At 47.6% G+C, this 57,671-nt stretch carries 59 protein-coding genes and 2 pseudogenes (1 of these 61 running past the window's edge); 18 read left to right on the forward strand and 43 right to left on the reverse strand.

The genetic code is table 11. The annotated features are described in order from the left end of the window. Positions 1 to 212: hypothetical protein (locus NXS09_RS09595; RefSeq protein ID WP_259292304.1), on the forward strand; the 212-nt coding region annotated here is incomplete at its 5' end. Positions 213 to 257: 45 nt separating this feature from the next. On the opposite strand, the gene dksA is transcribed toward NXS09_RS09595, so the two are convergent. The 4 genes from dksA to NXS09_RS09615 form a co-directional block, all read right to left on the reverse strand. Then, positions 258 to 674 carry an RNA polymerase-binding protein DksA gene (dksA, locus tag NXS09_RS09600; RefSeq protein WP_259292305.1) on the reverse strand — a complete coding sequence of 139 codons (417 nt, stop codon included), beginning with the start codon at positions 672 to 674 and terminating at the stop codon, positions 258 to 260. 210 nt (positions 675 to 884) lie between these two features. Then, entirely contained in the window at positions 885 to 1,442 is a 558-nt protein-coding gene (locus NXS09_RS09605; RefSeq protein WP_259292306.1) for a YggT family protein, read from the reverse strand. Continuing rightward, entirely contained in the window at positions 1,439 to 2,239 is an 801-nt protein-coding gene (proC, locus tag NXS09_RS09610; RefSeq protein ID WP_259292307.1) for a pyrroline-5-carboxylate reductase, read from the reverse strand. Before proC ends, NXS09_RS09605 begins: the two co-directional genes overlap by 4 nt. Before the next feature lie 261 nt (positions 2,240 to 2,500). After that, positions 2,501 to 3,676: a phosphoglycerate kinase gene (locus NXS09_RS09615; RefSeq protein WP_259292308.1), complete on the reverse strand. Its 1,176-nt coding sequence runs from the start codon at positions 3,674 to 3,676 to the stop codon at positions 2,501 to 2,503. Positions 3,677 to 4,032: 356 nt separating this feature from the next. On the opposite strand from NXS09_RS09615, the gene NXS09_RS09620 reads away from it, so the two are divergent. Further along, positions 4,033 to 5,067 carry an amidohydrolase family protein gene (locus NXS09_RS09620; protein WP_259292309.1) on the forward strand — a complete coding sequence of 345 codons (1,035 nt, stop codon included), beginning with the start codon at positions 4,033 to 4,035 and terminating at the stop codon, positions 5,065 to 5,067. A 97-nt stretch (positions 5,068 to 5,164) separates the two neighbouring features. Here NXS09_RS09620 and NXS09_RS09625 read toward each other — a convergent pair whose 3' ends face one another. Both NXS09_RS09625 and NXS09_RS09630 read right to left on the reverse strand, forming a co-directional pair. After that, positions 5,165 to 6,496 carry a pentapeptide repeat-containing protein gene (locus NXS09_RS09625; RefSeq protein WP_259292310.1) on the reverse strand — a complete coding sequence of 444 codons (1,332 nt, stop codon included), beginning with the start codon at positions 6,494 to 6,496 and terminating at the stop codon, positions 5,165 to 5,167. Between the two features lie 84 nt (positions 6,497 to 6,580). After that, on the reverse strand, positions 6,581 to 8,779 hold the full coding sequence (locus NXS09_RS09630) for a UvrD-helicase domain-containing protein (protein ID WP_259292311.1): 2,199 nt from the start codon (positions 8,777 to 8,779) through the stop codon (positions 6,581 to 6,583). Between the two features lie 382 nt (positions 8,780 to 9,161). Here NXS09_RS09630 and NXS09_RS09635 point away from each other — a divergent pair, with 382 nt between their 5' ends. Together NXS09_RS09635 and NXS09_RS09640 are read left to right on the forward strand one after the other, a co-directional pair. Next, complete coding sequence (locus tag NXS09_RS09635; RefSeq protein WP_259292312.1) at positions 9,162 to 9,710, forward strand: porin family protein; 549 nt, start codon at positions 9,162 to 9,164, stop codon at positions 9,708 to 9,710. Positions 9,711 to 10,261: 551 nt separating this feature from the next. After that, on the forward strand, positions 10,262 to 10,993 hold the full coding sequence (locus NXS09_RS09640) for a LytR/AlgR family response regulator transcription factor (RefSeq protein ID WP_259292313.1): 732 nt from the start codon (positions 10,262 to 10,264) through the stop codon (positions 10,991 to 10,993). A 76-nt stretch (positions 10,994 to 11,069) separates the two neighbouring features. Here the strand turns inward: NXS09_RS09640 and NXS09_RS09645 are convergent, their stop codons facing one another. The 16 genes from NXS09_RS09645 to prfB form a co-directional block, all read right to left on the reverse strand. Beyond that, positions 11,070 to 11,558 carry a TlpA disulfide reductase family protein gene (locus tag NXS09_RS09645; RefSeq protein WP_259292314.1) on the reverse strand — a complete coding sequence of 163 codons (489 nt, stop codon included), beginning with the start codon at positions 11,556 to 11,558 and terminating at the stop codon, positions 11,070 to 11,072. Then, a complete protein-coding gene (locus NXS09_RS09650; RefSeq protein ID WP_259292315.1) occupies positions 11,555 to 11,947 on the reverse strand; it encodes an acyl-CoA thioesterase in 393 nt (130 codons plus the stop codon). The genes NXS09_RS09645 and NXS09_RS09650 overlap by 4 nt, the downstream gene beginning before the upstream one ends. Before the next feature lie 3 nt (positions 11,948 to 11,950). Further along, positions 11,951 to 12,310: a VacJ gene (locus NXS09_RS09655; RefSeq protein WP_259292316.1), complete on the reverse strand. Its 360-nt coding sequence runs from the start codon at positions 12,308 to 12,310 to the stop codon at positions 11,951 to 11,953. A gap of 127 nt (positions 12,311 to 12,437) precedes the next feature. Continuing rightward, positions 12,438 to 12,908 carry a 23S rRNA (pseudouridine(1915)-N(3))-methyltransferase RlmH gene (gene rlmH / locus NXS09_RS09660; RefSeq protein ID WP_259292317.1) on the reverse strand — a complete coding sequence of 157 codons (471 nt, stop codon included), beginning with the start codon at positions 12,906 to 12,908 and terminating at the stop codon, positions 12,438 to 12,440. Between the two features lie 106 nt (positions 12,909 to 13,014). Then, entirely contained in the window at positions 13,015 to 13,233 is a 219-nt protein-coding gene (locus NXS09_RS09665) for a SlyX family protein (protein WP_151049326.1), read from the reverse strand. A gap of 1 nt (position 13,234) precedes the next feature. Then, positions 13,235 to 14,581, reverse strand: coding sequence for a Na+/H+ antiporter family protein (locus NXS09_RS09670; protein ID WP_259292318.1), 1,347 nt, complete (start codon positions 14,579 to 14,581; stop codon positions 13,235 to 13,237). Positions 14,582 to 14,887: 306 nt separating this feature from the next. Beyond that, on the reverse strand, positions 14,888 to 16,231 hold the full coding sequence (locus tag NXS09_RS09675; RefSeq protein ID WP_434803021.1) for a M16 family metallopeptidase: 1,344 nt from the start codon (positions 16,229 to 16,231) through the stop codon (positions 14,888 to 14,890). Between the two features lie 428 nt (positions 16,232 to 16,659). After that, on the reverse strand, positions 16,660 to 17,025 hold the full coding sequence (gene rplS / locus NXS09_RS09680; protein WP_259292319.1) for a 50S ribosomal protein L19: 366 nt from the start codon (positions 17,023 to 17,025) through the stop codon (positions 16,660 to 16,662). A gap of 13 nt (positions 17,026 to 17,038) precedes the next feature. Beyond that, positions 17,039 to 17,788: a tRNA (guanosine(37)-N1)-methyltransferase TrmD gene (gene trmD / locus NXS09_RS09685; RefSeq protein ID WP_259292320.1), complete on the reverse strand. Its 750-nt coding sequence runs from the start codon at positions 17,786 to 17,788 to the stop codon at positions 17,039 to 17,041. Beyond that, positions 17,788 to 18,297 (reverse strand): ribosome maturation factor RimM, encoded by a 510-nt coding sequence (gene rimM, locus NXS09_RS09690; protein WP_259292321.1) that lies wholly within the window; start codon positions 18,295 to 18,297, stop codon positions 17,788 to 17,790. The genes trmD and rimM overlap by 1 nt, the downstream gene beginning before the upstream one ends. Positions 18,298 to 18,323: 26 nt before the next feature. Further along, complete coding sequence (rpsP, locus tag NXS09_RS09695; RefSeq protein ID WP_151049336.1) at positions 18,324 to 18,572, reverse strand: 30S ribosomal protein S16; 249 nt, start codon at positions 18,570 to 18,572, stop codon at positions 18,324 to 18,326. Between the two features lie 56 nt (positions 18,573 to 18,628). Continuing rightward, a complete protein-coding gene (locus NXS09_RS09700) occupies positions 18,629 to 20,917 on the reverse strand; it encodes a GNAT family N-acetyltransferase (RefSeq protein ID WP_259292322.1) in 2,289 nt (762 codons plus the stop codon). A gap of 295 nt (positions 20,918 to 21,212) precedes the next feature. After that, positions 21,213 to 22,016, reverse strand: coding sequence for a uracil-DNA glycosylase family protein (locus tag NXS09_RS09705; RefSeq protein WP_259292323.1), 804 nt, complete (start codon positions 22,014 to 22,016; stop codon positions 21,213 to 21,215). Further along, positions 22,010 to 22,453: a ribosomal protein S18-alanine N-acetyltransferase gene (rimI, locus tag NXS09_RS09710; RefSeq protein ID WP_259292324.1), complete on the reverse strand. Its 444-nt coding sequence runs from the start codon at positions 22,451 to 22,453 to the stop codon at positions 22,010 to 22,012. The genes NXS09_RS09705 and rimI overlap by 7 nt, the downstream gene beginning before the upstream one ends. Beyond that, the gene (gene tsaB, locus NXS09_RS09715; protein ID WP_289623091.1) at positions 22,450 to 23,130 is read right to left on the reverse strand and encodes a tRNA (adenosine(37)-N6)-threonylcarbamoyltransferase complex dimerization subunit type 1 TsaB; all 681 of its coding nucleotides are present in this window, start codon (positions 23,128 to 23,130) and stop codon (positions 22,450 to 22,452) included. Before tsaB ends, rimI begins: the two co-directional genes overlap by 4 nt. A gap of 122 nt (positions 23,131 to 23,252) precedes the next feature. After that, positions 23,253 to 24,356: a peptide chain release factor 2 gene (prfB, locus tag NXS09_RS09720; protein ID WP_259292359.1), complete on the reverse strand. Its 1,104-nt coding sequence runs from the start codon at positions 24,354 to 24,356 to the stop codon at positions 23,253 to 23,255. Positions 24,357 to 24,554: 198 nt separating this feature from the next. On the opposite strand from prfB, the gene NXS09_RS09725 reads away from it, so the two are divergent. Next, on the forward strand, positions 24,555 to 25,406 hold the full coding sequence (locus tag NXS09_RS09725) for a mechanosensitive ion channel family protein (protein WP_259292325.1): 852 nt from the start codon (positions 24,555 to 24,557) through the stop codon (positions 25,404 to 25,406). 66 nt (positions 25,407 to 25,472) lie between these two features. Here NXS09_RS09725 and NXS09_RS09730 read toward each other — a convergent pair whose 3' ends face one another. Continuing rightward, entirely contained in the window at positions 25,473 to 25,721 is a 249-nt protein-coding gene (locus tag NXS09_RS09730) for a BolA family protein (RefSeq protein ID WP_259292326.1), read from the reverse strand. Positions 25,722 to 25,921: 200 nt separating this feature from the next. Between NXS09_RS09730 and ftsE the strand changes: the two genes are divergently transcribed. Next, positions 25,922 to 26,575, forward strand: coding sequence for a cell division ATP-binding protein FtsE (gene ftsE / locus NXS09_RS09735; protein WP_151049348.1), 654 nt, complete (start codon positions 25,922 to 25,924; stop codon positions 26,573 to 26,575). Continuing rightward, positions 26,572 to 27,486 carry a permease-like cell division protein FtsX gene (ftsX, locus tag NXS09_RS09740; RefSeq protein ID WP_259292327.1) on the forward strand — a complete coding sequence of 305 codons (915 nt, stop codon included), beginning with the start codon at positions 26,572 to 26,574 and terminating at the stop codon, positions 27,484 to 27,486. Before ftsE ends, ftsX begins: the two co-directional genes overlap by 4 nt. A gap of 205 nt (positions 27,487 to 27,691) precedes the next feature. On the opposite strand, the gene NXS09_RS09745 is transcribed toward ftsX, so the two are convergent. From NXS09_RS09745 to NXS09_RS09790, 10 genes are all read right to left on the reverse strand, one after another. After that, the gene (locus tag NXS09_RS09745; protein WP_259292328.1) at positions 27,692 to 28,117 is read right to left on the reverse strand and encodes a F0F1 ATP synthase subunit epsilon; all 426 of its coding nucleotides are present in this window, start codon (positions 28,115 to 28,117) and stop codon (positions 27,692 to 27,694) included. A gap of 10 nt (positions 28,118 to 28,127) precedes the next feature. Then, positions 28,128 to 29,525, reverse strand: a complete 1,398-nt coding sequence (atpD, locus tag NXS09_RS09750; RefSeq protein WP_259292329.1) for a F0F1 ATP synthase subunit beta — start codon at positions 29,523 to 29,525, stop codon at positions 28,128 to 28,130. Positions 29,526 to 29,561: 36 nt separating this feature from the next. After that, positions 29,562 to 30,437 carry a F0F1 ATP synthase subunit gamma gene (atpG, locus tag NXS09_RS09755; protein ID WP_259292330.1) on the reverse strand — a complete coding sequence of 292 codons (876 nt, stop codon included), beginning with the start codon at positions 30,435 to 30,437 and terminating at the stop codon, positions 29,562 to 29,564. Positions 30,438 to 30,463: 26 nt separating this feature from the next. Next, positions 30,464 to 32,008, reverse strand: coding sequence for a F0F1 ATP synthase subunit alpha (gene atpA / locus NXS09_RS09760; RefSeq protein WP_259292331.1), 1,545 nt, complete (start codon positions 32,006 to 32,008; stop codon positions 30,464 to 30,466). Positions 32,009 to 32,018: 10 nt separating this feature from the next. Further along, positions 32,019 to 32,552 carry a F0F1 ATP synthase subunit delta gene (locus NXS09_RS09765; protein ID WP_259292332.1) on the reverse strand — a complete coding sequence of 178 codons (534 nt, stop codon included), beginning with the start codon at positions 32,550 to 32,552 and terminating at the stop codon, positions 32,019 to 32,021. Positions 32,553 to 32,555: 3 nt separating this feature from the next. Further along, entirely contained in the window at positions 32,556 to 33,026 is a 471-nt protein-coding gene (locus tag NXS09_RS09770) for a F0F1 ATP synthase subunit B (protein ID WP_259292333.1), read from the reverse strand. Between the two features lie 77 nt (positions 33,027 to 33,103). Then, positions 33,104 to 33,337 carry a F0F1 ATP synthase subunit C gene (atpE, locus tag NXS09_RS09775; RefSeq protein ID WP_004284425.1) on the reverse strand — a complete coding sequence of 78 codons (234 nt, stop codon included), beginning with the start codon at positions 33,335 to 33,337 and terminating at the stop codon, positions 33,104 to 33,106. Positions 33,338 to 33,422: 85 nt separating this feature from the next. After that, positions 33,423 to 34,289 (reverse strand): F0F1 ATP synthase subunit A, encoded by an 867-nt coding sequence (gene atpB, locus NXS09_RS09780; RefSeq protein WP_259292334.1) that lies wholly within the window; start codon positions 34,287 to 34,289, stop codon positions 33,423 to 33,425. Further along, positions 34,279 to 34,632 (reverse strand): ATP synthase subunit I, encoded by a 354-nt coding sequence (locus tag NXS09_RS09785; protein ID WP_259292335.1) that lies wholly within the window; start codon positions 34,630 to 34,632, stop codon positions 34,279 to 34,281. The genes atpB and NXS09_RS09785 overlap by 11 nt, the downstream gene beginning before the upstream one ends. A gap of 411 nt (positions 34,633 to 35,043) precedes the next feature. Then, positions 35,044 to 35,910 (reverse strand): ParB/RepB/Spo0J family partition protein, encoded by an 867-nt coding sequence (locus NXS09_RS09790; RefSeq protein WP_259292336.1) that lies wholly within the window; start codon positions 35,908 to 35,910, stop codon positions 35,044 to 35,046. 329 nt (positions 35,911 to 36,239) lie between these two features. Here NXS09_RS09790 and NXS09_RS09795 point away from each other — a divergent pair, with 329 nt between their 5' ends. From NXS09_RS09795 to NXS09_RS09805, 3 genes are all read left to right on the forward strand, one after another. Beyond that, positions 36,240 to 36,470, forward strand: a complete 231-nt coding sequence (locus tag NXS09_RS09795) for an exodeoxyribonuclease VII small subunit (protein WP_259292337.1) — start codon at positions 36,240 to 36,242, stop codon at positions 36,468 to 36,470. Further along, positions 36,454 to 37,350: a polyprenyl synthetase family protein gene (locus NXS09_RS09800; protein WP_353617945.1), complete on the forward strand. Its 897-nt coding sequence runs from the start codon at positions 36,454 to 36,456 to the stop codon at positions 37,348 to 37,350. The genes NXS09_RS09795 and NXS09_RS09800 overlap by 17 nt, the downstream gene beginning before the upstream one ends. A gap of 313 nt (positions 37,351 to 37,663) precedes the next feature. Continuing rightward, positions 37,664 to 38,836: a benzoate/H(+) symporter BenE family transporter gene (locus NXS09_RS09805; RefSeq protein WP_259292338.1), complete on the forward strand. Its 1,173-nt coding sequence runs from the start codon at positions 37,664 to 37,666 to the stop codon at positions 38,834 to 38,836. Positions 38,837 to 38,966: 130 nt separating this feature from the next. On the opposite strand, the gene NXS09_RS09810 is transcribed toward NXS09_RS09805, so the two are convergent. Next, entirely contained in the window at positions 38,967 to 39,569 is a 603-nt protein-coding gene (locus NXS09_RS09810) for a class I SAM-dependent methyltransferase (RefSeq protein WP_259292339.1), read from the reverse strand. A gap of 114 nt (positions 39,570 to 39,683) precedes the next feature. After that, positions 39,684 to 40,385 (reverse strand): YggS family pyridoxal phosphate-dependent enzyme, encoded by a 702-nt coding sequence (locus NXS09_RS09815; protein ID WP_259292340.1) that lies wholly within the window; start codon positions 40,383 to 40,385, stop codon positions 39,684 to 39,686. Positions 40,386 to 40,567: 182 nt separating this feature from the next. On the opposite strand from NXS09_RS09815, the gene NXS09_RS09820 reads away from it, so the two are divergent. The 3 genes from NXS09_RS09820 (at position 40,568) to murA (ending at position 44,442) form a co-directional block, all read left to right on the forward strand. After that, positions 40,568 to 41,608 carry a type IV pilus twitching motility protein PilT gene (locus NXS09_RS09820; protein ID WP_259292341.1) on the forward strand — a complete coding sequence of 347 codons (1,041 nt, stop codon included), beginning with the start codon at positions 40,568 to 40,570 and terminating at the stop codon, positions 41,606 to 41,608. Positions 41,609 to 41,643: 35 nt separating this feature from the next. Then, positions 41,644 to 42,873 (forward strand): PilT/PilU family type 4a pilus ATPase, encoded by a 1,230-nt coding sequence (locus tag NXS09_RS09825; protein ID WP_259292342.1) that lies wholly within the window; start codon positions 41,644 to 41,646, stop codon positions 42,871 to 42,873. A gap of 318 nt (positions 42,874 to 43,191) precedes the next feature. Beyond that, positions 43,192 to 44,442, forward strand: coding sequence for a UDP-N-acetylglucosamine 1-carboxyvinyltransferase (gene murA, locus NXS09_RS09830; protein WP_259292343.1), 1,251 nt, complete (start codon positions 43,192 to 43,194; stop codon positions 44,440 to 44,442). A gap of 106 nt (positions 44,443 to 44,548) precedes the next feature. On the opposite strand, the gene mutS is transcribed toward murA, so the two are convergent. The 6 genes from mutS to NXS09_RS09860 form a co-directional block, all read right to left on the reverse strand. Beyond that, entirely contained in the window at positions 44,549 to 47,137 is a 2,589-nt protein-coding gene (gene mutS / locus NXS09_RS09835) for a DNA mismatch repair protein MutS (protein WP_259292344.1), read from the reverse strand. 112 nt (positions 47,138 to 47,249) lie between these two features. After that, entirely contained in the window at positions 47,250 to 47,915 is a 666-nt protein-coding gene (locus NXS09_RS09840) for an NYN domain-containing protein (RefSeq protein ID WP_259292345.1), read from the reverse strand. 165 nt (positions 47,916 to 48,080) lie between these two features. Next, positions 48,081 to 49,088, reverse strand: a complete 1,008-nt coding sequence (gene bioB, locus NXS09_RS09845) for a biotin synthase BioB (protein WP_259292346.1) — start codon at positions 49,086 to 49,088, stop codon at positions 48,081 to 48,083. Between the two features lie 195 nt (positions 49,089 to 49,283). After that, complete coding sequence (locus NXS09_RS09850; RefSeq protein ID WP_259292361.1) at positions 49,284 to 50,429, reverse strand: THUMP domain-containing class I SAM-dependent RNA methyltransferase; 1,146 nt, start codon at positions 50,427 to 50,429, stop codon at positions 49,284 to 49,286. 315 nt (positions 50,430 to 50,744) lie between these two features. Beyond that, complete coding sequence (locus tag NXS09_RS09855) at positions 50,745 to 51,038, reverse strand: calcium-binding protein (RefSeq protein WP_259292347.1); 294 nt, start codon at positions 51,036 to 51,038, stop codon at positions 50,745 to 50,747. A gap of 82 nt (positions 51,039 to 51,120) precedes the next feature. After that, positions 51,121 to 51,753 (reverse strand): hypothetical protein, encoded by a 633-nt coding sequence (locus NXS09_RS09860; protein ID WP_259292348.1) that lies wholly within the window; start codon positions 51,751 to 51,753, stop codon positions 51,121 to 51,123. A 314-nt stretch (positions 51,754 to 52,067) separates the two neighbouring features. Here NXS09_RS09860 and NXS09_RS09865 point away from each other — a divergent pair. The 5 genes and pseudogenes from NXS09_RS09865 to leuS form a co-directional block, all read left to right on the forward strand. After that, a pseudogene (locus NXS09_RS09865) lies at positions 52,068 to 52,166 on the forward strand (IS5/IS1182 family transposase); the annotation flags it as partial. A gap of 59 nt (positions 52,167 to 52,225) precedes the next feature. Then, positions 52,226 to 52,372, forward strand: a pseudogene (locus tag NXS09_RS09870) (IS30 family transposase); the annotation flags it as partial. 82 nt (positions 52,373 to 52,454) lie between these two features. Next, positions 52,455 to 53,060 carry a trimeric intracellular cation channel family protein gene (locus tag NXS09_RS09875; protein ID WP_259292349.1) on the forward strand — a complete coding sequence of 202 codons (606 nt, stop codon included), beginning with the start codon at positions 52,455 to 52,457 and terminating at the stop codon, positions 53,058 to 53,060. A gap of 181 nt (positions 53,061 to 53,241) precedes the next feature. After that, the gene (gene trpC, locus NXS09_RS09880) at positions 53,242 to 54,024 is read left to right on the forward strand and encodes an indole-3-glycerol phosphate synthase TrpC (protein ID WP_259292350.1); all 783 of its coding nucleotides are present in this window, start codon (positions 53,242 to 53,244) and stop codon (positions 54,022 to 54,024) included. 222 nt (positions 54,025 to 54,246) lie between these two features. Then, a complete protein-coding gene (gene leuS, locus NXS09_RS09885; protein WP_259292351.1) occupies positions 54,247 to 56,877 on the forward strand; it encodes a leucine--tRNA ligase in 2,631 nt (876 codons plus the stop codon). 65 nt (positions 56,878 to 56,942) lie between these two features. On the opposite strand, the gene NXS09_RS09890 is transcribed toward leuS, so the two are convergent. Next, complete coding sequence (locus NXS09_RS09890; RefSeq protein ID WP_259292352.1) at positions 56,943 to 57,083, reverse strand: hypothetical protein; 141 nt, start codon at positions 57,081 to 57,083, stop codon at positions 56,943 to 56,945. Between the two features lie 27 nt (positions 57,084 to 57,110). Then, positions 57,111 to 57,671 carry the 3' end of an MFS transporter gene (locus NXS09_RS09895; protein WP_259292353.1) on the reverse strand. 765 nt of this gene lie beyond the right edge of the window, so the window shows 561 of its 1,326 coding nt (coding positions 766–1,326); its start codon lies beyond the right edge, outside the window; the stop codon is at positions 57,111 to 57,113.

Here is a 57,671-nt window from a genome sequence, read left to right on the forward strand (position 1 = left end):
TTCCCGCTACCGTCCCGGCAGCGAAGAAACCGAACTATACCGACTCAAAAACATCCAGTCAATACCCGATAACTCAAAAATATCCAACATATCATCACTACTTTGTTTATCTTGAGAATTTTTTGAAGGAAGTTTTACAACCGGCTGTGAATCAAAATAAACATCCGACAAAAATGCCTTTTTATCACATTGTCTGCACAACCAAACGGTGATAAAAAGGCATTTTTATTTTAAAGCAAAAATTAAATACGCTTTAATTAATCTGCAAATTGTTTTTTAAGCTGTTCGCGACGCTCTTGTGCTTCTACCGACAGTGTAGCGGTTGGACGGGCCAATAATCGTTTCAGACCAATCGGCTCTCCGGTATCTTGGCAGAAACCATATTCGCCTTCGTCAATTCTGCGGATAGATGCTTGAATTTTGCTCAAAAGTTTACGTTCGCGATCACGGGTACGCAACTCTAAGGCGTATTCTTCTTCCTGAGTAGCACGATCGGCAGGGTCAGGAGCAGACTCATGCTCTTTCAGATGGCCGGTTGTCGTTGTGGCATTATCGATTAATTCATCTTGCAGCTTAATCAACAGCTCACGAAAAAATTCTAATTGGTCTGGGTTCATGTAGTCCTCTTCAGGACCATTCCAATTGAGGATATCTTGTTCTGTCAGCTTTGCCATGATGATTCCTTCTTTTCCCTATTGCCATGAGTAACTTTTTAAGCCAATCATCGCTACTGTTAGTTTGTTATTGATTCTTCGATAAATTAACTCGCCGTTAGGCGGATGGCATCATAACATAATTTTATTTATGCACCTTATATTTCCTACCCCGCAAATTATGGTTTTATTTGCGGACAGGTAACATGGCAGAGTTAACTTCTTGATAAATCAATTCAACAACCATAAATTTAGTTTGCTTGTTAACTGTGGCAGGATTGCACTCAACCAAAACCACAACACAACCACCAAAACGCTTCCTGAAAAATCGTAGCGTCCGAATTTTAAAAAGACAAATGGTTTTGATAATGGTTCAAATATTCTATGCAAAGATACTTGTAAAGAAGCGTATGGTTTTTGAAAACTCATCACCATTCTTAATACCAATCCCAGTAATAAAACATAAGCAACTGCTTTTAAAACACTTAAAACAGTGAAAAACATATTGGCGGCAATAATTTTGATGCTGAAACCGCCCGGTAAGGCAATCAGCGATATCAAGGTGAACGCCAGATAGTAGATTAAAATCGAAGCCAATACGCAAGCAGTATCCCAACGACCGATCGGCGGTGTCACTTTGCGCAACGGCTGAACCAACCAATCGGTGGTATGGGCGCAAAATTGTGCGAGCGGGTGCTTATATTCCAATTGCGCCCATTGCAGCAAACAACGCGCCAAACAAACAATAGAGAGGCCGTCTGAAAACAGAATCAATAATTTTGCGATCATTTACCTGCCTCGAATTGTTGTGCAATTTCTTTTGAACGGGCGACACATGCATCTACACCGGCACCAATCGCTTGGGCGACTTCCCGTTCTTTAAAAGTTTCAAGAGCGGCAAAGGTGGTGCCGCCTTTGGATGTTACATTTTGTTGCAATACGCCAAACGCTTCCCCGCTTTGCCCAGCCAAACCGACGGCTCCTTTAAAGGTGGCTAAACTGAGCTGCCGCGCGGTTTCATTATCAAAGCCTTGTGCCACTGCCGCTTCTTGCAACGCATTCATGAGATAAAACACATAAGCGGGGCCGCTGCCGGTAATTCCGGTAATCGCGTGTATTTGCGCTTCATCGGCCAGCCAAACCACCTGCCCTATTGCCGACATCACCGTCTCTGCCGCTTGTTTATCGGCATCGCTTACGCCATCTGCGGCAAATAAGCCCGACACGCCTAACCCAACCCGTCCGGGCGTGTTCGGCATGGTTCTAATAATACGGCGCGTACCATTCAAATAACTGCTCAGGGTATTCACACTTAAGCCCGCTGCTACCGACAACACCAGCGCACCATTGGTTTCCACACCTTCACACGCCGACTGCATATCTTGCGGTTTCACCGCCAGCACCAAAATATCATCGGCATTTAATGCGGGTAATCTTTCCGACACGGCCACGCCTAAGGTTTTCGCCAAACGTTCACGTTTTTCCGCGCCACGGTTGGCAATATGAATCTGATAACCGCCTTGTCGCACTAAGCCGCTGGCAATGGCTTCGGCCATGTTGCCGCCGCCCAAAAAATAAATAGTCATATTTAACTTCTAAGCCTTTTCAATAATTGAATTGCTACCACACAAACCGCCTATTCGCCTGCTTCTGCCTGCTTTAAAAAAGTAGCCACAATGCAGCCAGTGTAAAGATAATCACACTATATCTTACCCGATTATGTCAAACACTGTTTTAACAACATGATTGAGTTTTTTTAATATTCAATCAACCTCAATAATCAAACAGGCCGTCTGAAACGGTTTCAGACGGCCTTAGCTATTTATATTTATTAAGATACTCGATACTTACGCACGTTGTTCCAATACAGCCACGGCGGGCAGTGTTTTGCCCTCTAAAAACTCTAAGAATGCGCCGCCGCCGGTAGAAATATAGCTGATTTTTTCGGTAACGCCGAATTTGGCAATCGCTGCCAAAGTATCGCCGCCACCCGCAATCGAAAATGCTTTGCTTTCGGCAATTGCTTTAGCCAATACTTCGGTGCCGCCGGCAAACGCATCAAACTCAAACACCCCGACCGGGCCGTTCCAAACAATGGTGCCGGCAGCATTCAGCGCTTCTGCCAATACGGCAGCAGACTTCGGCCCGATATCCAGAATCATATCGTCTTCGGCCACTTCATCAATTGATTTAACGGTTGCTTCGGCATCGGCGGCAAACGTTTTCGCCACCACCACATCGCTCGGCAACGGCACGACGCCGCCTTTGGCCGCCATTTTTTCCATAATCTTTTTAGACTCACCCACCAAATCATGCTCGGCCAATGATTTACCGATAGACTTTCCTTGTGCCAATAAGAAAGTATTGGCAATGCCGCCGCCGACAATCAGTTGATCAACTTTATCGGTCAAGCTTTCGAGAATGGTTAATTTGGTAGAAACCTTGCTGCCGGCCACAATCGCTACTAACGGGCGGGCAGGGTTTTTCAGGGCTTTGCCCAAAGCATCCAATTCATCCGCCAACAATACGCCGGCACAAGCTACCGGAGCGAAACGTGCCACCGCTTCGGTAGAAGCCTGTGCACGGTGCGCCGTACCGAAGGCATCGTTCACAAACACATCGCACAAAGCCGCATAAGCCTGACCCAGCTCGGTATCGTTTTTCTTTTCACCTTTATTAATGCGCACGTTTTGCAGCATCGCCACTTCGCCGGCCGCTAAAACAGGTTTGTTTTCACGCCAGTCGTTCAATACTTTTACTTCCTTGCCCAATAAGCTGCCCAAATGCGCTGCGACAGGGGCGACATCGTCTTCAGAGTGAAACTCGCCCTCGGTCGGCCGACCCAAATGCGACATCACAATCACAGACGCACCGTTATCCAAGCAATACCGAATCGAAGCCAAAGATGCGCGGATACGGGTATCGTTGCTGATTTTTCCGTCTTTAAAAGGCACATTCATATCGGAGCGGATTAATACGGTTTTGCCTTGTACGTTTTGTTCGGTTAATTTCAAAAATGCCATAGCGGTGTTCCTTCTTGGAAGTCAATTTTAAAAGTTAATGAAACGAATCAGCCGCATTATGAGGGATACGGCTAACGCGGTAAAGGCACAATAGACAAAGGTATGTTTAAAATTATTAAAGGCCGTCTGAAAACCATTCAGACGGCCTTTGTTGTTTAATAATATCCATAACCTTAATCCGTACCCCATCACAAAAACAATATGAAACCGTATTCAATCTATACAGTTTCCATACGCATTTTAAATTTCGTTAATTTATTACACATTGGCATTTCTTGAGAGTATGATAGTTCCACTAGATAATTATTTTTGCTTTGTCATCTAGTCTTTTCAACTCATATGATAAGGAGTTAATCATGGAAGGTAAAATTGCCCTTGAAGAGCACTTCTCAACCGAATTAAATAATAAATATTGGGATGCCAAAGGCGAAGAAGATCGCAACGGCGTAGAGTATTCAAAAGATGTTAAACGCAAATTGAGCGACCCCGATCTTTGTGTGGCCGAAATGGATCGTGCCGGTATCGAGGTTTGTATTATGTCTTTAACTTCTCCCGGTGTTCAATCCATTGAAGACCCCGAAGAAGCCGTTGAATTGGCACGTTCTGCCAACGATTATGCCCATTCGTTTATTCAAAAACATCCTACCCGCCTGACTTCTTTTGCTTCCGTGGCTTTACAAAACCCCGAGGCTGCCGCCGACGAGTTGGAACGCGCCGTGACCAAACTGGGCTTAAAAGGCGTATTGATTAACGGCTACACCAACGTAGGCCCTAACGAACAAGTTCAATACTTAGACGAAGCACCTTTAGATGTATTCTGGGAACGCATGGTGAAATTGAATGTGCCTATGTATCTGCACCCGCGCGAACCGCTGCCGAGCCAACGCCGTTCTATTCAAGGCTATCCCGAATTAGTGGGCTCCGCTTGGGGCTTTGGTTATGAAACAGCCAGCCATGCCGTGAGATTGATGTTGAGCGGTTTATTCGACCGTTATCCTACCCTGCAAGTGATCTTAGGCCACTTAGGTGAAGGCCTGCCCTACATGCTGCCCCGCCTGCAACACCGATTGGATATGCAACGCTTTGGTGCCAAAGGTTCTAAAGCCAAACACCGCACCGGCTACTATTTGGCCAACAACTTCCACTTAACCACCAGTGGCCACTTCCACTCCAAACCTTTATTGGAAGCCATTGAACAAGTGGGCATTGAACGCGTGATGTTCTCTACCGACTATCCTTACGAACACATGGACGCCGGTTCACGTTGGTTTGACGATCTCTTAATGGACAACCAATCTAAATTGCGCATTGGCCGTGAAAACGCTAACAAACTGTTCTCTTTAAATTTGCCACCATTATCTGAAAGCTCTGCCGCTACTTTTGCTTCTTAAGAAAAGTATTCGCGATAATGCATAGTTAAATGATTAGGCCGTCTGAAACGTTTTCAGACGGCCTCTTTATAATATAAAGATAATATAAAGCCTTTAATTAGCTGCTCTTATAACCGTTCTTACTAGCCCAATCAATAATTTTTTCTACTAATCGTAAAACGCCGCTTGAACCCAAATCATCCTGACTGCGTTTGTCTTCGCTTTGAGCATCGGCTTGATACTGAAAAGGCTGCATAGACAGCAAGCGGTCGCGGATTTGGGTAAAGGTTTCCTGCACATATTCGGCAGATTTTTCCGGATTACCCAATCCTGCGGCGGCGTGTTGTGATGCTTTCAATAAACCGCTGTATAACTCGATTTGGTGTTTCATGGCTGAAAAATAGCGCACTTCATTAAGCAGGGCTTTTTGATGGCGCAATAGTGTGGTAGCAATCAGAATTAAAGTAATGACGGGGAAAGTGTAGAAAATAATATGCCAGTTGTTTTTAGGAAATAAATCATATCCCCACAGAAACAAAGGGATAATTATTAATAACATTAACGATATGATTAAAATTAGTGCGCCCAACAAACCAGCCAACTCCGCATATTCTTGATTATGTTTAATCTGAATATCTGTATTTTTTAAAGAATTTTCTAAAGATTTTTTGGCTTTTTTAATATCCTTACTCAGTTCTTGAGATTTCAAATCATCAATTTGCTTTTTTAAACTTTCCAATTCCTTTTCTTGCTTTTGTTTTTTATCTTGTACTTGCTCAATTTGAGTTTGTAATTCTTTCACTTGTTCCGCATTATTACCAGCTTGTTCCAATCGTTTCTTTAATTGATCAATTTCTTGTTCTTTCTTTCGGATACCGGTTTCTAAAGATATTGTATTGCGGCTAGGAATATTAACTCCTATTGCGCCTTCGAGATTTGCTCCTTCAAGCTTTGCTCCTTCAAGCTTTGCTCCCTTAAGCTTTGCTCCCCAAAGGGTTGTTCCCCAAAAGCTTGCACCCTCAAGGTTTGCTCCCTCAAGATTTGCTCCTCTAAGGATTGCCCCCTCAAGATTTGCTTCCTTAAGGTTTGCTTCCTTAAGGTTTGCTTCCCAAAGGGTGGCTCCCTCAAGGTTTGCTCTCTCAAGGTTTGCTCCCTCAAGATTTGCTCCTCTAAGGTTTACCCCTCTAAGGATTGCTACCTCAAGATTTGCTTCCTTAAGGTTTGCTCTGAAAAGGTTTGCTTCCTCAAGATTTGCTTCCTTAAGGTTTGCTTTGAAAAGGTTTGCTTTGAAAAGGTATGCTCTTCTAAGGATTGCATCTTCAAGGTTTACTTCCTCAAGGTTTGCTTTCTCAAGGTTTGCCCTTTTGCCTTTCTCTCCATCATTTTCCAACCATAATGTATGCTTTTCAAGAATCTGCTTTAATTCTTCCCTTGTTATTTTTCGTTCCATTTCATTCCCTTAAATCTATTCTCTAGCCACTCAAAATATTGCCGCTTATTGTATAAAAATCGTTGGCATCTCATCAAAATCTTTTCAGACGGCCTTTAATTTCGCAAACTTGGTATCCAACTCTTTCACCCCCTGTTTGCCGAAGTTCACCGTGAGCCGTGCCGATTCGCCTTTATTGACGGCATCAATAATGACACCGGTGCCGAATTTGGCATGGCGTACGTTTTGGCCGATACGGAAACCGGCATATTCCTGCGGCAAGCTGTAGTTTTCGACCACGCGGTTTTTCACTTTGGGCGCGTCGGTAAAGCTGTTAAAACGTTGGGCGGCGGATGATAAGCGGTGAACAACGGCTTCGGGGATTTCTTCGACAAAGCGCGAAACAATGCCGAAATGGGTTTGGCCGTGCAGCAGGCGTTGTTGTGCCATGCTGATATACAGGCGTTTGCGGGCGCGGGTGATGGCGACATACATCAGGCGGCGCTCTTCTTCTAGGCCGCCGCGTTCGGCAAGGCTGTATTCGCTGGGGAAAAGCCCTTCTTCCATGCCGCTGAGAAAAACAATATCAAATTCCAGCCCTTTGGCGGCGTGTACGGTCATTAGCTGTATGGCCTGCTCACCCTGCCCGGCCTGATTTTCACCCGATTCCAATGCGGCATTGCTGAGAAAGGCGAGAATGGGGAACAGCGGATTATCGGCGGCGTTCTCGGGCAGAATTTCAAAATTGCTTTCAGACGGCTTAAAGGCTACAGCGGCATTGACCAATTCGTCGAGGTTGTCGAGCCTATCTTGATGGTCGCCTTTTTGGTTTTGGTAATAGTCTATCAGGCCGCTGTCGCGGGTGATGCCGACCATCATCTCTTGCAGAGAAACATTCGGCGCTTGTTCACGCAGGCTGTCAATCAGGCGGACAAAGGCGGCGACTTTGGCGGCTTTCGCGCCCATACCGCAGGCAGCCTGCCATAGGGAAATGCCTTGTTCGGCGGCAGCGGCTTGAATATTTTCAATGGTGCGGGCGCCGATACCGCGCGGGGGCATATTAATCACGCGCAAAAGGGCGTTGTCGTCATCGGGGTTGACCGACAGCCGCAAATAAGCCAGCGCATGTTTGATTTCCTGCCGCTCATAAAAGCGCAAGCCGCCGTAGATTTTATAGGGTACGCCGGCATGAAACAGGGCTTGCTCGAGAATGCGCGATTGGGCATTGCTGCGGTAGAGCACGGCCATTTGGTCGAGCGGCCAACCTTCGCGGCGTAGGTTTTGCGCTTCTTCGATAATAAAACGGGCTTCGTCGGTATCGACCGAAGCGGCATAAAAGCGGATTTTTTCACCCTCGGCGGCATCGGTGCGCAGGTTTTTGCCCAAGCGTTCGGCATTGTTTTCAATCACGGCATTGGCGGCGGTGAGAATATTGCCGTCCGAACGGTAGTTTTGTTCGAGTTTAATGGGTGCTTCGATATGAAATTCACGCATTAAAGCAGTCATATTGCCGACATGCGCGCCGCGAAAGCGGTAGATGGATTGGTCGTCGTCGCCCACGGCAAATACGGCGGTATGCTCGCCTGCCATCAGCTTGAGCCATGCGTATTGCAGTTTGTTGGTATCTTGAAATTCATCAACCAAAATATGGTTAAAGCGGTTTTGATAGTGTTGGCGCAGGGTTTCGTCGGCCTGCATGATTTCATAGCTGCGCAACATCAGTTCGGCAAAATCTACGACTCCTTCGCGCAAACAGACTTTATCGTATTCGGCATAGCATTCAATCATGCGCTGGGTGTGCGGATCGGGCGCCTGCAAAATGGAAGCGCGCAAACCGCTTTCTTTTTGGGCGTTAATAAAGCCTTGTAGCGAACGCGGGGCGATGATTTCTTCGGCAATATTGAGCTGTTTGAGCAGGCGTTTAATCAGGGCGAGCTGGTCGCTGCTGTCGAGAATCTGAAAGGTGGCGGGCAGGCCGGCGTTTTTATGGTGTAGGCGTAAAAAACGGTGGCATAAGCCGTGAAAAGTGCCCAACCACATGGCGCGCACATTAACCGGCAGCATGGCGCTCAGGCGGGTTTGCATTTCTTTGGCGGCTTTATTGGTAAAGGTTACCGCCATAATGCTATGCACACTGGCCTGCCCGCTTTGCAACAACCAAGCGATGCGGGTGGTGAGCACACGGGTTTTGCCGCTGCCCGCTCCGGCAAGCACCAATGCGGATTGGGGCGGCCAAGTAACGGCGGAAAGCTGTTCGGCATTCAAGCCTTGTAAAAGAGTGGTGGCGGTTGGGTCGGAAAACATAGTGATAAGGCCGTCTGAAAAAAAGATACGGTATTGTAATGGATAAGGCCGTCTGAAAGGCTATTGACTGCCCGATAAACGGGAAAAACCTGCTTGCGGCAATGTAAAAACCATTTGCTCTTATATGATTCGGACGGCCCTTTAAAAACAATCATCTTAATGACTTTTTCTTTTAGCAGCCCGATGGTTATCCAACTCTAATCAATGCATCAGCCGATAAACCACTTGATATTACAAATGTTAAGCATGCGCGAAATCATGTAATCACTGCAACGCGGCAGGCATAACGGGGTCTTATTATTACCACTGGATTACCGTTGGTGTTCAATCATATTAAAACCACACCACACTATAATAAACCTATTCTGATAGGAGCTTCGCTATGAAAAAAATATTATTGGCTGTTTTGATTGCCGGTTCGGCAGCAGCAGTTTCTGCACAATCTATGTCAAGTTTTACCGGCACCGGCGTTGAAGTCGGTGTAGGCGTGAGCAAAACCGATTTTAAACACAGCAATCTGGATGAAAAAAACCGAGCGGATTTTGCTATCCGCGGCAGTCAGAATGTGGAATTGGGCAACAACTGGATAGGCGGCGGTGAGATTGCCTTAAAACCGGTACACCGCACCGTAGGTACTGCCGGCCCAATCAAAATCAAACAAAAATATGACGTAGGGCTTTCTTATGTGCACGGCTACCGCTTTCCGCAAGATTTGATGGCATACGGTAAATTAGGCTATCACTACGGCAGATTCGACGGTACAAGTAATGGCAGCCGCGGCATGCACGGCTTTGGTTACGGCTTGGGTATGAAATACGCAGTGGCTCCCAATGTGGAAGCCGGCGTAGAATGGGAACAAACGCGCTATAAACGCCATCATGACAAAGCGACCAATAATTCCTATATGGCTACCGTAGGCTATCGCTTCTAACTGTTTACGACGACATATATTAACCTTTTCATTGCAACAAACCGGCATAAATATAATATTAGATAATATTATAATAATGTCGGTTTTTTTTATTTCATTATTCACTTTACCCAATATTCAAATCCTTCTATCTTATGCCTATCTGCTTATCTAAAATAACTTGATTTTACGCTCCGTTAGCATATCCGTTGTATTCCGATTACACAAAACACCATAAAGATTATCTTTTTATGCTTATGGTTTATCATTATTTTTTGAAATTTTCTGCTATATATTTTTATAATTTGAAATTTTTAATAAATTAAACTAAAATTAAAAATAGATAGTTATAATTTATTTCATTAGTCATAATAATTGTCGGCAAATATATTGATTGCTACTTCTGTTTTTTATTAATTAATATTGATATAAGTTATTGTTCGGGATAGTATGTATACTCTAACCTGCCTATAATCAGGCAGTTTTGCCGTGCGCTATGCTGTCACAAGCGACTTTCTCGGTTATTTAAAGTTGAATGACCTGTTTATAAACAACCGACAGACTGAAAAGATATGCTGAGTGCTATTATTGTTGAAGATGAAGTTCTTGCCGCAGAGCGCCTAAGGGTGCTGCTGGAAGAATGTAATGTCGTACTACTGAAAATTTTTCACCACGCCCAACCGGCTTTGGATTGGTTGAGCGTTCATGAAACCGATATTGTTTTTGCCGATATAGGACTGCCCGAAATCACCGGCCTCGAGCTGGTCGAACGTATTAAACGCGTCGCCAAAAAACAGCCCGACGTTATCTTTACGACAGCATATGAAGAACATGCCTTGCGGGCGTTTGAATTGGCTGCTGCCGATTATCTGCTTAAACCGATTAAGGTTTCGCGTTTACAGACGGCCTTAGAACGCCTGAATGAAAAACACCGCGAAAAAGCCGATGATTTTACCCACTTCAAAGTGTTTAACCGCAACCGTATGGTTGAAATCCCTTGGCAGCAGGTTCGTTATCTCATGGCCGAACACAAAACGGTATTTCTGTTTACCGGCGACGGCCAAAGCTACGAACTGCCCAAAACGCTGGTTTATTGGGAAGAATTGTTGGGCGATAAAATTATCCGTATCCACCGTAATGCCTTGGTGTTCCGCCATACTCTAGACTGCCTAATCCGCTTGGATTCGGGCGATGAAGACGACAGCAACGCCACATGGGGCGCGCGTGTTTTAGACATTGAAAAACCATTGGCGGTGAGCCGCCGCCAATTGGCCGCTATCCGTAAAATTCTGCGCGAAGGCTGATTCTGCAATTATCTGATAAAGATATAAACCAAGGCCGTCTGAAAAAATATTCAGACGGCCTTGGTTTATATGGTTTTTATTTGGCTAGTTCCTGATCAATGGCTTTATAGAGTTCGCCAAAATCCGGCTCGCCGACAAAGGTTTTTAATAACTCGCCTTTTTTATTGATAAAGAACGAAGTCGGGGCGACTTGTACGCCGAAATCTTTACCCGTTTTGCCATCGGCGTCATACATCACGGTAAACGGCAGTTTGCGGTCGGCCGCATAATTGCGCACACTTTCAATCGGATCATATGGCAAAGAAATGGCAATCACTTGGAAGTCTTTACCCTCATAATCGTGGGCGGTTTTAATAATCTTGGGCATCTCGCTAACGCAACCGGGGCAGGACGGATACCAGAAGTTAATCAGGGTGACTTTGCCCTGTAAATTATCATTGTTCACAACTTGACCGTTTAAATCAGGCAATGAAAAGGCTTGGGCGGGTTCGTTTTTCGGCCAAAGCACCAAACCAAGTAAAACGGCGACAACAAGGGCGGCGGCAATAGTCAGAAGTTTTTTCATGATGATCTATATTGGTTAAGGAAATGATAAAGTTCGGGCGGTAAATCCGTTGTCCGGCCGCTTTCGCTGCTCACGGGCACCAATGTAATGTCGGCTTCGGCCATGGTTTTACCGGTATCGCTGCGGCTGATGGTTTGCGTTAACACCACTTCACGGCGCTCCACCGAGCGGATATGCGTATCGATACGCAATATCTGGTTTTCTTGTGCCGCCCGTTTATAACGGATATCAATCCGCGAAACCACCATCATCAAACCTGTCAGATGATTCAGCAGGTCATGCTGCTCGAAAAAAGCCCAGCGCGCCTCTTCGAGAAACTCAAGATAGCGGGCATTATTCACATGGCCGTAACCATCGATATGGTAGCTTCTTACGCGGATTTCCGTCATAGTTTAATTTAAAGTAATGGGTTGGAAAATCTCTCGGCCGAGCGGCTCTTGTTCCAAATCGGTTACAACGGTGGAAAGCTGCACATCAAACCATTCTTGGAAAATATCGGCATCTAAATCGGGCCATTGGCTTTCGTCTTCACACCAATCGGCAAGTTCGGCCGCGAAAATCTGCTCGAAACGGGTTTCGATTTCGTCCCACACTTCATCCGCTGTTTCACAAGGACGTATCAGATAAGAATTGGCATCGGCCTGTAAATCTTCGAGGGTAATATCCAGCGGGGTTTCAGGTAGAGATTGCAGCCAATTCCAAAACGGCTCCAACGGGATCAGTAAAAACACACTACGGTTCACTTCATACATAGCTATACTCCGGCGACAGGTAGGGAAATTATAACAAATATGTGTGAAAATCCATACGGTAGCATTGCTAAAACTAAAGCTCAAGGCCGTCTGAAAAGTTTCAACCGGTCTTGATCAATAAGCGCAATCATTCACGATGATAAGGATGATTATTTAAAATGGAAACGGCGCGATAAAGCTGTTCGGTGAGCAAAACGCGTACCATGCCGTGCGGCAACGTTAAGCTGGATAAACGTATGCTTAGGCGCGCCTGTTGTTTGAGATGGTCGGTCATGCCGTCGGCACCGCCAATCACAAAACAGATGTGTTCGCCGTTTTGCTGCCAGTTTTTCAAATAACCGGCCAATTCTACCGAGGTCGGCGCTTTGCCCCGTTCATCGAGCACCACTAAAAATGCACCCTGCGGTATGGCTTCGAGAATGCGCTTTTCTTCCGCCGCCATGCCTTGGGCGGCATTCACACCCGCTCCGCGCTTTTCCGGCTTGATTTCTTTTAAGGTGTAATGGATATCGCGTCCAAAACGCTTGGCGTATTCACCAACGGCTTCGTCTACCCAACGCGGCATTTTGGTGCCGACGGCTAAAACGGTTATATTCATTTGCGCTGTAAAATTCTTGAATATTGAAAAAATATATATTCAGGCCGTCTGAAAACGGATTCAGACGGCCTGATATCTGAGTTAAACTGAAAATGGTGTTTGCCGTTTAATAATGCGGCGGTATTTCATCCATCAAACTATACGGTTCGTCTGCATCGCCCGGGCTTTTTTCCTGCATGCGTTGATACAGCAATCGCAATTGGGCTTGTTGTAAATCCAATGTTTGCTGCATCTTCACAATGGTATCGTTCAACGTGGCCAGCAAATCTTCCTGCAAGGCCGTCTGAATTTCCAATTCGGTTACACGGGCTTCTAAGTCGTCCATATTACAATACCATTGCGGCAACCCAACCGGATATCATCAGCGGCAGATTGTAATGCAGGAATGTGGGGATGACCGTGTCGCGTATGTGGTCGTGTTGTCCGTCCATGTTCAAACCGGAGGTCGGGCCGAGTGTGGAATCGGAAGCGGGGGAACCTGCGTCACCCAATGCACCGGCCGTACCGATAATGGCCAAAGTTGCCATCGGTGAAAAGCCCATGCTGATACACAAAGGCACATAAATCGACGCAATAATCGGCAAAGTGGAAAACGAGCTGCCGATACCCATGGTTACCAACAATCCGACCACCAACATCACAACAGCCGCCATGCCTTTATTGCCGGCAAACATATCGGCTGAAGCCTGAACCAACGGTTCGATCTGTCCGGTCGCTTTCATCACTTCGGCAAAGCCTTGCGCGGCAATCATAATAAAGCCGATCATCGCCATCATTTTAACGCCGCTATTGAATACGGAATCCGCCTCACCCCAACGCACAACCCCTGCCGCCATAAAGACGGCAAAGCCAATCATCGCACCCAGTAATAAAGAATCTGCCCAAAGTTGCACAACAAAAGAAATCACAATCGCCAACAATGCCACCATGCTGCGATAAAGCGACATTTTCGGCTGGCTTGAAGCCTGATGATTGGCTTCGACATCGGCGGTTGTGTTCTGATAGATACGCGGTTTGCGGTAGCTGATAAAAATGGCAATCAACAAACCGGCAACCATACCCAAAGCAGGAATCGTCATCGCTTGGACAACATTGATATTACCCACATCCAAACCTGCTTTATCAATATTGGCGACCAAGATTTGTTTTAAAAAGATTTCACCGAATCCCACCGGCAACCACATATAAGTGGTGACCAAACCGAAAGTCATCACACAAGCCAACAAACGGCGGTCGATTTGCATACGGTTAAATACCAATAACAGCGGCGGAATAATCAGCGGAATAAAGGCGATATGAATGGGAATCAGGTTTTGGCTCATCACACTCATGGCCAGCAGCGCCAACAACAAACCCCATTTGATGGTATTCACACTACCAGGCACGCTATCGCGCACATGATTATTGTCTAAACGACGGATAACCGCATTGGCCAACATTTGCGGCAAACCGGAATGGGCAATGGCCACCGCAAACGCACCCAACATGGCATAAGAAAGAGCGATCTGCGCCCCGTTTGCCAGGCCTGTTTGAAACACTTCCATGGTTTTGGGCAAGCCCAAGCCACCCGCCAATCCGCCGGCCAATGCACCTAGCAAAAGGCTCAGCACCACATGCACCCGCGCCAGCGATAAAATCAGCATCACGGCAACGGCAATTACAACGGCATTCATATTTCTTCCCTTAGTATTCAGAATATAAAAGCCGTTTCATATTATTTCGTTTGAAACGGCATCAAGACAATATTTTTCTAATCCCTCAACTACCCATGAATCAGAAACACTATCGGGCCCGAAGGCCAAACTAATACAACCCTATCACGGCATATATACATATGCCGCGTACACAATGACCACGACACTGTCGCGCCGGCTTACAACGGCCGAATAACGTACGAATGAGATTTTACATCTGCCGGGTTTGGTTTACAAATCAAAGCAATCGGCCGCTTAAAATTAAAAAACGACAACAATATCTTTTTATTGCCCTTTTTTAGCAGGCAGCACTTCTTTGCCCGCACCCACAACAACGGTATGAATACCATTCATTTTCACACGGCGCTGCCATGCGGATTTGATGTCTTCTACGGTCACCGCCTGTACGGCTTTCGGATAAGCTTCAAGATAATTATTCGGTAAATCATGGAAACCGATGAGGTTGAGATAGCCCAAAAGCTTGGCATTGGTATCAAACCGTAGCGGAAAGCTGCCGATAATATTGGCTTTGGCTTGTTGCAATTCTTCTTGGGTCGGGCCGTTGGCAATAAAATCAGCCAATACTTTACGCGCGGCTTCCAATGCCGGAGCGGTATTGTTTTTTTGAGTTGCCAACCCAATGGTTAGCGGACCGGCTTCGGTAGCAGGGGAAAGGCTGCTATGTGCGCCGTAGGTATAACCGTATCGATCTCGCAATACTTTCATCAAGCGGCTGTCGAACCCACCACCGCCGAGAATATAGTTGCCGACCACCAAAGCATAATAATCGGGATCATGGCGTTTAATCAGCGGCATACCCATCATAATTTGCGCCTGCTCACCTGCAAAATCAATATTTTTCTGTTCCGCCGGACGGAAAGACACGGCGGGAATATTGCCTTTAACCACGCTTTTTTCGGGTAATCCCTCTAATACTTGTTTCACCAATGCTTCCGTTTCTTGGCGGTTAATATCGCCGACAACCGACACAATGGCATTATCTTTAGCATAACGGCTGAGATAAAACGCATGGATATCTTCTAAATTAACAAGACGGGTATTTTCCACACTTGCTTCGGCAATCCGGCCGTAAGGGTGGCCGTTGTAATTCAATCGGGTTAACTCACGTCCGGCAATAAAATTGGGATCGGTTTCCTGCTGTTGTAATCCGGTGATGGTTTGTTTGCGGATACGCTCGAAAACGGCATTATCAAAACTGGGCTGCGCTAATGCTTGATTCACCAAGTTAATGGCCGGTTGAAGAGTGGCTTTTTCGCTCAAGCTACGGAAAGTGATACCGGCGCCCTCTTCGCCGCTTGAACTATTAATCTCTGCTGCCAAATCGTTAATTTTATCTTGAAAAGCTTCTTCGCTCAGTTCGCGGGTACCGCCGGTTAATAAGGCAGCGGTAAACTCGGCAACTTCATTTTTCCCTTTCGGATTAAACGCACTACCCGCCCCTTTAAAACTGATTTGTACATCAACAATCGGATTCTCATGCCGCTCAACCAACAAAACCTGCGTACCTTCCGGCGTACGCCAACGCTGTATATTAACCATTGCCTGAACGGAAAGCGGCAAAAACATGAGGGAAAGAAATAGTTTGGCGTACATAAAATCAGCTTTCATGGTGATAACAGGCCGTCTGAAAATCGTTTGCTATATCAATATAATCCAACGATAACAACTGCTTTTTCTATCTATTTTTAATAGATGAACACCCTATCGGCAAGCGGTTCAGAAACTTTCAGACGGCCTGAAAGAACAATTTAAAGTTTTGTATATTATAACGAAGAAAACGCTTTATGAAAGTAAACATTAAACTGAAAATAATAGGATTGGAACGGCGGTTTATTGCAAAATCTCTTGAGAAATCTCATTCGACATAATGAAAACCATATAAAAACAAGTTTCAATGTCGTCTTTAGTAATTGATAAATAAACAAAACAGCCGAAACCCTAAATATAGGCTTCGGCTGTTTGATAACTTGATTTCATCAGAACTGAAAACTTTTTTGCTTATTTCAAAATAGTTCAATCCGATGTTTAATAAGAAATTAACCTTTGCGTGCCGGCAATTTTTCTTTAATACGGGCAGCTTTACCGGTTAAGCCGCGCAAGTAGTACAGTTTGGCGCGACGCACGTCACCACGGCGTTTCACTTCGATTTTCACAACATTGGGTGAATACAGTTGGAAAGTACGTTCCACACCTTCACCGCTTGAAATTTTGCGTACGATAAAGTTGCTGTTCAAACCACGGTTACGGCGAGCAATCACCACACCTTCGTAGGCTTGCAAACGGGTACGGTTACCCTCTGTTACACGCACGGATACGACAACGGTATCACCCGGTGCAAAAGGAGGAACTTCTTTGTTTAAGCGGGCAATTTCTTCCTGCTCTAATTGTTGGATCAAATTCATTGTATTTTCCTAATTATGATTGGCTGTCCTGTTGCTCTTGTTTGATTTCTGCCAAGAGGCGGGACTCCTTTGGGATTAAAATGCGCTTTTCCAGTAAATCCGGTCTGCGCTGTAATGTGCGCCGCAGCGATTCTTTCAACCGCCACATTGCAATCAGGCCGTGATTGCCCGAACGTAATACTTCGGGAACCGTCATGCCTTGAAACTCTACCGGCCTGGTGTAATGCGGGCAATCTAGCAAGCCGTCTGAAAACGAATCCTGTTCGGCCGACCGGTTATCACCCAACACGCCCGGTATCAATCTTAGCACGGCATCTGCCAGCATCATGGCAGGTAATTCCCCACCCGATACGACAAAATCGCCGATACTGATTTCTTCATCAACACTACCGAGCAAAAGCCGTTCGTCTATGCCTTCATAACGACCGCATAGCAAAATCAGATTATCCAATTTTGCCAATTCTTCTGCTTTGGCATGCGTGAGCGGCGCACCCTGAGGGCTGAGATACACCACGCGGCTGCTGCCGGAGCCGTTTGCTTTTGCTTCTTCGATGGCGGCCTGCAAAGGCGGTGCCATCATAATCATACCCGGCCCGCCGCCAAAAGGCCTGTCGTCGATATAACCGAGTTTGTTATCGGCAAAGCGGCGCGGATTAATGGCTTGAAACTGCCAAAGTCCCTGCTTTAAAGCCCGTCCGGTCACGCCGTATCCGGTTATGCTGTCAAACATTTCCGGAAACAGGGTAATGGCTTGAATCAACATTAGTAATCCAAACCCCAGTCGGCAGTAATGGTTTTATTTTCGGTATCTACGTTGCCGATATATTGCGATACGAACGGAATCAGTTTCCGACCATATTCGCCGCTTATCATTAAGACATCATGCGCGCCGGTTTCCATCAGGTTATCCACCTTACCCAACACAATGCCTTCGGTATTCACCACCGTCATCCCTACTAAATCCGCCCAATAATATTCGCCTTCTTCGGTCGGGGCAAAATCTTCGCGGTTGACTTCGATGGTATGACCGCGCAATGCAAACGCTGCTTCGCGGTCGTCTATTCCTACCAGTTTTACCTGCAATTCGCCATTGACGACTTTGCCGGTTTCAACCTTAACCGACAAGCGTTGGCCGTCTTTACTCAGCTGCCATTCCGGATAGTCCAGCAGGCTGTCGCTGTATTCGGTATTGGCGGCCACTTTCAGCCAACCTTTAACGCCGAATACGCCTTTAATGTAGCCCATGGCTACGTTTTGCCGGTTATCGGTCATAACAGTATGTTCCGACGATAGATGAATTAAGCGGCTGCTTTTTGTGCTTTAACCAATTTGGCAACGGCTTCGCTTACTTGTGCACCTTGGCCGACCCAGTGGTTCAGGCGGTCTGCGTTCAAGCGAACGCGTTCTTGTTTTTCGTTAGCAACGGGGTTGTAGAAACCTACGCGCTCAATAAAACGGCCGTCGCGACGGTTGCGTGAATCGGCAACCACGATATTGAAAAACGGACGGTGTTTTGAGCCGCTGCGGGCTAAACGGATAACTACCATGAAAAATTCCTTTTATAAAAGTCGGATGTATAGAAAACCGCTAATTTTAGAATAGATTACAATTTGAACGCAAGTATTTGTTGTTTTAAATTTTGCGTTATGTTGTTTACCGGCTTTTCTTCGCCTTCAACCAAACTCAAAACGGCTTCGAGTAAATCTTTATCGTGCGGCGACGGCGTTAGGGTAAACCCTAGTTTTTCCGCCAATTTCTGCATGGCTTGGTTCTGCTTCAGGATTTCCGCACTCATGACTGAATAGCCCTGCTGTTTGGCCAACTCGATAATCTGCTGCATGAGATGAACCGCCAAACCCTGCCCCTGCGCCGCTTCCGCCACACTGATACCGAATTCGCACCAGCCCTTTTCTTCCGTGCCGCTGAATCGGGCAACACCCAACCAAGTGCCGTCTTCAACGGCTTCGGCAACAATGGCCGCTTCGGCAGCATAGTCGAGATTACAAGCTTGGGCGAGCATGGTCGGGCTGAGTTCGTTAAGGTGCGTCATATAGCGGGTATAGCGGTTTTCTGGCGACAGGTTGCGTACAAAATCCTGTTTGGCTTCGGCATCTTCGGGTAATAGCGGCCGGAGGCGGACTTTTTGACCGTTTTTTAAGGTGAACGTGTGTGTTACGGCAACGGGATATGCTGCCAACACCGTTTCACTGTCGTCTAAACTATCTGTTTCTTCTTCTATTTCGCATTCCGTATGCGTTTTGCCGTCGGGATACACTTCCATCTGTATCGAGCGGATTTCCGGCACCTGCCCGACAACCACATTTAAACTGTATAGCCATTGGTAAACCGTTTTATGATGGCGTTTTAATTCGACCTTATCAACCAGCTGTTCGGCATCAAGCGTTGTAAACGGCGGCAGAACGGCCACGGTTTTGCCACTCGAACAGGCAAACACCACCGCGCCATAATACGGATGCCGTCTGAAAATCAATCGGGCGCACAATGGTTGTACTTCAGTATGGTTTTCAGGCAGATACAATGTTTTCAGCAATTGCGGCAAATCCTCTGCGGCCTGTTTGATCTCTTTAACGGACGGGCTTTCCACATAAGACGGCCACGGCTTCGCCACCTGCTGCCGAAGCTGTTTCAATTCCTTGTATTTTTTTTGAAAACCAAATGCCGATAATGCCTGATCGGTGTCTTTAAATTGCATCAGGCCGTCTGAAAGCGGGCTGCTAACCAGCAACGGCTTCTCAGATTGTTTTTGTATATCCGCCAATAAGCGGATAATATCGGCGGCTTTATCGGCTGCGGGGGAAACCACTGTCAATAACGCTTCGGTTTGATGATGATGCAGGCTGTTTTCCACACATTCGCGGAAACGCAGGGGCGACGGATTGCTGCCGATATAGCCTTCGGTATTTTCAGGCGGCCTTTGCGTTTCATCGGGCAGCTGCAAGGCAATATCCGATTCCTCGGCCTGCGTTTTCAGACGGCCGCAAGGGATATTGGCGACAACTTTCAATGTGCCGGCAGCTTGTTTTTTTGCGGCGGCCACATGCACGGCGGCTAAAAATTCTTCGCGGGAAAATGCCACCACGCAGCCGCTATAACGCGACAATGCCTGCAACACCGCCCGCTCTTCCGCATCGGCATAACCGCTGACCGAAAGAATCACCGGCTTACGGCGCACCACTTTGCGCACAACACTAAACAGGCGGCGCAAATTTTCATTCGGATTGTATTCCGCCACGATTAAGCTCGTGCCCGCATCCCTGCCCAACATTTCGATAATATCGGCCGAAACGGTTGGGCTTAGAGCATATTTCAAACCCACATGGCAAGAAACACCCAACCCCGCCTGCCGCAAACACGCCAGCATATCCACGCTTTCGGCGGCATGGCCGCTAATCAGCCCCACCGTGCCGACCGGCATATCCGGATAAACCCCTGCATTCAGGCGTATGGCGGGAATCTGAACCGAAGCGGCATGGCAAACCACAATCCGTATATCGGTTTTCCTGTTTTTCTTAAATACCGCCTGCGCCTGTTTATATTCATCGTTGGAAAGATTGTCCCAATCTTGGGCAAAAACCACATAACCGATATTCTGTTTTATACACGACCGCAACACACTCTCATAGCTTTCCGGCTGGGTTAACACCAAAACCGCATCGGCAGCTTCCGGCACACGGCCGACATTGCTATAAGCCCTCATTCCCCCTACCGTTTTGTGCCGCAGGTTCACCAGTGTGATTTTTCCGGTAAACGGGGCCGCCAGCAGATGGGTAAGCACCCGCTCGCCGACACTGTTGGGGCGTTCGCTGGCACCGACCACAATCACATGATGGAAAGGCGGCAGGGGCTGTGGCTGCTGATACAGACGGTTCATAACAGGGTTCCTTCCGATAACGGTTCGGCCGCATAAACAAGCGGACAACAAGGCGGCTTTATTATTATCACGGCATACAAAATACAGGCTCGGTGAAATAGTAACATAGAATCACTCTGCCTGAATGGCCAATAGCGCAACGACGCATACGGCAGGCAAAACGGTATCGGCAACCGCATACTGTCTGAATTACGGGGGAAACCGACCTATCGACTCTATCTTATCTATCTATTGGATTCAGGCCGTCTGAAAAGTTTCAGACGGCCTGAGTGGTTTGTTATCTAAATACGGGCGATTACCGTGTCTTTAAAACATGCTGTAATTTTTTCAATTCCTGCCATGCCTGCCGTTTCAATTGCGGCTGCCTCAGCAAACGGGCCGGATGCGGCACGACAAAATAAGGCGTATTGCCACATAACTGCGCAATCGTTTCCGCATAATCAGGCTGTTCGAATACCTGCCCTAAAAACAACACTACCTCCGCTTGCGAAGCGGTCAGTTCGGCCGATATCTGCGGCAGTGCGGCGGCGGCTTGCTCCGGTGTCGGCTGCGGCATAAAAACCGTGGTTTCCTTTATCCATGTGGTTTTATGTACATCATCGGGTTTCAAACCGACCGCCGCCAACATATTATCCAGCAACACGCCGACACTGCCGCTAAACAATACGCCGGCGGTACGGTCTTCGGGTGCGGGGCAAATACTGACCACCATCACATCGGCCGACGCAATATCTGCCGTATCGAAAACAGGTTCGGCAGTGGCGGTTTCCGCCTTTATAGCCGCTGGCTCAACTGCCGCTTTTTCAGACGGCCTTGGCTGTTCCGCTATCGGTTGCGGTGTTTGTTCCGCCGATTGTTTATTCAGGCTGTCTGAAACTTTTTCTTTTTGATGGACGGCGGCAATAGCGGCCAAGCGTGCGGGGGCTTTGCCCGTAGCGGCTATATGCGGTTCGGCCGTTGCCATTGTTGCCACCTTACCGCCGCTATCCGGCCGCACTTCGGCGCTATGGTCGGCGGGCAGCACTTTCGCGCCCTGCTTCAACCACATCGGCCCCAGCCCTAAGGCTTCGTGCAAATGCAGATAACGGCTGCTTAACATGATTTCTCCATCAAAACCGCATCTTCCCGACTGCCATCGGGCAATGCATAATAATTTTTGCGACGGCCGCACTCGGTAAACCCGAATTTGCCATAAAGCACTTTTGCCGCTTCATTGGTAGCACGGACTTCTAAAAACAACCGTGTTACCTGTTGCGCTAAGGCCGTCTGAAACCAATCCCGCATCAATTGCGAAGCGGCACCGCTACGGCGGCGGTTAGGATGAACCGCAATCAAATGCAGTTCCGATTCATCGCATACGGTTTGCCATACCGCAAAACCGATAAGGCTATGCTCGTCTGCCAATACCTTAACCGTATCGACACGACTATTCAAGGCCGTCTGAAACTGCGCGGCCGACCACGGCGAAGGATTGCATAGCGCATCCAGCTCAGCCAATGCGGCTATATCCCGTTCTTCCGCCAGCCTGATAATCACGGCCGCCCGCCTTTGCGCTCGGCTTGTTCTTTTGCCGTTAACGCAATTTTATTGCGGACATACAATAGTTCGGCATGCGCCGCATCTGTCGCCGGATAACGCCCCGATGCCGCCAGTTGCAAATAATCGGCTGCCGTCGGCATATCGGCACGCCCGGCAAACGGCGGTTTATCATCCAAGGCAAACGCATTGCCGACACCTTGCGGCGTGCTTTCGGTTGTCGGCACTTCGATTTCCACTGCTTTGCCCACCAGATAATCGCTTAAACGTTGTTGCCGTTGCGTATCGAACCAAGCATAAAATACTTCGCCCATGCGCGCATCGGTGGCCGCCAATACGCATGGTGCCGTTATCTGATAAGCCACCGCATCCAAACACGGCACGCCCACCAAAGGAATGTCAAACGGGGTAGCCAACCCTTGCGCCACACCGGTACCGATACGCAAGCCGGTAAACGCGCCGGGCCCTTGTGCATAAACCAACACGCCCAAATCGGCGGCGGTAATACCGGCTTCCGCCAGCATAGCGCCGATGTTCGGCAAAATCAGTTCGGATTGTTTATTACCCGCTTCTTCGTGCCGGATAATCGTTTTGCCGCCGACACGCAGCGCCAGCGACAAAAACGATGTGCTGGTATCAATGGCCAAAACAGGGCGCGAGAAATCGGTTTGTATCATAAGGGAACCTGCAATTTTCAGACGGCTTTATAATAGTATGGCGGACAATTATGCCCGCCGCTATGGAACATTAACAATCATGGCGATATTTGAGACCGTCGTTTTCAGACGGCCTCAAAGCGCTATACACCCTGCTTCAGACTGGCTTCGATAAAGCCGTCCAAATCGCCGTCCATCACGGCTTTGATATTGCCGACTTCATAAGAAGTACGCAAATCTTTAATGCGCGATTGGTCGAACACATACGAACGAATCTGATGCCCCCAGCCCACATCGGATTTACTGTCTTCCAACGATTGTTTTTCTTCGTTGCGGCGGCGCATTTCCAATTCAAACAGCTTGGCTTTCAGCATGTTCATGGCTTCTTCGCGGTTGCGGTGTTGCGAGCGGTCGTTTTGACATTGCACAACAATGCCTGTTGGGTTGTGGGTAATCCGCACGGCCGAATCGGTTTTATTAATATGCTGCCCGCCCGCACCTGAAGCACGGTAGGTATCGATACGCAAATCGGCAGGGTTGATTTCCACTTCAAAGCTATCGTCTACTTCTGGATAAACGAAAACGGAACAGAAAGAAGTGTGGCGTTTATTGTTGGAATCAAACGGGGAATAGCGCACCAAACGGTGGATACCGGTTTCCGTACGCAACAGGCCGTAAGCATATTCGCCTTCCACTTTAATGGTGGCACGGTTAATACCGGCAATGTCGCCTTCGTCTTCTTCCAATACTTCTACTTTAAAGCCTTTGCGCTCGGCATAGCGCAAATACATGCGGTAAAGCATGCCGGCCCAGTCTTCCGCTTCGGTACCGCCCGCGCCGGCGGTAATGTCGATAAAACAGTTGTTCACGTCGGCCGGCTGGTTAAACATCCGTTTGAATTCCAAATCGGCCATCATTTTTTCCAGCTCGGCAACATCTTCTTGAACGGCGGCAAACCCGCTTTCATCTTCTTCTTCGACAACCATTTCAAGCAATTCGCGGTTGTCGTCGATACCGGCGGCAATTTTATCAAGCGTTAAAACGATGCCTTCCAATACCTTGCGCTCTTTACCAATTTCTTGGGCTTTTTTAGGGTCGTTCCAAAGGTCGGGGTCTTCCGACAGGCCGACCACTTCTTCAAGGCGGTCTTTTTTACCGTCATAGTCAAGATAGCTGCGGATATCTTTGCTGCGTTCGGAAAGGTCGTTCAGCATAGCGTTCAACTGGTTGACGATTTCGGCTTCAATCATGGCGGTTCTCTTTGTTATTCCTGAATTCAAGAGGCGTATTGTACTGAATTTTACAATGGCTTGCTATGCAGGGTAGGCCGTCTGAAAAGTTTCAGATAGCCTTTTTAGCCCGCTTGCTTTAAGGAAAGATTGTTCCGATATAAACAAAAGCATATACTCAAACATGCTATACATTCCAATATACGGGGCAATACCATGTGGGACACCATTCTCCACTATATCCAAAACGGGCCGGTTAAACTGGAAATCATTGAATCCGTTCTGATGATTGCCGGTATTTTGCTGTTGCGCACTATTTTGCTTCAGGCGCATTTCCGTAGCCATCCGACCATGCCGATTGAAGAAAAACGCCGTTGGGCGGTAATGGGGCGCAATGTTACCCTGATTTTGGTGATATTCGGGTTAACGATTATTTGGGCGGCACAAATCCATACTTTAGCCTTATCGATGTTTGCCGTGGCCGCCGCCGTTGTGTTGGCCACGAAAGAATTGATTATGTGTTTGTCGGGCAGTGTTTTACGGGCGACAACCAAGCAATACTCGGTAGGCGATTATATTGAAGTCAACGGCCTGCGCGGGCGTGTGGTCGATATCAACCTGTTTAATACGTTAATGATGCAAATCGGCCCCAATACGCAAGTGGGGCAGTTAAGCGGTAAAACCGTATCGTTTCCCAACAGTCTGCTGCTTTCGCATTCCGTGCAGCGCGATAATGTGATGGGGCCGTATATTATTCACACTTTTGATATTCCGGTGCCGATTCATCTGGATTCGGATCAAATCGTACCGCCGTTGCAACAACTTTTGGAAAAACGCTGCGCACCTTTTGTTCCGGCTATTGAAAAACACTTAGAGGCCGTTCAAACCCAAAAACTGTTTATTACACCGGCCGCCCAACCTCGGATTACCCGTGTTCCCCACGATGATAAAGTGTATAACATTGTGGTACGCTTCGCCTCACCACTCCAGCTCAGATTGGACATCCAACAAACCGTATTAGACGAATATATCCGTATACAATACCGTTTATTGAATCCGTCTGCCTAGCCATACCATGCAATAAAGCCGCATTAAATGCGGCTTTTGTTATTCATATCTCAATAGAATTGGGTATTAAGCTTGTTTAGCCGCCCACTCTGCCGGTGTGGCAGCAACGGTAATCGATAAAGCATGCAGTTCGTTGCTGGCCAATTTGTCGGCCAAGCCGTCTTTAATCAAACGGTGGCGTGCCAAACGTGCTTTTCCTTCAAAACCGGAAGAAACAATCTGAGCGAAAAAATGGTGGCCGTCTCCCTCTACTTCAACGTATTCGCAAGGGGTAACGGCTTCAATCATATCCTTAACTTGTTCGGGTGTGAGCATGGTGGTTCCTTTTTAATCATCATTTTTCAGACGGCCTCTTATCTTACAAGGCCGTCTGAAACTACGCTGTATTATATAGGATTCCGTCTATCCGTGGCAGCTGAACAGTTAGGCATTATTCGGTATAATCCGCCGTAATTATTTTCAGACGGCCTTTTTATCTCTAGGCCGTCTGAATTCCACTTACAACGAGAATGCTTATGATTCGTTTCGAACAAGTTTCTAAAATTTATCCCGGCGGTTTTCAAGCCCTGAAAAATATCAGCTTTAATATCCGCAAAGGGGAAATGATTTTTGTGGCCGGCCATTCCGGTGCGGGGAAATCGACCGTACTCAAGCTGATTTCCGGTATCACCAAACCGACAAAGGGTAAGGTTTGGATTAATAATCAGGATATCGGCAACCTAAGCGACAACCAAATCGGCTTTTTGCGCCAACATATCGGCATCGTCTTCCAAGACCATAAAATCCTGTTTGACCGCAATGTGTTGCAAAACGTATTGCTGCCACTGCGCATTATCGGCTACGACCTCAAACAAGCCGAAAAACGGGCGCGGATTGCCATTGAAAAAGTAGGCTTGGGCGGGCGCGAGCTTTCCGACCCGATAACACTTTCCGGCGGCGAACAACAACGTTTGTGTATTGCCCGCGCCGTTGTGCACCAACCCAGCCTGCTGATTGCCGACGAGCCTTCCGCCAACCTAGACCGCGCCTATGCCTTGGATATTATGGAACTCTTCAAAACCTTTCACGAAGTAGGTACTACCGTGATTGTGGCCGCACACGATGAAACCCTGATGGCAGACTACGGCCACCGTATTTTACGTTTGCAGGAAGGCAGGTTTACTTCATGAATCCTTATTTGTCGCTCCACATTGATGCCGCAGTGAATGCCGCCCGACAGCTACTCAAGCAGCCCGTCGGCACCATCCTGATTTTGCTGATGCTGGCCGTAGCCATGACGCTGCCGCTCACATTGTATCTCGGCGTACACAGCGCCCAAGCTGTTTTGGGAAAACTGAATGAGTCACCGCAAATCACGCTTTATATGGAACTCAATGCCGCTCAAACGGATAACGAAACGGTGAAAGCCCTATTGGCCAAAGATACCCGCATCAGCGAAAGTACATTTATTGGTAAGCAGGAAGGCTTGGAAGAATTGCAAACCAGTTTGGGCGGGCAAGACTTGGTTTCCATGCTAGATGAAAATCCGTTGCCCGATGTGTTTATCGTGACGCCCGACCCGGCCACACCGCCCGAAGTGATGCAGGCATTGCAACAAGACTTAGCCAAGCTGCCTATGGTCGAATCTGCCAAACTGGATACGGAATGGATGCAAACGCTTTATCAAATTAATGATTTTGTTCATAAAATATTTTGGTTTCTAGCCATTACCCTCAGTGTTGCTTTTGTTTTGGTAGCGCACAATACCATCCGCTTACAGATTTTAAGCCGCAAAGAAGAAATTGAAATCACCAAGCTGCTTGGCGCCCCCGCCTCGTTTATCCGCCGCCCCTTTCTCTATCAAGCAACATGGCAGGGTATATTGTCGGCCACATTGAGCCTGATTTTATGTGCATGGCTGGTTAATCTTTCACAGCCACTGGTCAATCAAATCTTCAAACCCTACGGACTGAATATTGTTTGGCGCTATTTTTATATTTGGGAAATATTGCTGATTATGGCTGCCGTATCCGCTTTAGGTATTGCCGGTGCATGGCTGGCGACACAACAGCATTTGTTGGGATTTAAAGCAAGAAAATAAAGCTTAAATCCATTTATTTAAAAAGGCCGTCTGAAAACTTTATTCAGACGGCCTTTTAATAAATTTGAAAAATAGGAATATAAACTATCCACCTAATCAATAAACACGCATACGTTGTCAAGCGCTCAATCTCAATCACATTGATCATAAAATAGAAAAAGGTACGATGTTCATATCGTACCCTTTGCAAACGCTACCGATAAAATTATTTATTTTTCTGTGCGCGGATATAATCCAAAGTTTTCAGCTGCGCAATTGCCGCTGCCAATGCCGCATGGGCTTTAGCCAATGATTCGTCATCTTGCGCTTGAGAAATATGTGCTTCGGCAGCTTTTTTAGCTTCCTCAGCTCTGGCTCGATCCATTTCTTCACTGCGTACGGCCACGTCGGCCAATACGGTCAGTTTATCAGGTTGAACTTCTAATACACCACCTGAAACAGCGACCAATATTTCTTCGGACTCTCCCGGCACGGTTAAACGCAATGCACCGGGACGCACCAAACTCATAATCGGCTCATGTCGCGGATAAATACCAAGCTCACCACTCAAGGTAGGCACAACCACAAAGCTTGCCTCACCCGAGTAGATATTCTGCTCATTACTTACCACTTCAACTTGCATGATACTCATGCCGGCCTCCTTAGTTTAAGGTTTTTGCTTTCTCTGCAGCTTCTTCGATACCGCCAACCATATAGAAAGCTTGTTCCGGCAAGTGATCGTATTCGCCGCTCAAAATAGCTTTAAAGCCGGCAATGGTGTCGCGTAAAGAAACATATTTACCCGGAGAACCTGTAAATACTTCAGCCACATGGAACGGTTGAGACAAGAAGCGTTGGATCTTACGAGCACGCATCACTGTCAGTTTATCTTCGTCAGACAACTCATCCATACCCAGAATGGCGATAATATCACGCAGTTCTTTATATTTTTGCAAAGTAGACTGAACACCACGGGCAACATCATAGTGCTCTTGACCCAATACCATCGGATCCAATTGGCGTGAAGTCGAGTCTAATGGGTCTACCGCAGGGTAAATACCCAAAGAAGCAATATCACGGCTCAGAACGACTGTTGCATCCAAGTGGGCAAATGTTGTAGCTGGTGACGGGTCAGTCAAGTCATCGGCAGGTACATATACGGCTTGGATAGACGTAATGGAACCGGTTTGCGTAGAAGTAATACGCTCTTGCAAACGGCCCATCTCTTCAGCCAATGTCGGTTGGTAACCTACCGCTGAAGGCATCCGGCCTAACAATGCAGATACTTCGGTACCGGCCAGAGTGTAACGGTAAATATTGTCTACGAAGAATAAAACGTCGCGGCCTTTGCCGTTTTCGTCTTTTTCATCACGGAAATACTCCGCCATAGTCAAACCAGTTAAGGCCACACGCAAGCGGTTACCGGGCGGCTCGTTCATCTGACCGTAAACCATGGCTACTTTATCCAATACGTTGGAATCTTTCATTTCATGGTAGAAGTCGTTACCTTCACGGGTACGTTCACCTACACCGGCAAATACAGACAAACCACTGTGTGCTTTGGCGATGTTGTTAATCAATTCCATCATATTAACGGTTTTACCTACACCGGCACCACCGAATAAACCTACTTTACCGCCTTTTGCAAACGGGCACAGTAAGTCAATCACTTTAATACCTGTTTCCAGAAGCTCAGTAGCACTTGATAATTCATCAAATTTTGGGGCTTCTTGATGAATAGCACGTTTTACGTCTGAAGCTACCGGGCCGGCTTCGTCAACCGGATTACCGAGTACATCCATAATACGACCTAATGTTGCCTTACCCACCGGCACGGAAATCGGGGAACCGGTATTGGTTACCATCATTCCGCGTTTCAGGCCGTCCGAGCTACCCATTGCAATGGTACGGACAACACCGTCACCCAGAAGTTGTTGTACTTCCAAAGTGAGGTCTGTATCAACCAATTTTAAAGCATCATACACGTGCGGGATGTTGTCGCGTGAAAACTCAACGTCAACTACTGCACCGATGATTTGTACGATTTTGCCTTGGCTCATTATCGTATCCTATTTTAATGCACGGTTGCGGCAACCTTATACGGCAGCTGCTCCGGCAACGATTTCTGACAATTCTGTGGTAATTGCTGCTTGGCGTGATTTGTTATATACCAAGCGCAGCTCTTTAATAGCATTTCCTGCATTATCGGTTGCAGCTTTCATCGCAACCATACGCGCTGCCTGCTCTGAAGCCATATTGTCACTCAATGCCTGATAAACCACAGACTCTAAATAGCGGCGGACCAAATATTCCAAAACAGCCACCGGAGTCGGTTCATAACGATAATCCCAACTATAATTGCTGTTTATATCAACACTTTCAATTGTGTTTTGGCCGATAGGCAGTAAGGTTTCGTTACGGGGTTCTTGGCGCATCGTATTCACAAATCCCGAATACACCAAGTGAATAGTATCTAATTGCTTTTTCTCGTAACGTTGGAAAATTTCAGTTAATGCACCGAGTATTTTTTCCATATGCGGGGTATCACCCAGATTGGTCACACTGGCAATCACATTCAAACCAATACGCTGACAAGCCGCCAACCCCTTACTACCCAAACAAACAACATCAACCTCAATGCCTTGTTCTTGATATTCTTGAACTTGCGCTAAGAATTTCTTTAAAACATTAGCATTCAAGCCACCGCACAAACCTTTATCGGTTGTGATCAAAACAAACCCAGCACGCTGCACGCTACGGTGCGGCTCCAATAACTGGATACCGTGATCAGATTGGGTTTGTGCCAAGTGGCTCATCACCATACGTACTTTTTCAGCGTACGGACGCGCCAAGCGCATCCGCTCTTGAGTCTTCCGCATTTTGGAGGTCGACACCATTTGCATCGCTTTAGTGATCTTTTGAGTATTTTGAACACTACGGATTTTGGTGAGAATCTCTTTCCCTACTGCCATTTCAGACTCCTTTCATCTCTAACGACTTACTGATAGTTGTAAGAAGATTTAAAGGATTTCATTGCCTGAACCAATACTTGCTCATTTTCATCAGACATAGCACCTGAAGTATTGATGGCATCTAAAACAGCAGGATGCTGAGTGCGTATGAAGCTTAAGAATTCGGCTTCAAATGCCAATGCTTTAGGAACCGGAACGTCTTCATATGAACCATTATTGATTGCCCACAATGTCAATGCCATTTCAGCAGTATTCAGGGTACTGAATTGTTTCTGCTTCATAAGCTCGGTAACCACCTCACCATGTTGCAGTTGTTTGCGTGTCGCTTCATCCAAATCAGATGCGAACTGAGAGAACGCCGCCAATTCACGATATTGCGCCAATGCCAAACGAATACCACCGCCTAATTTCTTAATGACTTTGGTTTGTGCCGCACCACCAACGCGCGATACGGAAATACCGGCATTGATTGCAGGACGGATACCGGAGTTAAACAAATCGGTTTCCAAGAAGATTTGACCGTCGGTAATAGAAATAACGTTAGTCGGTACGAATGCAGATACGTCACCGGCTTGGGTTTCAATAATCGGCAAAGCAGTCAACGAACCGGTTTTACCTTTTACTTCGCCATTGGTGAGTTTTTCAACTTCATCGGCATTAATACGCGCCGCACGTTCCAATAAACGGCTGTGCAGATAGAAAACGTCGCCCGGATAAGCTTCGCGGCCGGGAGGACGGCGGAGCAATAGGGAAATTTGACGATAAGCAACCGCTTGTTTAGATAAATCGTCATATACGATCAAAGCATCTTCGCCACGGTCGCGGAAGAATTCACCCATAGTACAACCGGCATAAGGCGCAATAAATTGCAATGCAGCGGCTTCAGATGCCGTTGCGGCAACAACAATGGTATGTTCCATTGCACCATGTTCTTCCAATTTACGAACCACGTTGGCAATTGAAGAAGCTTTTTGACCTACGGCAACATAAATACAAACAACGCCGGTTCCTTTTTGGTTAACAATCGCATCCAAAGCAACGGCTGTTTTACCGGTTTGCCGGTCACCAATAATCAACTCACGTTGACCACGACCAATCGGCACCATAGAGTCAATAGATTTCAAACCGGTTTGCATCGGCTGATCTACTGATTGACGTGCAATAACGCCCGGGGCGATTTTTTCAATCGGTGCAGTCAATGTGGCATTGATAGGACCTTTACCATCGATAGGCTGACCCAAAGCATTCACCACGCGACCGACTAATTCACGACCGATGGGTACTTCCAAAATCCGGCCGGTACATTTAACTTCGTCGCCTTCTTTAATATGCTCATATTCACCCAACACTACGGCACCTACGGAATCACGTTCCAGGTTCATTGCCAAACCGAAAGTGTTGCCGGGGAACTCAAGCATTTCACCTTGCATAACATCTGATAAGCCATGAACACGCACAATACCGTCTGTTACGGAAATCACGGTACCACGGGTACGGATTTCTGTATTGACAGACAAATTGTCAATTTTGGCTTTAATCAAGTCGCTAATTTCAGCAGGATTAAGCTGCATGAAAACTCTCCTAATTTGTCATAGCCGTAAACAAAGCATTTAATTTACCTTGTAACGACAAGTCCAATACTTGGTCACCTATTTCCACTTTTACGCCGCCGATGAGATCCGGATCTACTTCGGTTACGGTTTCTAAGTTGGTACCGAAACGTTTTTGTAATTCTGCGGTTAACTCATTCAGCTGTTCGTCATTTAAAGCATATGCGCTATAAATAACGGCACGCTTAGTATGGTTAAGTGCCAAGGTTAAGTCTTGAAATTGTGCATACACTTCCGGGATAACCTGTAAGCGCTTTTGCTCGGCAAGTACCGATACAAAATTTTTCAAGTTTGAATCGCTTAAATCTACCAGCCCAACCAGCATATCTGCTTTTTCTGAAGCATCTTTTTCCGGTTGTTCGATAAATGCGGCAACTTTATCTTGTTGCACCACAGATGTCAGTTGTTCCAGTCCGCCCAACCAAGACTCTATTTGGTTTTTTTCTTGCGCCAAACCAAACAATGCTTTTGCATAGGGTCTGGCAATCGTTGCGAACTCAGCCATAAGTTACAGCTCCTGTTTTAAGGCGCTAAGCATTTGCGCATGCTTCTCAGCATTAACCTCACTACGCAAAATAGATTCGGCACCTTTGACAGCCAATACGGCAACTTGCTCACGTAAAGCTTCACGGGCACGGTTGGTTTCCTGCTCCACATCGGCTTTTGCCTGTGCTGTAATACGAGCAGCTTCAGTCGAAGCTTGTGTTTTTGCTTCTTCTACTATTTTAGCTGCGCGTTTTTCGGCGTTGGCGACCATTTCGGCAACCTGATTACGCCCTTCGGCCAAGAGTTCTGCAACTTTCTTTTCTGCCTGTTCAAAATCACTTTTTCCGCGTTCGGCAGCAGCCAAACCTTCTGCAATTTTGTCGGCACGCTCATCTAATGCTTTTGCGATGGGCGGCCATACGAATTTCATCGTAAACCACACCAAGCCGAAAAAGACAAGGATTTGCGCAAATAAGGTTGCATTAATATTCACTTTACTTAACCTTCGTAATTAGGGTTAATCAAACAAACGGCGTTTCGTCATTATAATTGAAACACTTACCGTTTAGATTAGCCTGCAAACGGGTTAACGAACGCAAACAACAGTGCAATAGCAACACCAATCAAGAATGCGGCATCAATCAAACCGGCAATCAGGAACAGTTTGGTTTGCAGAGGGCCAATCAACTCAGGCTGACGAGCAGAAGATTCCAGATATTTAGAACCCACCATTGCGATACCGATAGAGGCACCCAATGCGCCTAATGCAACGATCAAACCACATGCAATAGCAATCAAACCCATTTTAAACTCCTTAATGAAAAACAAAGGTTAAACTACGTTGAAAAAATTATAAAACACTTAATACATCAAAAAAACAACTACAAAATCAGTGTGCATCGTGAGCTTGACCTATATATACAAACGCCAATGCCATAAAAATAAATGCCTGAAGGGTAATGACCAAAATATGGAAAATTGCCCATACCATGCCAGCAAGAATATGGAATACGAACATAATCGGATCCATAATGCCGACACTACCTGAAGCCGCCCAAGCGCCACCTAAAAGTGCAATCAATAGGAATACCAACTCGCCGGCATACATATTACCGAACAACCGCATACCATGTGATACGGTTTTAGATAAGAATTCCACAATATTCAAAACAAAGTTTGCCGGAGCTAATGCAGAGCCGAAAGGCGCGGTAAACATTTCATGCATCCAACCGCCAAAACCTTTGATTTTGATATTGTAGAAAATACAGATCAGCAAAACACCGATCGCCAAGGCCAATGTGGTATTCAAATCGGCCGTAGGTACAACACGCAGTAAAGCATGATGTTCACCTGTTAAGTGCTGCCAAGCCCAAGGCAATAAATCTACCGGCAACATATCCATAGCGTTCATTAGGAAAATCCAAACGAACAATGTTAAGCCTAATGGGGCAATAACTTTACGCGACTGCTCGTTATGAATAATGCTTTTACACATATCATCAACAAACTCAAACAGTATTTCGACAGCTGCCTGAAAGCGTCCGGGCACACCCGCGGTTGCTTTTTTAGCACCTCTCCACAAAAGAAAACTGCCTATCACGCCAAGTAATACTGCAAAAAATATGGCATCGATATTGATATATGAAAAATCGGCTATATTCTTAAGGCCCTGTCCCTGTGTTATATCCTGCAAACTCGTCAAGCTTTGTAAATGGTGCTTGATGTAGTCGGCAGCGCTCATTGATTCACTTGCCATAGTCTCGAACTCTCAACAATGCTAAAAAAACCAGATGGCTGACGGTAACCAGCCCTAAGATATAGGGTAGAAATTTCAGTGTTTCATGCCAAATGGCGAAAACCAACAACATGAACACCAAAGCCAGCATTACTTTTAAACCCTCTCCCAATAAAAAAATCTTTCCGGCCAGATGCGGATAAGGTTTGAAAAGTTTTAAAAGTAAAACTGCTGCCGCAGAGGGCAATAGATAACTTAAACCGCCGGCAATTGCCGACCAAAAACCGCCTATTCCGCTGACTGCGGCACACAACACGGCGGTGACTGCCAAGGCACCCAATTGCATATATAAAATCTTATTCATACAAATTGACCTTAGGGCAGATTAAGCGGGGCTACTATAATCAAGATGTGTTTAAGCGTCAAGACAATTATTAACCTTTGTGACCGATATTTTTATTTTGATTTTCGTTTATTTTACTTAAACTTATTGGTATACACTTTTAAACATGCTACATGATACTACATTCTATTAAATATTAGACAGAGGTTTCTTATAAAATTTAAGCATAATCTGCTTTTATCTATACTTGAATGTACTATATTGATATTGGCAATGCTTTCAAATTTCTTTAGCAATATTTCTGTCTTCACAGCTTCATAATACAAATAATATAAATAGAGCCGTCTGAAAAATATTAGACAACTCTATTTATACTAAAAATATTAAAAATAGTTTCCCTGATAATAAAAAAATACGCTAAAAGTATGATTTTTAATCATCATATTCCACGCCCAATTTTTGCAAAAGATTATCCAATGTTTCGGGCGTATCAAAATACAATACGATTTTGCCTTTTTTCTGATTACTGCTTTTTACTTCGGCATTCACGCCCAATTTTTCAGTAATCGCTTCATTTAAACGGCGGATATCGGGATTGATTCTCTTACCCGTTGTAGCAGCAGTTTTCTTACCCTGCTGCACCAATTGGCTGCGCCGCTCGACTTCTCTGACAGACCAACCGTTTTTAACTGCCTTCTGCGCCAACAACAATTGCTCAACAACCGGTAGCGTTAGCAAAGCACGGGCATGCCCCATCTCGAGACGACGCTGATAAAGCATATCTTGAACGGGTTCGGGTAATGCCAATAAGCGCAGGCTATTGGAAATGGCACTACGGCTTTTGCCTACGGCTTTAGCAATAGTTTCGTGTGTTAGGCTGAATTCATCAGCCAAACGTTTTAAACCGCGTGCTTCTTCGATAGGATTGAGGTTTTCCCTTTGCAGGTTTTCAATCAAGCCCATGGCCAATGCCGTTTCATCACTAATGCTTTTGATCACCACGGGAATTTCCGTTAACCCGGCCAATTGGCTGGCACGCCAGCGGCGCTCACCGGCAATCAGTTCATATTGCGACAGCCCTCTCTCTCTGACAATCACCGGTTGGATCACACCCTGGGCTTTAATCGATTCGGCCAATTCATGCAAGGCTTCATCGTCCATTTGAACACGCGGCTGATAGCGGCCGGGCTGAATATCGGATACCGCCACCGTCGTCAAACGGTCGCTGCCGCCATCATCAATATTATTAGAAATAAGAGAATCTAATCCGCGGCCCAAGCCGCCTTTAGGTTTTGCCATAATTGAAGTTATCCTTTTTTCAGACGGCCTTAATTGTATCGGATATCGGGCTTGGCCGCATTCACTGCTTTTCAGGCAGAAGTATCGGTTAGCTTTTCAGCCCCGCATACTTTGGTATCGGGTATCTGAAAATTTTTAGAAATTAGTCTGTCATTTTTATTTAAAGGTTTCAGACGGCCTAAAAAAATTCTATCCATGCCGTTGCACCACAATATATTCAAAACCCTATTCGCATCGTTTAAACCGACAGGCTGAAAGCCAGCGCATAGTGAAGTTTTTTGACGGCATTTACTATACAATAACGTTTTTTCCATACAACAACAGTGATTATGAAAAAATCTGCCGCCCCGAAATCTTTCGAAGACGCGCTCAAGCGTTTGGAAACCCTCACTCAAGCCATGCAAAGCAGCGAAATGCCGCTGGAAGACGCCCTGGCCGCTTATCAGGAAGGCAATGAACTGGTGAAATACTGCCAAGCCAAATTAGCCGAAGTCGAACAAAAGTTACAAGTATTGGATGCAGAAGAACTGAAGGAGCTGAACCTTGAGCAAAGCGAATAATGAAACAACATGGCGGCAAAAAGCACAAGCGCAAACCGAGTTGGCGCTTGAAAGATTAATGCCGTCTGAAAAAGCCGATCCGCAAGTGCTTCATGAAGCCATGCGTTATGCCGCACTAGACGGCGGCAAACGCCTGCGGCCTTTATTGGTTTTGGCCGCATCCGAATTAGGGGAAGCCGATCCGGTTGTGTTAGAGCATGCCATGGCGGCAGTTGAGCTGATTCATGTTTATTCGCTCGTTCATGACGATATGCCCGCTATGGATAACGACAGCCTGAGACGAGGCAAGCCAACCTGCCATGTGCAATACGGTGAAGCCACCGCTTTATTGGCCGGCGATGCATTGCAAACCTTGGCTTTTGATATTCTCAGCCGACCCACCAACCTACCGTCTGCCCGACAATTGAAAATGGTGAATGTGCTGGCACAGGCATCCGGCAGCCTCGGCATGGCCGGCGGCCAAGCGATTGACTTAGCCAATGTCGGCCTGCCAATGACACAAACCGAGTTGGAGCATATGCACAGCCTAAAAACAGGTGCATTGATTCGCGCTGCCGTGGTATTGGGTACATTGAGCTGTACCAATTTAAATGACGACGATATTGAGCGGCTGGATCACTATGCCCGCAAACTCGGTTTGGCTTTCCAAGTGATTGATGATGTGCTCGACTGCGAAGCCGATACCGCCACGCTTGGTAAAACCGCCGGTAAAGATGCCGACAACAATAAGCCGACTTATGTGAAACTAATGGGACTGGCTGAAGCCCGACTTTATGCAGAAGCACTAATAGAAGAAGCAGTTACTTTACTTGAGCCATTTGGCGACAAAGCAGATCGTTTGCGGTCATTGGCACTGTTTGTTACCAAACGGAAAAACTAAAACCCAACCATAAATGCTGCCGGAATCATTTCTTTTAAGCCGTCTGAAAAACTGTGCATTGAAAGCCGTCTATGTGTAAAACAGTAAAATACCACTTTTGATTTTTTGCTTAAAATTGAAGCGGTAGCTATTTGCCTACGCCATTGGATATAATGGCCGTCTAAAATAAAAGCAACTATATTTATATTAAAAATACATTTAAATCAATTGGTTAAATATTGGAACATCATCGATGCTATTTTCAAAACCGTTATACGGCGGTATATTTAAAATATTAATATTTTAATAACTTTTACCACACCATTTATTTATCATGCTGAAATTATCTGATTTTTCCGCTTCTCATTTTTCCTCAGCCGTTTCCGCGCTATTGGTGTCTTATGTGAGCGCGGCGGCGATTATCTATCAGGCAGCATTGACACTGGGCGCCTCGTCGACACAGATTATTTCCTGGTTTACCGTAATGGCTATCGCCTGCGGGGTGTTAACCATGTTTTTAAGTATCCGCTATCGTGCACCGGTTATGGTTGCATGGTGTACCCCCGGCGCAGCGATATTGGCCGGTATGACAGGCATGCCGCTTGCTCATGCCATATCGGGATTTATAGCCGCATCGGTGTTAATGTGGCTGATATCCGCATTCGGCTGGTTTGACCGTTTAGTCCGTATGATTCCGACGCCGTTGGTTGCCGCTATGCTGTCAGGCATTTTGCTGAACTTTGGCAGTCAGGTATTCGGAGCCATGGAATTCCAACCCATACTTATTTTGGTTATGTTGGTGATATTCTTCCTCAGTAAAATCCGCCTACCCGGATACAGTGTCATGCTGATGTTATTGGCAGGAGTTATTTATGCCACTTGGGCGGGATTATTCGACTGGGACCAACTGGAATGGCGTAACCCTACTTTGGAATGGGTACAACCCGCTTGGGATTTTGGTAATATTATGAGTGTCGGTCTGCCTTTGTTTATTGCTTCATTGGCCACACAAAACGTACCGGGCATGGCTATTATGCACGGCTACGGCTACCGCCCACCCGCTCGGCCTTTGGTGGAAAGTTGTGCCATAACCACGCTGCTCACCGCACCTTTTGGCAACTTTACCGTTAATCTGGCAGCCATCAGTGCGGCCATTACTATGGGTAGTGATGTGGATAAAGATCCGGCAAAACGCTACTTAGCCAATGTAATTCTAGGAGTGTTCTACATATTAATCGGCTTATTAGGCGGAGTTACCGTATCCCTCTTATCTGCGCTGCCTACGGAACTCACTGCCGCATTAGCCGGTATTCCTATTTTTGCCGTACTGCAAGCCAACTTGGTAGGCGCATGGCGGGATGAAACCGCCCGTGAAGCCGCCTTGGTAACCTTGCTAACCTCTGCTTCCGGCATGACCTTACTCGGCATCAGCAGCCCTTTCTGGGGTTTGGTGTTCGGTATGATGGTTTATCATCTGCATAAGAAAACGTCACGCAACAGAAAATAATATTTGCCCCTTATTAGTCATCATCCCGGCTTAAACAAATAAACTCATGGTATTTCCACCATGAGTTTATTTTTATTTTCATAATAATTAGGCTTAGGCCGTCTGAAATTATCTCTATGCCGTTATCTTTCTATATTGAGGGCTTCCTACCCAACAAACAAATAAACGAACTCATACCGCGATGGCGGATACCCTCATGAATTTCCCGTACCTCATGCTCCGCGATAACCCATTCCAAGCCGGATAACGCCTGCTGCATTTCCGTTAACGTGCCCAACATGGCCGGATCACTCGGGCCGCCGGTGCCGTAGCCGATTTGGTCGGGATGGTAGAAAACACCGGCAAACAATCCGCCCGGTTTCAAAGAACCGACAATCTTCTGCATGGTTCGGGTGCGTACCGGTTCGGTGAAATGGCAAAAAACCGAAGTCACGATTTCATAATATTCAGACGGCCATTCCATCGCGGTAATATCCGCCAAACGGGTATGAAAGCGCACACCTTTTTCATCCGCCAGATTTTGTGCTTTTTCCAAACCCTTGGCCGACATATCCACGCCTTCCACATCCAAGCCGTGTTGCGCCAGAAAAATACCGTTTCGCCCCTCGCCCGTTGCCAAATCCAATGCCTTTCCCTCAGAGGGCAGATAAGGCTCGATACGGGCGATAAATTCATTCGGCTCCGTGCCGAAAACATATTCTTCGGTTTGATAACGCTCATCCCACTTCGACATAATAAAAATTCCTTTTATTATTTTTCAGACGGCCTTCCCGCCTACAATACATAACCGACATAACCCATGCTTTTCAGACGGCCTGCCGAATGCAAATAACCCTGTTTAACAACCTTAAGCCTGCCCACCATAATGGCGGCTGCCGAAAATCGCCGTGCCTATCCGCACATGCGTAGCCCCGCACGACACGGCCGCTACCATATCTGCCGACATCCCCATCGACAACACATCTGCCGGAACACCCGCCGTATTCATATCGGCCAACAATTTCTGCATGGTGCCGAATTGTTCGCGTAATGATTCATCATCACTATCGGCTTTGGCCACACACATCAGGCCGCGTACTTTTAGATTCGGCAGTTTGGCTACTTCAAGCGCCAAGGCCACCACTTCTTCGGGGGTAACACCGTGTTTATCGGGTTCGGCGGCAATATTCACTTCGATACACACCTGAAGCGGCGGCATAGATTCGGGGCGTTGATTGCTTAATCTTTGGGCAATTTTCAGACGGCTAATCGTATGCACCCAATGCGCACGCTCGGCCACATATTTGGTTTTATTCGATTGGACATCACCGATAACATGCCAAACGATATCCGGCAAATCGGCCAATATTTCGGTTTTTTCATACCATTCCTGAATATAGTTCTCACCGAAATCACGACACCCAGCCTCATAAACCTGCCGGATCAATTCGGCCGGATGGGTTTTACTCACCGCCACCAAACAAACACTGTTTTCAGGCCGGCCGGCGGCGGCTTCGGCACGGCGTAATTCGGAAAGCACCTGCTGATAATTGTGTTGCACGCTTGTCATAATTACTCCCGTATTCTTCTGTTTTCACCATATTAGCAAAAATAATTAAATTTTTACTTGGTTTAACATCATTATCTATTTAAAATAAACAGCTATATCAATAACCGCTGCCGTTGGACAACCAACCGGCGGCAAAAACGTTCACTTAATAAAAATTTTAACTTAAAAAGTAAGGCCACATTATGCAAATTACCGACTTACTCGCATTCGGCGTGAAAAACAAAGCCTCCGACCTCCATTTAAGCTCAGATTTACCCCCGATGATCCGTGTTCACGGCGATGTACGCCGCATCAACCTGCCCGAAATGAGCAGCGAAGAGGTCGGCAATATGGTTACCTCCGTGATGAACGACTACCAACGTAAAATCTACCAACAAAATATGGAAGTGGATTTCTCGTTTGAATTGCCCAATGTGGCCCGTTTCCGTGTCAACGCCTTTATGACCAACCGCGGCCCGGCAGCGGTATTCCGTACCATTCCCAGCACCGTGCTGACTCTCGAAGATTTGAAAGCCCCGCGTATTTTCCAAAAAATTTCCGACAACCCGCGCGGCTTGGTTTTGGTTACCGGCCCGACCGGTTCGGGTAAATCTACCACGCTGGCGGCCATGATCAACTATATCAACGATAACCAACCTTGCCATATTCTGACCATCGAAGACCCTATCGAGTTTGTGCACCAAAGTAAAAAAGCCCTGATTAACCAGCGCGAGCTGCACCAACACACCCACAGCTTTGCCAACGCCTTAAAATCGGCACTGCGTGAAGACCCCGATGTGATTCTGGTCGGCGAGATGCGCGATCCCGAAACCATCGGCTTGGCACTGACCGCTGCCGAAACCGGCCACTTGGTTTTCGGCACCCTGCACACCACCGGCGCCGCCAAAACCGTTGACCGTATTGTCGACGTCTTCCCTGCCGGCGAAAAAGAAATGGTGCGCTCCATGCTTTCCGAATCGCTACGCGCGGTGATTTCGCAAACCCTGCTAAAAACCCGCGACGGCAACGGCCGGGTTGCCGCACATGAAATTTTGGTTTCCACGCCTGCCGTGCGCAACCTGATTCGCGAAAACAAAATCGCCCAAATCAATTCGGCACTGCAAACCGGCCAAGCGCACGGTATGCAAACCCTCGACCAATCTTTACAGGCACTGGTCCGCCAAGGCGTTATCAGCCACGAAGTAGCCCGTAGCAAAGCGCAAAGTGCCGATATGATTGTCTAATCAAACCAACATAACACAGATAAGGGTAAAACATCATGAGCGAGTCCAACCAACTGCACAATCTGCTAACGGAAATGGTTCAGGCTTATTCGCAGAAAAACCAACCGCCGCATATCCCTACCCCCGCCGAAATCGGCACCCAGCTGCACCCCCTGCTTGACCGCATGTGTCAGGAAGCCGAACAACGCAGCGCATCCGATATTTTTATTAGCGCCGGCTTTCCCCCGTCGATGAAAATCAACGGCGTACTCACCCCCATGCCGCACAAAGCCTTGAGCGGTGCCGATACCGCCGCGATTACCGAATCGACCATGAACGACGAACAGCGCGAAGCGTTCAACCGTGATTTGGAACTCAACTATTCGGTGCAATCGCGCAGCAATACCCGCTACCGTGTCAACGCCTACCATGAACAAGGCCGCCCCGGCATGGTGTTGCGCCGTATTAACCAACGTGTGCCCAGTGTCGAAGAACTTGCCCTACCGCCGAAACTGAAAGAGCTGGCCTTAACCCGCCGCGGCCTATTGATTCTGGCCGGCCCGACCGGTTCGGGTAAATCCACTTCGATGGCGGCCATGATTGATCACCGCAATCAGAAAGTGCCCGGCCATATCGTTACCATCGAAGACCCGATCGAATACCTCTACCAACCCCGCCGCTGTATTATTACCCAGCGCGAAGTCGGCATCGACACCGCCGATTGGAAACTGGCGGTACAAAGTGCCATGCGGCAGGCGCCCGATGTGGTGTGTATCGGTGAGGTGCGTAGCGAAAACAGTATGGAATACGCCCTTCAGCTTGCCCAAACCGGCCACTTGTGCGTATTTACCATTCACGCCAATAATGCCGTGCAAACCATCGAACGGATTATCAACTTCTATCCGGAAGAACGGCAGCCGCAAGTATTGATGGATTTGGCCCTAAACGTGACCGCCATTATCGGCCAGCGCTTAGTCGTGAAAAAAGGCCGCAACCAACGCACCGCCGTTATCGACCTTTTACTCAATACCCCCGCCGTTCAAGATTTGATTTTCAAAGGCGACTTAATGGATATCAAAGAACAGATGGTACGTTCCGTCGGCGAAGGCATGCAGACTTTCGACCAACACCTGTTCGACCTTTATGTTAAAGACCAAATCGAATACGACGAAGCACTACGCCAAGCCGATTCGGCCAACGACTTGCGCCTGCGCATCCAATTACATGAAGAGGGCGACAACCCCGAACGCTTATACGACCGTATCAGCGATTTAAACCTTATGTAACAACTAACTCAATATTCCCATCTTTTATCAGGCCGTCTGAAACCGTTTCAGACGGCCTGATACCGTTTATTTCACAGCACTAACGGCTCTTTTTAAAATCCTTTATAATCGCGTATTTATCGAACCGAAAAACAGAAACACCGCGCCGGAATAAACGGCCTGCGCCCGAATCCGATTATCAGGCAGTGCCGAATCGTACGGCCGTTTTCAGACGGCCTATATACAATGCAAATCGATATTTTCCGGTTATCCCGCCATATTCAAAACATAACCATACAGGCCGTCTGAAACGCCTGTTTTACTACCGAAAGAACCATCGTGGACAAACTCAAAATTTCCGCCAACGGCCCTTTAAACGGGGAAATTATCATCTCAGGTGCCAAAAATGCCGCCTTACCGCTGATGTGTGCCGGCCTGCTGACTTCGGAAACCCTACGCCTGAAAAACGTGCCGATGCTGCGCGATGTAAAAACCACCCAAAAACTATTGCAAGGCATGGGCGCACGCGTATTAACCGACAATATTCACGAATTTGAAATCAACGGCGGCACGGTCAACAACACCGTTGCCCCCTACGAATTGGTGAAAACCATGCGCGCTTCGATTTTGGTGCTCGGCCCCACCTTGGCACGCTTCGGCGAAGCCCAAGTCAGCCTGCCGGGCGGTTGTGCCATCGGTTCCCGCCCTGTCGACCAACACCTCAAAGGTTTGGAAACCATGGGCGCCGAAATCACCATCGAGCACGGTTATGTTAAAGCCAAAGGCCGTCTGAAAGGCGCGCGCGTGGTGATGGATGTCGTTACCGTCGGCGGTACCGAAAACCTATTAATGGCCGCCACTCTGGCAGAAGGCACCACCATTTTGGAAAACTGCGCCATTGAGCCTGAAATAGTAGATTTGGCCGAATGTCTGGTGAAAATGGGTGCCAAAATCAGCGGTATCGGCACATCGGTAATGACCGTAGAAGGCGTTTCCGAGCTGCACGGCTGCGAACACAGCGTCGTACCCGACCGCATCGAAGCCGGAACCTTCCTATGCGCCGTTGCCATGACCGGCGGCAAAGTGGTATTGCGCCATGCCGCCCCGAAAACTATGGAAGTCATCCTCGACAAACTGGTGGAAGCCGGCGCCATTATCGAAGCGGGCGACGACTGGATTGCCATTGATATGCAGCAACGCCCGAAAGCCGTCGATATCCGCACCGTGCCGCATCCCGGTTTCCCAACCGATATGCAGGCGCAATTTATGGCAATGAATGCCGTTGCCGAAGGAACCGGCAAAGTGGTGGAAACCATTTTTGAAAACCGTTTTATGCATGTGCCCGAATTAAACCGCATGGGCGCGGATATTTCCGCCGAAGGCAATACCGCCATTGTAAAAGGCGTCGACAAACTTTCCGGTGCAACCGTTATGGCCACCGATTTACGCGCATCCGCCAGCTTAGTAATGGCCGGCTTGGTAGCCGACGGGGAAACCATTGTCGAGCGCATCTACCACCTCGACCGCGGTTACGAACACATCGAAACCAAATTGGGTAAAGTAGGCGCCAAAATCGAGCGGATTTCTTAATATTTCGATACGCAAATAAAAAGCGGACGGATAATCATATATCCGTCCGTTTTTTATTCAGACGGCCTTATAAAAATATTAGGCCGTCTGAATCAATCAACCATATCTATTGTTTATCGCCATTGTCTTCAAGCAATTTCTTCAAACGATACACCCAATCTAAAGCTTCGCGCGGTGTCAGTTCGTCGGGATGGATAGCAGCCAAAGCTTCCAGTGCCGGATTGGGTTCGGCGGTTTCTTCTTCGGTAATATCAAAATCGCTATCTTCATTTTCAGACGGCTGCATGGCGAAGATATCCAATTGCGGGCGGTTGGCGGCGGCTTGGGCTTCGAGTTCGCCCAAATGTTTATAAGCGGCTTTGAGTGCGCGGGCAGGGATGCCGGCCAGTTTGGCAACGGCAATACCATAGCTTTTGCTGGCCGGGCCGGGTTCGATATGGTGCAGAAACACAATATCGCGCCCTTCTTCCAAGGCCGATAAGTGCATATTTATAGCGCCGGCGTGGGCTTCGGGCAAACGGGTCAGCTCGAAGTAATGGGTGGCAAACAGGCTGAACGATTTGTTTTTCTGTATCAGGTGTTCGGCAATGGCCTGCGCCAGCGCCAACCCGTCGAAAGTGGAGGTGCCGCGGCCGACTTCGTCCATCAAAACCAACGATTGCTCGGTAGCATGGTGGAGGATATACGCCGTTTCGCTCATTTCGACCATAAAGGTGGAACGGTTGCCGGCCAAATCATCGGATGCGCCGATACGGGTGAAAATCTGGTCGATAGGCCCGATTTTGGCATAATCGGCCGGCACAAACGCGCCGGTGTGCGCCAGCAAAACAATCAGCGCGACCTGCCGCATATAAGTAGATTTACCGCCCATATTGGGGCCGGTGAGCAGCATCAGCCGCTGTTTGTGGTCGAGCAAGGTATGGTTGGCGGTAAAATGGCGAACCTGCTGCTCGACAACGGGATGGCGGCCGTTGCCGATGTCGATAAGGGGATAATCGGTAAACACGGGGCAGGCATAAGCGCGCTCTTGCGCCTGTTTGGCAAACGTGGCCAATACGTCCAGCGATGCGGCGGCTTTGGCGGCTTTTTGCAATTGCGGCAAGGCCGTCTGAAGATCGGCCAATAGCGCTTCGTATAATTGTTTCTCCAACGCCAGCGCCTGCTCTTGGGCAGTGAGCACTTTTTCTTCAAAGGTTTTCAATTCGGGCGTAATAAAGCGCTCGGTATTTTTCAGGGTTTGGCGGCGTTGGTAGTCGTCGGGCGCCTGTTCGGCCTGTATTTTCGATAACTCGATATAAAAACCGTGTACGCGGTTGAATTCCACTTTTAAGGTGGATAGGCCGGTGCGTTCGCGTTCGCGTGCTTCGAGTGCCAATAAAAATTCATCGCCGTGGGTTTGAATATGGCGCAATTCGTCCAATTCGGCATTGAAGCCCTGATTCATCACGCCGCCGTCGCGCAGCCATACGGCAGGCTCGGGCAGAATGGCGGCTTTAAGCTTTTCGGCCAGCGGCAGGGTTTCGGGAAAGATATTTTGCAGGGTTTGCAATAGGCTGCCGCCGGTTTCGGGCAGCTTGATTTCGGCCAACACAAACAAACTGTCGCGCAACGATGCCAAATCGCGCGGGCGGGCATTGCCGACGGCAATCCGCGCGGCAATGCGTTCGATATCAGCAATGGTTTTCAGACGGCCCTGTAAATCGGCATGATGGTCTTGTAATTCCTGAACCGCCTGCTGCCGCGCCTGAATATGTTGGCGGCTGCGTAAAGGGTGGTGCAACCATAAAGCCAACAGGCGGCTGCCCATGTGGGTGGCGCATTCGTCCAATACTGAAAACAGCGTCGGCGCTTTTTTGCCGGTGAGGGTCTGGGTGATTTCAAGGTTGCGGCGGGTGGCGGCATCCATGCCGATATATTGGTGGTCGGTTTCCAGCGATAGGCCGTCGAGGTGTTGCGGCAGATGGTTTTGAGTGAGGCGGATATAGTTGAGCAGCGCTCCGGCCGCACCGATGGCGGCGGCATGTTCGTCGGGGTTTAAACCGAAGCCGAGCAGGTCTTGGCTGCCGAAGTAATCGGTGAGCAGTTTGGCGGCGGTATCGGAGGCAAACTGCCAATGGTTGAGCCGTGTGATATTGGCACCCTGAATCTGCGGGGCGGTTTTGCTGTCGGGCAGCAGGATTTCGGCGGCCTGCAAACGCGCCAGCTCGTCGGGCAATTTGTCGGCAGTGGTGATTTTAACTTTAAACTCGCCGCTTTGTAGCGATGCCCACGCCAGCCCGATGTGTTTTTTGCCGTCGCTCACGGCCACAATGCGGTTGGTTTCTTTGTCTTCTAAAAAGGCGCTGTCGGTTAGGGTGCCGGGCGTTACAATGCGCACGACCTTGCGCTCTACCGGCCCTTTACCGGCACCCACTTCACCGGTTTGCTCGCAAATAGCGACGCTTTTGCCCATTTTCACCAGCCGCGCCAAATACTGCTCGGCAGCATGAAACGGCACACCGGCCATTTTAATGGGTTCGCCGTTTAGCTGCCCGCGCGTGGTGAGGGTGATGTCGAGCAATTTGGCCGCTTCGACGGCATCATCCAGAAACAGCTCGTAAAAGTCGCCCATGCGGTAAAACACCAGCTTGTCGGTATGGTGCGCTTTGATGTCGAGATATTGCTGCATCATCGGTGAAACGGCGGGTTTGGTCATTTCAGACGGCCTTTGTATTGCAAAAAGAAACGGTATTGTAGCAAAAGGGGGAATAGATGAGGCCGTCTGAAAAGGGTTTTTCAGACGGCCAAGTATTTTCAATCATTATTTTTTAGGGGCGAATATATGTACTTTTCAAACCGTCAATGTGTTCGAATAAATCTTCGGGAATATTCTGCCACATCGGATCTAAAATAAAATCAATACCCTCACGTCTGGCCAGTTTGGCGGCAGGTACGAAATCGGAATCCCCTGAAATCAATACAATACGGTCGGCCTGTTTTTTTAAAGTGATGGAAGCGATATCCAACGCAATACGCATATCCACACCTTTTTGTTTCACATTGATAACGACATCGTTTTCCGTGATATCACTCCGTTCTATTTGGCCTTTAAGCAGCCTACTCATGATATCGGGCTTTAAACGCCAATGAGCCAGCTGATCCGATAATTTACCCAACCGCAAGGCCAGTTTTCTTTTTTTAATGAGTTCTTTATGAAGCTCTCGGCGGAAAACAGCTTCATCAGATCTAGAAAAATCAATTGATAGGTTAGAAATAGGATTGTGCATTTTCTTTTCAAGCGGCGCACAATCGTAAAAGAAAATCCGATAGAGACTGTCGTGTTGTTTGGTACCGTTTATTTTTTGCGAAAGATGAAGCAACGATAAATCAAATGCTAAATCAGAAATGCGTTGGGCATTATAAGCATTGTGTTTTTCAAAATGACGGATGCGTTTAATAAAAAATGCACCGTCAATTAGAATGGCTGTCCGCATAATCATACCTTTGGGTCAAAGAAAAAGCCCAAAGGTTCGGCACTTTCAGGATAGATTGAAAGGCTTACTGCTAAGGGCATTATTAAGTTTAATTTTAAACTTAACGTACAAAAAATGCAAATAATCTTTGTCAACAATCTTTGCACATAAACTTGTATACCAATATCAGCTTTCGGCTTCATACCGCAACGGATACAAATCCAGTTTTTCCATCAAGATACGGTCGCCGTCTTCTTCGGGGTTTTCGGTGGTCAGCAGTTTGTCGCCGTAGAAAATCGAATTGGCGCCGGCCATAAAACACATGGCCTGCATGGCTTCGGGCATGTCGCTGCGGCCTGCGGAAAGGCGTACATAGCTTTGCGGCATGGTGATGCGGGCAACGGCGATGGTGCGCACGAATTCCGTCCAGTCCAATTCTTCGGCATCGGCCAACGGCGTGCCTTCCACTTTCACCAATTGGTTGATGGGCACGCTTTCGGGCTGCGGGTCGAGATTCGCCAAGCTGGCAATCAGGCCGGCGCGTTCGGGGCGGGTTTCGTTCATGCCGACAATACCGCCGCAACATACTTTCAAACCGGCGCTGCGTACTTTGCCTAATGTATCCATGCGGTCTTCGTGTTGGCGGGTGTGGATAATGTCGTTGTAGCGTTCGGGGTCGGTGTCGAGGTTGTGGTTATAGTAATCGAGGCCGGCTTGTTTTAAGTCTTCGGCCATGCCGTTTTCGAGCATGCCGAAGGTGCCGCAGGTTTCCAAGCCCAAGCCTTTAACGGCCTTGATGATTTCGGATACGGTTTCGACATCTTTGGGTTTGGGGCCGCGCCATGCCGCGCCCATACAGAAACGGCTGGCACCGCGTGCTTTGGCGATTTTGGCCTTCTCGACGATTTCTTCCACATCCATCATGCGGGCTTTTTCCAAGCCGGTGTTGTAGTGCGCCGATTGCGGGCAATATTCGCAATCTTCGGGGCAGCCGCCGGTTTTGATAGACAGCAGGGTGGACAATTGGATTTCGCGCGGATTGAAATGTTGGCGGTGGACTTCGGCGGCCTGATAAACCAAGTCGAGAAACGGCAGTTCAAACAGTTCTTCCACTTGGCATTTGCGCCAATAGCGGGCGGTCGGATGCGGTTTGCGCTCGGTTTTCCGGCGCAGGGCAATAGGAGATACGGTCATGGCGTGTCTTTCTTTCAAGTTTGCAGCGGCGCAATGTCGCTGACGTGCAGGGCTGCAAGCGCAATGTTTGCAACAGCGGTGTAGTTCAGGCCGTCTGAATCTTTCAGACGGCCTGAAGGGAAGTTTAGCCAGTTTGTGTAGGTCTGACAATCATCTGGTGCGAAAAGGGCGTTTATGCGCCGATTTCCGGCTTAATCAGCGGTTCGAGCCTTTTACCATATCCATCAAAAACAGGCGGCAGTCGATATTGCCGTTGTAAAGGGGGATTTTGCGTTTGGGCGACAGCCGCATCAGCTTGGGCATGTCGCGGTCGCCGGTAAACATGCCGACCAGCCAGCCGGCATAATGCTGTTTTAGCCACGTGCCCAGTTGCGGATATAAGGCTTGCAGAGCCTGCACTTCGGCCAAACGCACGCCATAAGGCGGATTGGCAATCATAATGCCGTTTTCACCATTCGGGCGGGCGGCTTGCGCATCGCAAACCTGCCAGCGAATCAAGCCGTCCACTTCTGCCGCCTGCGCATTGGTTTGGGCGGTGCGGATCATATAGCGGTCGTTGTCGCTGCCTTCGATGGGGGCGGCCGTCTGAAAACGAATCTGCTGTTCGGCTTCGCGGCGGATAGCCGTCCATAAAGCTTTATCAAACCCTTGCAGCTTTTCAAAACCGAAACGGCGCATCAGGCCGGGCGCGCGGCCGGTGGCAATCCATGCCGCTTCGATGGCGATGGTGCCGCTGCCGCAAAACGGGTCTTGAAACGGTTGGGAGCCGTCATAACCGGCCAATAGCAATAATCCGGCGGCTAAGTTTTCACGCAAAGGGGCTTCGCCGCTGTCTTGCCGATAACCGCGTTTAAACAAGGCCTCGCCGCTGGTGTCGATAAAAATACGCACACTGTCTTCACTCACAAACGCATGAATACGGATATCGGGGCGGATTTTGGCCACATCGGGGCGCGCCTGATGGGTTTCGCGAAACGCATCGCACACGGCATCTTTGATTTTCAGGCCGACAAAATCCAAACTCTTCACGCGGGCGCGGCGGCCTTCCACTTTCACTTTAAAGGTTTGTTCGAGTTTAAACCATTGGCTCCAGCGAATATTGCGGGCGAGGGTGTAGATGTCTTTTTCATCGCGGTAGCTGCCTTTGGTTAATTGCAGCAACACGCGGCTGGCGGTGCGCGAATGCAGGTTGATACGGTAAACCTGTTCCAGCGTGCCTTTGCAGGATACGCCGCCGTCGGTCGGCCGGATATCTTTGCAGCCTTGTGCGGTGAGTTCGTCGGATAGTGCGGTTTCCAACCCGCGCGGGCAGGTGGCAAATAGGGAATATTGGGTCATGATACTTTCTTTGTGTGGAAGCATTCAGGCCGTCTGAATGCGGTAGAAATAAGTAGGCGATTATAGCCGTGTATCCGCATCGGTGCAGAAATATTTCAAACGGTAGCAGATTCGAATTTGAAGTGGAACTTTCCATAATAGAAGAAAGCCAGTATGCGGTAACATATTGACCTTAACTGATAAGTTTAATTAACTTATAGTCAAATCATTTGATTTTATTAACAGTTACCACACGCAGCTTAAGACCTAGTTTTTCAGATATAAAAATGCCTATCTAAAAAATTCTAGATAGGCATATTCTTCTAAATATTAAAGCAGCTAACCAATTATTGATTGTAACGATGAAACTTTCTCAGCATTATCTACATAACTGAATACAGACATAGAATTTGTCATATTGTTTTCAGTATTAAGATGTGTATTAAAGTCAAGTTGAGATAAGACTTGATCTTCAAATTCAAATTGCTCCACTTCGTAATAACTACCTGAGAAGAAGTTTTGAAAGGTAATCGAATCTCCTTCGTTATAACCGAATAAAATTAAGTTATTACCATCTTGACGGAAATTGGGTTCGGTTACGGCAATGTCGCTTATAGGTATTGTTACCAGCATCTTGGATTGATATACCCACAACCATTACTCGCCATAATTTTTTACCTTTATATTTATTGAACTATTAATTTAAGATTATTTACTACTCTATGAAATCTTTATGAAAAAAAGAATAAATTACTAAAAAGATATTTGCTAGGCATCCTAGGAGAAATACACTTATTAAATGAAACATCAAAATATTAAATAAAAAAAGAAAAAACTTAAACTTTGAAATCATTATAAGTAAAAGATATGGTATAGGAAAATCAATAAAATCCCAACCAAGCAGCCAATACAACCATAAAAAAATCATATATAAGAAAAAAGGTACTGTAATAATTTTTAACGTTACAGTAAGCTTTTTTATATGTTCTAACATTTTATATAAATTTAAATTTTTATAGCCAAACCAATAAAGAATTTTATATTTATTACTATCTAAATCATTAAAAAATATAATATTTGTATTTTTAGTAAATTTTTTAACTACTTTCGCATATGGAAATACATTTAAAAGAAATAAAATAATTCCCAATATTATAGTGATACTTATAGAGTTAAATGTTTGGGCAGGGAAAAGTGACTTATTTTCCAAATAAACAGCACCAGGTATTTCAATTAAATTAAGCTTAAAATCAACAATAAACACCAATATAAACTCAATAATTAAATGACAAATAATAAAAATTGAATTGAGCCTAAAAAGATAATTTAAATCATGCATTTTCATCATTTACTAAACTTTCTATAGCCTAAATTAAGTTAGTGGAAATACCATTAACACAAAGATAACAATATAACTAACATATAAATTTCTTGAGAGGATGCAAAATAACATTTTTGAAAATTTATTCCAAATATTTTAAAGATTGTGATAACGTTAGTTTATTTATTTTAAATAATATTATGATAATATAATAATAATTAATGGTCAAAAAATTACATAAATAACTGAAAAATTTTTAAAACCCCAAGAACTACTTAAATTCTTCATCAAGATATTTAAGGGTTCTTTCATGAGTATTTTTCAGCAAACCACACAAAGCCATGATTACCAAACACATCGACCGCTTTCCTTTATTAAAGCCCAAGCAGGTGATTGAATGGCTATCGGTCAAACAATATCTGAACCGTCAGAAAACCCGAGTAGGTTCGAATTAGATTGGAAGTGAAGCCTTTAAATAGCAGAAAAAGACCAGTACGCGACGGATTTCCCCAATATCAGCTACTCGGAAATACGCAAAGTTCAACGAGGACTAAACCACCGGCCAAGAAAAACACTTGGCTATGAAACACCAAGTGTTTTATTCTTAAACCTGCTTCAAACACTGCTGCCTGAGTGTTGCACTTGAAATTCGAATCCACTGACCTCTAGTCGACAGCGTTTATGCCTTTATAATGGCTTCATTTTCACCCCTAACAGCGTTTTATTTTATGAATGCAACCGAAATTATCCACATGATAGGCACGGCGGCTTTTGCCATGTCGGGCTATCTGGTGGGTGTCCGCAAACGGCTTGACCTGCTCGGGGTATTGATTACATCCATATTAACGGCGGTGGGCGGCGGCATTATCCGTGATGCCATTATCGGCCGCATTCCGCTGGCGTTTACCCACAATACCGCTTGGTGGGTAATCGGTGTAACGCTGTTGTTGTCGTGGCTGTTTAAATTGCAACAAAGCAAAAAGCGCGAATTGGCGGCGGTTTTTCTATTGGCCGACTCGTTGGGGCTGGTGGCGTTTACGATTACCGGCGCCCAAGCCGGCCTGATGATGGACTTGAATATCTTCGGCGTGGTGCTGCTCGGCTTTATTACCGCAGTGGGCGGCGGCATTGTGCGCGATACGTTGGTGAACGATATTCCGATGATTTTGCGCCAAGATTTTTACGGCACGGTATCGATTATTGTCGGGCTGGCCATCTATGCTTTAGATACCCTGAGCTGGATTAACCCGCTCACATTAAACCTATTATTGGTCGGCGGTTATCTGCTGCGCTTGTGGGCATACCGCGTTTCGTGGCGGCTGCCCCGTTTTTAGCCGATTGTTATCAGGCCGTCTGAAAAGCCATACTGTTGTTTCAGACGGCCTAATCTTATCCAACCCGATAGCACGGCAAACTATATCTGCCCGCCCGCAGCTTGTATAATAAGCCGCTTCAACCTTATGGGCGGCAACTGTTTCAGGCCGTCTGAAACACTTTGTTTAACGAAAGCCGATTATGTCTGATATTTTAAATAAAATTCTGGCGACCAAAGCCGAAGAAGTCGCCGCTGCCAAAGCCGCCGTTTCGCTCGACCAAATCAAACAACAGGCCGCCGACGCCGAGCCTGCACGCGGCTTTTTTGCCGCCATTCAAGCCAAACATGCCGACAACCTGCCCGCCGTGATTGCGGAAGTGAAAAAAGCCAGCCCGTCTAAAGGCCTAATCCGCCCCGATTTTCACCCGGCCGCGATTGCCGAAGCCTATGCCCGCGCCGGTGCCGCCTGTATTTCGGTGTTAACCGACGAACACTATTTTCAAGGCTCGCCCGACTATCTGAAACAAGTAAAAGCCGCCGTTTCGCTGCCTGTTTTGCGCAAAGATTTTATGGTTGACGAATATCAGATTTATCAGGCGCGCGCATGGGGCGCAGATGCGGTGTTGCTGATTGCCGCCGCCCTAGAAGCGGAACAGCTCGAACGGTTCGAACAGGTCGCACACGAATTGGGCATGACGGTATTGCTTGAATTGCACGACCCTTCCGAACTCGCTAAATGCCGCAATATGACAACCCCTTTATGGGGCGTAAACAACCGCAACCTGCGCACCTTTGAAGTATCGCTGCAACAAACCTTGGATTTGCTGCCCGAACTGCCCGGAAAAACCGTGGTGACCGAAAGCGGCATCCGCAATAAAGACGACATCGACTTTATGCGCGGCCACGGCGTACACACCTTCTTAATCGGCGAAACCTTCATGCGTGCCGACGATATCGAAGCCGAAGTGAAAAAATTATTTTAATATCAATATTTTGATAGTTATATTGTGCGGATTGCCAACCCGAAGCAATCCGCACCACAACACGCATACCAAGCTTTTCAGACTGCCCGAGATCCCCGCAAGCCAAACGCAGCCATCAAACACCGTTCGCACTAAAACCGCACCCGCATACATTTCCCCGAATCCCCGCCCGAAACTGCTATAATTCCGCTTTATTTCTTTACTTTTAAGCTGCTAAAAATCATGCAAGAACAATACCAACCATCCGCCGTCGAACCGGCAGCACAAGCCAAATGGGAAGCCGCCCGTATTTTCAACGTGGCCGAAGACGATTCCAAACCCAAATACTACTGCCTTTCCATGTTTCCCTACCCCAGCGGCAAGCTGCATATGGGGCATGTCCGCAACTACACCATCGGCGACGTATTAAGCCGTTTCAAACTGCTCAACGGCTTCAACGTATTACAGCCTATGGGTTGGGACGCCTTCGGCATGCCGGCCGAAAATGCCGCCATCGACCGCAAAATCGCCCCCGCCAAATGGACGTATGAAAACATCGCCTATATGCGCAACCAGCTCAAAAGCCTCGGTTTTGCTTTCGACTGGGAACGCGAATTGGCCACCTGTACCCCCGAATATTACCGTTGGGAACAGCTTTTATTCACCAAACTGTTTGAAAAAGGCGTGATTTACCGTAAAAACGGCACCGTAAACTGGGATCCGGTCGACCAAACCGTATTGGCGAACGAGCAGGTTATCGACGGGCGCGGCTGGCGTTCGGGCGCGGTAATCGAAAAACGCGAAATCCCGATGTATTACTTCAAAATCACCGATTACGCCGAACAGCTGTTGGCCGATTTGGAAGACTTAAACTGGCCCGAGCAAGTCAAAACCATGCAACGCAACTGGATAGGCAAATCGCGCGGCATGACCGTGCGCTTCGCCATTGCCGACGACAGCAAACAAGGTTTATCGGGCAAAGACAGCGAATATCTGCAAGTCTATACCACCCGCCCCGATACCCTGATGGGCGCCACCTACGTTGCCGTGGCTGCCGAACATCCGTTGGCCACTGCGGCGGCTGCGCAAAACCCTGATTTGCAAACCTTTATTGCCGAATGCAAAGCCGGTAGCGTGGCCGAAGCCGATATGGCGACTATGGAGAAAAAAGGCGTGCCGACCGGCCGCTATGTGGTAAACCCGCTCAACGGCGACAAATTGGAAGTGTGGATTGCCAACTATGTTTTATGGGGTTATGGCGACGGCGCGGTTATGGCCGTGCCCGCTCACGATGAACGCGATTTTGAATTCGCCCACACATTCGGCCTGCCGATTAAACAGGTGATTGCCGTCGGCGACAATCCGTTTGATGCCGAGCAATGGCAGGATTGGTATAGCGATAAAGAAAACGGCCGACTGACCGCCAGCGGCGAATTCGACGGTATGGATTTTCAGACGGCCTTTGATGCCATTGCCGCCAAACTGCAATCATTGGGTGCGGGCGAACCGAAAACCCAATACCGCCTGCGCGATTGGGGCATCTCACGCCAACGCTATTGGGGTTGCCCGATTCCGATTATCCACTGCGAACACTGCGGCGATGTGCCCGTGCCCGCCGACCAACTGCCGGTTGTGCTGCCCGAAGACGTCGTACCCGACGGCAGCGGCTCGCCATTGGCCAGAATGCCCGAATTTTATGAAACCACTTGCCCCAACTGCGGCGGTGCGGCCAAACGCGAAACCGATACCATGGATACGTTTGTGGAATCGAGCTGGTATCAATTCCGCTATATGTCGCCTCAGTTTTCAGACGGCATGGTCGCCCCCGAAGCCGCGCAATACTGGCAGCAGGCCGACCAATATATCGGCGGTATCGAACATGCCATTCTACACCTGCTGTATGCCCGTTTCTTCACCAAGCTGATGAATGAAGAAAACATCGTGCCCGTGAAAGAACCGTTTGCCAGCCTGCTCACGCAAGGCATGGTATTACAGGCCACCTATTACCGCGAAACCGAAAGCGGCAAAAAACAATGGTTCAACCCCGCCGAAGTGGATGTGCAAACCGATGAAAAAGGCCGCCCCGTTGCAGCAGTATTGCGTGCCGACGGCCAACCGGTGATTATCGGCGGCGTGGAAAAAATGTCGAAATCGAAAAACAACGGCGTTGACCCGCAAGAGCTGATTGATGCCTACGGCGCCGACACCGCCCGCCTGTTTATGATGTTTGCTTCGCCGCCCGAACAGTCGCTCGAATGGAGCGATGCCGGCGTGGAAGGCGCACACCGCTTCCTGCGCCGCCTATGGCGCACCGTATTTGAATACGTTAAAGCCGGCGCACCGGCAAAAGCCTTCCAAGGCAGCCAAGACGGTTTGGATAAAGGGCTCAAAGAATTGCGCCACAAGCTGCACGCCACCATTGTGAAGGTAAGCGACGATTACGGCCGCCGCCAACAATTCAACACCGCCATCGCCGCAATCATGGAATTGCTCAACCAATACGACAAAACCGACACCGGCAGCGAACAAGGCCGCGCCGTCGCCCAAGAAGTATTGGAAACGGTAACGCAATTGCTATGGCCGATTGTGCCGCATATCTGCGAATCATTGTGGAGCACATTGCGCCCCGATACCGCCTTATGGGAAAACGGCTGGCCGCAAGCCGATGAAGCCGCGTTGGTGAAATCGGAAATCGAAATCATGGTGCAGGTAAACGGCAAACTGCGCGGCAAAATCACCGTTGCCGCCGATGCCGACAAAGCCACGGTCGAAGCCGCCGCACTGGCCACCGACGGCGCGATTAAATTTATGGACGGCAAAACGCCGAAGAAAATCATTGTCGTGCCCGGCCGCTTGGTGAATATTGTGGTTTGATTGAAGCCGAACGTTTGAATGAACAAGCCGTCTGAAAGGTTTCAGACGGCTTGTTTTGTTGTTGGCTAAACACTAAAAAGCAAAATAATCAGCTCAATATAATGAGAAGCAAATACTGTCGATTTAAATACATCAAAGGCCGTCTGAATTCTTTTTTTCAGACGGCCTTTATACTTGAAAATACCGATACCATTAGTAATGCTCAAAACGGTATCCTATTATATTTCTCTACTTCAAACCGTAGGTTCGGGTTCCGGTTTGATTTCTTCTTCTTGCACGATTTGATTGGCGTATGCTTGGGCTTCTTCTTCATCAAACGGTTTGTTCACACCACAATCATTACGCGGGTCGAGATCGGCCACTGCCGGCCCGGCTGCAGTAGCCGGCATATTCACATACACATTGCGGCGGTCTTCCGGTACGGCCTGCTGACGCCAGGCGAAAACGGCCAATATGGATGCGAAAACCGTGAAATAACCGTAAAACCCGTAACGCCCGGTTTGGTCCATGGTTAAACCCAAGATAACGGGCGCCAACAGCGATCCCATACCATAGCTGAACAATAGGCTGCGGCTCACTTCTACAGTGCTCATTTCATGCGGTATCTGGTCGTTGGCACGGGCGACACTCAGGGCATAAAGGGTAAACAGGCCGATACCGAAAAACACGGCGGTCACATAGTGAACCCACATCGCCTGAATGCCTGCAAGCATTAATCCGATACCGGTTGCTGCGCCTACTGCCGAAATCATAGAACAAACGCCGATAGCTGTGCGGCGGCCGAAACGGTCGGA

The sequence above is a fragment of the Neisseria montereyensis genome, from assembly GCF_024834045.1.
GTDB classification, from domain to species: domain Bacteria; phylum Pseudomonadota; class Gammaproteobacteria; order Burkholderiales; family Neisseriaceae; genus Neisseria; species Neisseria montereyensis.

Bases quoted from the DNA above. Each gene is read 5' to 3' on its own strand.
- dksA (WP_259292305.1), bottom strand. From the start codon at position 674: ATGGCAAAGCTGACAGAACAAGATATCCTCAATTGGAATGGTCCTGAA.
- NXS09_RS09605 (WP_259292306.1), bottom strand. From the start codon at position 1,442: ATGATCGCAAAATTATTGATTCTGTTTTCAGACGGCCTCTCTATTGTT.
- proC (WP_259292307.1), bottom strand. From the start codon at position 2,239: ATGACTATTTATTTTTTGGGCGGCGGCAACATGGCCGAAGCCATTGCC.
- NXS09_RS09615 (WP_259292308.1), bottom strand. From the start codon at position 3,676: ATGGCATTTTTGAAATTAACCGAACAAAACGTACAAGGCAAAACCGTA.
- NXS09_RS09620 (WP_259292309.1), top strand. From the start codon at position 4,033: ATGGAAGGTAAAATTGCCCTTGAAGAGCACTTCTCAACCGAATTAAAT.
- NXS09_RS09625 (WP_259292310.1), bottom strand. From the start codon at position 6,496: ATGGAACGAAAAATAACAAGGGAAGAATTAAAGCAGATTCTTGAAAAG.
- NXS09_RS09630 (WP_259292311.1), bottom strand. From the start codon at position 8,779: ATGTTTTCCGACCCAACCGCCACCACTCTTTTACAAGGCTTGAATGCC.
- NXS09_RS09635 (WP_259292312.1), top strand. From the start codon at position 9,162: ATGAAAAAAATATTATTGGCTGTTTTGATTGCCGGTTCGGCAGCAGCA.
- NXS09_RS09640 (WP_259292313.1), top strand. From the start codon at position 10,262: ATGCTGAGTGCTATTATTGTTGAAGATGAAGTTCTTGCCGCAGAGCGC.
- NXS09_RS09645 (WP_259292314.1), bottom strand. From the start codon at position 11,558: ATGAAAAAACTTCTGACTATTGCCGCCGCCCTTGTTGTCGCCGTTTTA.
- NXS09_RS09650 (WP_259292315.1), bottom strand. From the start codon at position 11,947: ATGACGGAAATCCGCGTAAGAAGCTACCATATCGATGGTTACGGCCAT.
- NXS09_RS09655 (WP_259292316.1), bottom strand. From the start codon at position 12,310: ATGTATGAAGTGAACCGTAGTGTGTTTTTACTGATCCCGTTGGAGCCG.
- rlmH (WP_259292317.1), bottom strand. From the start codon at position 12,908: ATGAATATAACCGTTTTAGCCGTCGGCACCAAAATGCCGCGTTGGGTA.
- NXS09_RS09665 (WP_151049326.1), bottom strand. From the start codon at position 13,233: ATGGACGACTTAGAAGCCCGTGTAACCGAATTGGAAATTCAGACGGCC.
- NXS09_RS09670 (WP_259292318.1), bottom strand. From the start codon at position 14,581: ATGAATGCCGTTGTAATTGCCGTTGCCGTGATGCTGATTTTATCGCTG.
- NXS09_RS09675 (WP_434803021.1), bottom strand. From the start codon at position 16,231: ATGAAAGCTGATTTTATGTACGCCAAACTATTTCTTTCCCTCATGTTT.
- rplS (WP_259292319.1), bottom strand. From the start codon at position 17,025: ATGAATTTGATCCAACAATTAGAGCAGGAAGAAATTGCCCGCTTAAAC.
- trmD (WP_259292320.1), bottom strand. From the start codon at position 17,788: ATGTTGATTCAAGCCATTACCCTGTTTCCGGAAATGTTTGACAGCATA.
- rimM (WP_259292321.1), bottom strand. From the start codon at position 18,297: ATGACCGATAACCGGCAAAACGTAGCCATGGGCTACATTAAAGGCGTA.
- rpsP (WP_151049336.1), bottom strand. From the start codon at position 18,572: ATGGTAGTTATCCGTTTAGCCCGCAGCGGCTCAAAACACCGTCCGTTT.
- NXS09_RS09700 (WP_259292322.1), bottom strand. From the start codon at position 20,917: ATGAACCGTCTGTATCAGCAGCCACAGCCCCTGCCGCCTTTCCATCAT.
- NXS09_RS09705 (WP_259292323.1), bottom strand. From the start codon at position 22,016: ATGTTAAGCAGCCGTTATCTGCATTTGCACGAAGCCTTAGGGCTGGGG.
- tsaB (WP_289623091.1), bottom strand. From the start codon at position 23,130: ATGATACAAACCGATTTCTCGCGCCCTGTTTTGGCCATTGATACCAGC.
- NXS09_RS09725 (WP_259292325.1), top strand. From the start codon at position 24,555: ATGTGGGACACCATTCTCCACTATATCCAAAACGGGCCGGTTAAACTG.
- NXS09_RS09730 (WP_259292326.1), bottom strand. From the start codon at position 25,721: ATGCTCACACCCGAACAAGTTAAGGATATGATTGAAGCCGTTACCCCT.
- ftsE (WP_151049348.1), top strand. From the start codon at position 25,922: ATGATTCGTTTCGAACAAGTTTCTAAAATTTATCCCGGCGGTTTTCAA.
- ftsX (WP_259292327.1), top strand. From the start codon at position 26,572: ATGAATCCTTATTTGTCGCTCCACATTGATGCCGCAGTGAATGCCGCC.
- NXS09_RS09745 (WP_259292328.1), bottom strand. From the start codon at position 28,117: ATGAGTATCATGCAAGTTGAAGTGGTAAGTAATGAGCAGAATATCTAC.
- atpD (WP_259292329.1), bottom strand. From the start codon at position 29,525: ATGAGCCAAGGCAAAATCGTACAAATCATCGGTGCAGTAGTTGACGTT.
- atpG (WP_259292330.1), bottom strand. From the start codon at position 30,437: ATGGCAGTAGGGAAAGAGATTCTCACCAAAATCCGTAGTGTTCAAAAT.
- atpA (WP_259292331.1), bottom strand. From the start codon at position 32,008: ATGCAGCTTAATCCTGCTGAAATTAGCGACTTGATTAAAGCCAAAATT.
- NXS09_RS09765 (WP_259292332.1), bottom strand. From the start codon at position 32,552: ATGGCTGAGTTCGCAACGATTGCCAGACCCTATGCAAAAGCATTGTTT.
- atpE (WP_004284425.1), bottom strand. From the start codon at position 33,337: ATGGGTTTGATTGCTATTGCATGTGGTTTGATCGTTGCATTAGGCGCA.
- atpB (WP_259292334.1), bottom strand. From the start codon at position 34,289: ATGGCAAGTGAATCAATGAGCGCTGCCGACTACATCAAGCACCATTTA.
- NXS09_RS09785 (WP_259292335.1), bottom strand. From the start codon at position 34,632: ATGAATAAGATTTTATATATGCAATTGGGTGCCTTGGCAGTCACCGCC.
- NXS09_RS09790 (WP_259292336.1), bottom strand. From the start codon at position 35,910: ATGGCAAAACCTAAAGGCGGCTTGGGCCGCGGATTAGATTCTCTTATT.
- NXS09_RS09795 (WP_259292337.1), top strand. From the start codon at position 36,240: ATGAAAAAATCTGCCGCCCCGAAATCTTTCGAAGACGCGCTCAAGCGT.
- NXS09_RS09805 (WP_259292338.1), top strand. From the start codon at position 37,664: ATGCTGAAATTATCTGATTTTTCCGCTTCTCATTTTTCCTCAGCCGTT.
- NXS09_RS09810 (WP_259292339.1), bottom strand. From the start codon at position 39,569: ATGTCGAAGTGGGATGAGCGTTATCAAACCGAAGAATATGTTTTCGGC.
- NXS09_RS09815 (WP_259292340.1), bottom strand. From the start codon at position 40,385: ATGACAAGCGTGCAACACAATTATCAGCAGGTGCTTTCCGAATTACGC.
- NXS09_RS09820 (WP_259292341.1), top strand. From the start codon at position 40,568: ATGCAAATTACCGACTTACTCGCATTCGGCGTGAAAAACAAAGCCTCC.
- NXS09_RS09825 (WP_259292342.1), top strand. From the start codon at position 41,644: ATGAGCGAGTCCAACCAACTGCACAATCTGCTAACGGAAATGGTTCAG.
- mutS (WP_259292344.1), bottom strand. From the start codon at position 47,137: ATGACCAAACCCGCCGTTTCACCGATGATGCAGCAATATCTCGACATC.
- NXS09_RS09840 (WP_259292345.1), bottom strand. From the start codon at position 47,915: ATGCGGACAGCCATTCTAATTGACGGTGCATTTTTTATTAAACGCATC.
- bioB (WP_259292346.1), bottom strand. From the start codon at position 49,088: ATGACCGTATCTCCTATTGCCCTGCGCCGGAAAACCGAGCGCAAACCG.
- NXS09_RS09855 (WP_259292347.1), bottom strand. From the start codon at position 51,038: ATGCTGGTAACAATACCTATAAGCGACATTGCCGTAACCGAACCCAAT.
- NXS09_RS09860 (WP_259292348.1), bottom strand. From the start codon at position 51,753: ATGATGAAAATGCATGATTTAAATTATCTTTTTAGGCTCAATTCAATT.
- NXS09_RS09875 (WP_259292349.1), top strand. From the start codon at position 52,455: ATGAATGCAACCGAAATTATCCACATGATAGGCACGGCGGCTTTTGCC.
- trpC (WP_259292350.1), top strand. From the start codon at position 53,242: ATGTCTGATATTTTAAATAAAATTCTGGCGACCAAAGCCGAAGAAGTC.
- leuS (WP_259292351.1), top strand. From the start codon at position 54,247: ATGCAAGAACAATACCAACCATCCGCCGTCGAACCGGCAGCACAAGCC.